Genomic DNA, 56,403 nt, shown 5'->3' on the forward strand with positions numbered 1-56,403 from the left:
AAAACAGCGTCGCCTGAACGGGTTCCGGCTCCACGGGCCCCCGTGCGCGAAGCCGGAAACAGCGCACACCGCCGCCCCCGCCGCCGATCGTGGTGCCCGGCCACATCTGACGAGCGGGGTCCTTGACATCCAATCGAACTATTGTTCGAATAGTTCATGCGCTGGGCGGACCAGGCTGTCGCCGTCAACGGGGAGCCCGTCGAGGACGGAGCGTTGCCGGGGTTGCAGCGGATCGGCCTGGTCCGCAGCGTGCGCGCGCCACAGTTCGACGGCATCACCTTTCACGAGGTGCTGTGCAAGTCCGCGCTCAACAGGGTGCCGGATGCTTCGGCGCTGCCCTTCCGCTACACCGTCAACGGCTACCGCGGCTGCTCGCACGCGTGCCGCTATTGCTTCGCCCGGCCCACCCACGAATACCTGGATTTCAACTGCGGCAACGACTTTGACAGCCAGGTAATCGTCAAGACCAACGTCGTCGAGGTATTGCGCCGCGAGCTGCGCCGGCCGTCGTGGCGGCGCGAAACCGTCGCGCTGGGCACCAACACCGACCCATACCAGCGCGCCGAGGGCCGCTACGCGCTGATGCCGGGCATCATCGGCGCCCTGGCCGAATCCGGCACCCCGCTGTCGATCCTCACCAAGGGCACGCTGCTGCGCCGCGACCTGCCGTTGATTGCCGATGCGGCGCAACACGTTCCGCTATCGGTCGCCGTGTCGCTGGCGGTCGGTGACGCGGACCTGCATCGCGACGTCGAACCCGGCACGCCCACGCCCCAGGCGCGGTTGGGCCTGATCGCCGCGATCCGCGAGGCCGGGCTGGACTGCCACGTGATGGTTGCGCCGGTGCTGCCGTACCTGACCGACTCGAAAGAGCACCTCGATCGGCTGCTCGGCCAGATCGCGGCGGCCGGTGCCACCGGTGTCACGGTCTTCGGCCTGCACCTGCGCGGTTCGACCCGCGGCTGGTTCATGTCCTGGCTGGGCCGTTCGCATCCCGAGCTGGTGTCGAGCTACCGCGAGCTGTACCGGCGCGGGGCGTACCTGCCGGCCGGCTACCGCGAATTGCTGCGGGGGCGGGCCGCGCCGCTGATCGCGAAATACGGGCTGGGCGGCGGTGAGCGCTCGTTCCGGCAACCCGCACCGGCGCCCGTGGAGCCGGAACCCGTTCAGGCGACGCTGTTTTGAGCTATCCGCAGGGCTTGGTCAGCGTGAACTGGTCCACCACGGTCACCGCGCCGAACGGTCCGCTCACCGCGTAGTGCGTCGCCTTGATCGAGGTGTTGCCGCCCGGATGGCCGGGGTCCACGTCGAACGCCACGAAGCCGTAGGGGTTGTCCCGATCCCGGACGGCGGACCACGGCGCGTCCTCCACGACGTAGGTCGGCGCCTTGTGCCCGAGCCCGGGATCGAAAGCGCCGACGGCGGTCAACACGCGGCAGCGCGGCTCGGGAAACAGCAAGCCGTTCGTGGGCATGGACGTGCCACCGCCGCCGATCACGACGTGCACCGTCCCCTTGGTGGAGTCGATGACGTCGTCGCGGGTGTCCACCGGCATCGGCGTGCGGGTGTCGGTCTGCAGCGTGCCGCGCACCGGGTGCGAACGCTCGTAGTGGTGTTCGTGCCCGCACAGCACCAGGTCGACCCGGTACTGATCGAACAGCGGGAGCCATTCCTCGCGGATGCCTAGGTCGGCGCCGTTGGCGGGCGCGTCGGCGGTGGAGATCGCCGTCTGGTGCATGCACACGACCACCCAGTCGATGTTCCGATCGCGTCGCGCGGCGGCGAGTTCGGCTGCCAGCCAACGCCTTTGCTCTCCTCCTGAGTAGCCGTGCACGTAGAAATTGCCGGCGTCCTGAAACGCCACGTCGTCGTTGTTCAGGCTGATCACCCGCACCGAACCGGCGGTGAACGAGTACCACAGCCCGCGGGTCTCGGGGCTCGATCCCGAGTCCGGCACCGCGAAGTAGGTCTGATAGGCGCCGTAGCCGATTGGCCCGTTGCCCCATTCGTTCTCGTGATTGCCCGCCGCCGGCATCCACGGCCGGTAGCGCGCCGATCGGGTGTTGTTGTCGAACCAGGCCGACCAGGTGCGGATCCGGTCTTGCGCGAGGTTGGCGTAGCACAGGTCGCCGTTGACCAGATTGAACAACGGTGCCATGCGCTCGATCGCCAGGGTGGTGTCGGCGGCGGCCGGTGACCCGATGTTGTCGGTGCCGTACCGGCCGTCGGGCAATCTCGCCAGCGTCGGCGTGGACTGATCGCCGAAGCTGGTGAAGCGGAACGGCTTTCGGCCCAGCGGGGCGGTTCGGACGGTCCCCATCTGCGGCTCGGCGCCGTCGTGGACCGCGGCGTACACGTAGTCGGTGTCCGGGGTCAGGTTCGTCAGGCGCGCGTGGTTCACCCGGACTTCGGTGTTCGACCTGGCGTCGCGGTAGGTGCGGGTTTCGGCCGCCACGGTGCGCCCGAGGCCCGACGTCGGCGTGCCGAGCAGCACGCGCGGGTTGCCGACGGCGCCGACGGTGTGCCAGGACACCACCGCCTCGGTGCCGGCATTGCGGCCGAATTGCAGGTGTAGCCCGCTCACCGGCGGCGCGCCGGCGCGGCCGGGCTGATACCAGAGGCCGGGCGCGGCTGGGTGGGACCACAGCAGGGCGGCCCCGCCGCCCAGGCCCGCGCCGAGGGCGGCCGAGACAGCGCCGGTCGCCAACAACCGCCGGCGGCTGATGCCGGGGGCGGGCTGTTCGGACTCGTCGGCCACCCCTGCTTCATACCGGAGCGGCGTGAACGGCGCCGCTAGTGGCGGTGCGACTCGAGCAGCGCGGCCTGGCCGGTGGAGGGGCGGCGGCCCGCCAGCCACTCTCGGGTGGCCGCGTGCGAACGCTCGATAAGCGTTGCGCCGTGCGAGAAGTCGGCCCCGGAGATGGCGACGGGGCACAGCGGCCGGATGACCCGCAGGTCCACCGTCGGCTCGAACCGCTCGATATCGCCGGCCAGGCGATGGTTCAGGGCGAGGGTCATGGCGTGCAACGCCATGTTGACCGCCGTCTTCGGCGATTCGGGCAGGGCGCACGAGTAGCCGGTCGGCAGCACCCAGACCCGGTCGGCGCCCAGCGCGACGGCGTGCGACACCGGCGTGTTGTTCACGACACCGCCGTCCATCATGTCGCGCCCGCCGACCCGCACCGGCGGGAAGACGCCGGGAATGGCGGCGCTGGCCGCGATCGCGTCGACCGCGTTACCCGACGACAGCAGGACATCGTCGCCCGAGATCACGTCGGTGGCCACCACGTGCAGCGGGATCGGCGCGTCCTCGAGCCGGGCGAACTCCAACTTCTCGGCCAGCAGCCGGCGCAACCCGACGTTGGGCACCAGGTGCGAGCGCCGGCCCAGCATGCCCATCGCGCCCGCGATCGGGTGGGTCGGGAAGATGTCTTTTCGCGTCAGCGACCTCCACAGGTCGGCCAGCCCGAGAATCCCCTGCCGGTCGGGCCGTGAGGCGATCCACCCGCCGTTCACCGCGCCCACCGACGTCCCGACGATCAGGTCGGGCCGTTCCCCCTCGTCGGCCAGGGCGAGCAGCATCCCGACGTGGATCGCGCCGAGGCTGGCCCCGCCGGACAACACGAAGGCCGTGGGCACAGATGCATAGTAGAGACCTTTTCGCACGCATAGCCTTCTCACGCGTAGCCCCGTAACGAATTGGGTAGCGTTTTCGATATGACGAACGTGCGAATAGTGACTACCGGGGTCGCGGTGGCGACGTTTGCGGCGGCCGCGGCGGTGGCCGTCACGCCCGCGACCTCCTCTGCGGATCCCGCCGGCCACCAGGTCACCTACACCATCACCGCCACCGGCAACCTCACCGGAAACGTCCGCTACATGAACACCGATCCGCCCAGCCAGGCGGCCTTCGACGCGAACTCGTCGCAGTTTCTGAACAGCGTGCAGACGGCGTTCGCCGCGGGCCAGCCGCTGGTGTACAACACAACGCTGGCCGACCCGAATCATTGGGCGTTCGTGAACGCGAGCGGCGGGTGTCACTGGCCGGACTGCGACTCGTCGAACACGCCGCAGATCCAGTGCCAGATCGCGGTCGACGGCCAGGTCGTGGTGACGCAGAGCGCCACCACCGGGGTCACCTGCTCGACGCGGCCCTGGTAGAGGCCGCACGGTTCATCGATGCACCCGTAGCGCGAGGAAGTACTCGTGCCGCCGGGCGCGGTCGACGGTGTAACCCACCGCCTTCGTCACGCCGTCGTGGTCGGACTCCAGCCAGCGCTCGGTGTGCTGGCGTTCGAATTCGGTCCACGACGGCACGGTGAACCTCTCGAGGACCGTGTCGGGCTGCTCCAGGCTGTGGTAGAGCCCCCAGCTGTGGCCCCCGGTCCGCAGCCGCGAGCGCCGCACCGCGCTCATCGCCCCGACGAACTCCTCGAGGGTGTCCGTCGCGACGCGATAGCGCACGGTCACCAGCACGGGCCCGTCGTTGGGGCACGGCTCGAACACGACCATGGGCATCGGCCAGGCCCGCGAGATGTCGCGGCTCAGCTTCCCGGTCTCCGGCCGCAACCCGAACGGGACGACGCTGAGCGCGGCGACGCCCAGCAACACCGCCGCCAGGGTCAGCGCCACGCCGAGCCCCTCGCGCGTGGCGATCACGCCCCAGAGATACGAGCCGATCGCCTGGGATCCCGTGAAGACCAGCAGGTACATTGCCAGCCCGCGGGCCCGCACCCAGCGCGGCAGGTGTAGCTGCGCCGCGGCGTTCAACGTCGTCAGCGTGATCAGCCAGGTCATCCCCGACAACACCAGGAACGGCGCGGCCGCGGCGAACGGCAGGAAAACGACCGCGAGCGTCGCGCCGCCGTACCCGGCCGCGCACGCCGCCAGGAGCGTGTTGGGCGGCAGCTTCTGGCGCAACGACGCGGGAACCGCGACGGCGAGCACCGCGCCAACACCGATGGCGCCCAGCGCCACGCCGTAACCGCCGGCCCCCAGGTGCCAGGTGTCGGCGGCCGTCACCGGCAGCAGCGCCAGCAGGGCGGAGGCGGGGAAGACGAAAACGGCTGCGCGCAGCAGGATTCGGCGGAAGATCGGACCGTTGATCACGTAGCCCAATCCGGTCAGGATCGCCTGGCCCAGGTGCTCCCGTTCGATGGGCGCGATCTGCTGGGGCCGCCGCCATCCCATCAAGGCGATGATGATGCCGACGAACGAGATCGCGTTGATCGCGAAGACCGCCGCCGGTCCCGTCACCGCCAGGACGATGCCGCCGATCGCGGGTCCGACCACGCGGGCGACGTTGACCGAGACGCTGGCCAACGTCGCGGCGGCGGTGATCTGCTCGCGCGGGACGACCTCGGGCTGGATCGCCTGCCAGGCCGGGGCCGTGATCGCGGAGGCGACGCCGATGGCCAGGGTGAACAGCAGCAGCGCCGTCGGGGTGAGCCGGCCGAAGTAGGTCAGCCCCGCGAGCGCCAGCGCCACCAGCACGGCGTAGGTCTGCAAAACGATCAGCAACCGCCGCTGATCGAACACGTCGGCCAGCGCGCCCGCGAACAACGCCAACACGAGCGTCGGCCCGAGGCTGGCGGTCTGGACCAGTGCCACGACGGTGGCGCTGCTGTGGCCTTCGACCAAGACCCATTGCGCCGCCACGCTTTGCATCCAGGTGCCGACGTTGGACACGAACTGCGCGACGAACAGGGCGCGGAAAACCGGATTCCGCAGCGGCGTCCAGACCGATACGTCCCCGCTGTCGGTGCGCTCCTGCGTCATGTCCGACATACGAGCCTTTCGCGTCGTGCGGCGGGGTAGAAGTCTAGGGCACCCGCCCGGCGCACGCATGACGGAGCGCCGTCAGGCGGCGAAGTGATGGAAAAGCCCTGCGGCTAGCCCAAACTGGGTGCGGCGAAGGTGTCGCACTGCTTGGGGTCGCCGGTCTGGTAGCCGACGGTGAACCAATGCTGCCGCTGCTCCGACGAGCCGTGCGTCCAGGACTCGGGATTGACCCGGCCGGTCGACTCCTTCTGGATGCGGTCGTCGCCCACCGATGACGCGGCCGACAGGGCGTCGGAGATGTCCTGGTCGCTCAGGGGCTGTAGGTAGGGCACGCCAGTGCTCTCCTGCTTGACGGTGGAGGCGTAGTGCGCCCAGATCCCGGCGTAGCAGTCCGCCTGCAACTCCGTGCGCACGCCGTTGCCGCCGGCGCCCTTCGCCCCCTGCTGGGCACGGCCCAGGACGCCCTGCAATTGCTGCACGTGGTGCCCGTATTCGTGGGCGACCACGTACTCCTGCGCGAAAGGCCCACCGCTGGAACCGAATTTGTCGACCAGCTCCTGGAAGAAGTCGGTGTCGAAGTACGCGGTCTGGTCCACCGGGCAGTAGAACGGCCCGACCGCGGTGGTGGCCGGTCCGCAGCCGGTGTCGACGGAACCGGTGAACAGCCGCACATGCGGCCGGGTGTAGCCCTGCATCAGCTGTTTCCACACCGCGTCCACGGAGTTGCCGGTGGCCACGACCCGGCACTGCACGTACTTGTTGGCGTCGGCCCCGGTCTTGCACTGGCTCAGGTCGAAGCCGGGCGCCGAGTAGCCGCCGGTGTTCTGCTGGGTGTTGAGCACGCGGCCCGGATCGACGCCCAACAACAGCGCCCCGACCAGGATGAGCAGGCCGAGGCCGCCGCCCCCGAGGGCCATCCCCATGCCGCCGCCGGACGAGGAAGCGGTGCTGGTGTCGATCTGCATTCCCTCGTTGAAGGACATGGAGCGCTCCTAACCTTGCTGGGTCGCGGGGTAGCGGGCGTCGGTGTAGCTGCGCAGGTTGCGCAGGAATCGGCGGAGCCCCAGGTTCAGCAGCGGCCCCACCACGAACATCGCCAGGCGCGCCGGGCCTGCGGGCTTCTGCGCCATGATCCACGTCAACCGGCAGCCCCCCGGGACGGCCTCGACCCGATAGTCCTCCGCGAACGCGGCCACCGACCGGGTCGAGCATTCGTTGAACCGAAAAGCCATGCGCGTGAACGGCTCCCAGGCGATGTACTCCTCATCACCGACAATGCCGCCGCGCATCTCGACGACGCGGGTGGTGCCCACCCCGCGCGGCTCGGGGCTGGTCCAGGTCACCTTGGTGATCACGCTCGCCCAGCGCGGCCAGGACTCCGCGTCGGCGAGCACCTCGAACAGCTGCTCGGGCGTGATGGCGAGGTCGACGCTGTTGCGGTACACGAAGGGCGCGCTGTCGACGAAGCCCAGGTCGACGCGCTCGCAGGGATGCATGGAATCAATCTAACCGGGGCCGTCGCTCGCCGCGGCCAGCAGCGGCACCACGACGTCGCTGATCGGCGTCGCCAGGTTGTGCGCCCGGCCCTTGCGGATGATCACCCCGTTGCGGATGTCCCATTCCATCGCGCGGCGGTTCTCCCGGTCGGTCAGGATCGAGGTGCTCATGTCCTCGGGAACGTGCCGGAACATCTCGGTCAGCTCGTCGACGATGCCGTCGGGCAGCCGGGCGCCCTCGGCCCGCGCGACGGCCAGGCATTCGGCGACGTAGCGCCGCGACAGTTCGGCGACGTCGTCGCGGCGGAACATCCCGGACCGCCGGCCGGACAGCGCCATGAACCCGGCCAGCGCGTTGGTCAGCAGCTTGCGCCAGGCCGCGGTGATGAAGTCGGAGTCGCAGTCCACCCGGCACCCGGCGCCGCGCAGCAGCTCGGCGACCTTTTGGGCGGACGGCCCACTCGGCAGCACCAGGGCGGCCTCGGTGCGCAGCCGCACCCATCCCTCGGGCTGGGTTTCGGCGGAGTACCAGACGATGCCCGGGACCACGGGCGACGACGGGCAGCGCGGTTGCACCTGCTCGACCTGCTCGACCCCGTTCTGCAGCACGGTGACGATCGTGTGCTCGTCACAGAGCCGGGCCAGCCACCCGGCCGCCGCGTCGTTCTGGGTGGCCTTGACCGCGAGCACCACGACGTCGACCGGGCCGGTAACCGAGCCGGGGTCGGTGTGCACGGGGCCGGGCACCACGATCGGATCCGCCCCGTCGGGCCGCAATTCGATGCCCTCCCGCGGGGTGTGCCCGCAGACCACCACCCGGTGTCCGGCCTTGTGCAGCAGCGCGGCGACCGTCGTGCCGACGGCGCCGGGGCCGACTAGTGCGATTCTCGTTGGGGGGTTGGTGGCAATAGGACCGAAACTACCTGCTCTAGACTGGTCACTCGTCCAAAGCCTGCTGAAAGGGAGTGTTTGTGCTGCGCAGCCACGCCGCCGGTTCGCTGAGAAGCAGCGACGCCGGGCAGCAGGTGACGTTAGCGGGCTGGGTGGCTCGCCGCCGCGACCACGGCGGCGTCATCTTCATCGACCTGCGGGACGCCTCGGGCATCGCCCAAGTGGTGTTCCGCGCCGAAGACGTGCTGGCCCAGGCGCACCGGCTGCGCGCCGAGTTCTGCGTCGCGGTGACCGGCGTCGTCGAGATCCGCCCGGAGGGCAACGCCAACCCGGAGATCGCCACCGGCGAGATCGAGGTCAACGCCGCGTCGCTGACCGTGCTCGGCGAGAGCGCGCCGCTGCCGTTCCAGCTCGACGAGCCCGCCGGCGAGGAGCTGCGGCTGAAGTACCGCTACCTGGACCTGCGCCGCGACGGCCCCGCCGCGGCAATTCGCTTGCGCTCCAACGTGAATGCCGCCGCCCGTGCGGTGTTGGCGGCCCACGACTTCGTCGAGATCGAGACACCGACGATCACCCGCTCGACGCCGGAGGGCGCGCGCGACTTTTTGGTGCCGGCCCGGCTGCACCCCGGCTCGTTCTACGCCCTGCCGCAAAGCCCGCAGCTGTTCAAGCAGCTGCTGATGGTGGCCGGCATGGAGCGCTATTACCAGATCGCCCGCTGCTACCGCGACGAGGATTTCCGCGCCGACCGCCAGCCCGAGTTCACCCAGCTCGACATGGAGATGAGCTTCGTCGACGCCGAGGACATCATCGCGATCTCCGAGGAGATTCTGTCCGCGCTGTGGGCTCTGATCGGCTACCGGATCCCGACGCCCATCCCGCGGATCAGCTACGCGGACGCGATGCGCCGCTTCGGCTCCGACAAGCCGGACATGCGGTTCGGACTGGAGCTCGTCGAGTGCACGGAGTTCTTCAAAGACACCACGTTTCGGGTGTTCCAGGCGCCCTACGTCGGTGCGGTGGTCATGCCGGGGGGTGCCTCGCAACCGCGGCGCACGCTGGACGGCTGGCAGGAGTGGGCCAAACAGCGCGGGCACCGCGGGCTGGCCTACGTGCTGATCGGGGACGAGTCTTCCGGAGGCACGCTGGGCGGCCCGGTGGCCAAGAACCTGAGCGACGCCGAACGGGACGGCCTGGCCGCGCACGTCGGGGCCAAGCCGGGGGACTGCGTCTTCTTCTCGGCCGGACCGCCGAAGTCCTCGCGCGCGCTGCTGGGGGCCGCCCGGAACGAGATCGCCGACCGGCTCGGCCTCATCGATCCCGAGGCGTGGGCGTTCGTCTGGGTCGTCGACCCGCCGCTGTTCGAGCCCGCCGACGAGGCGACCGCCGCCGGTGACGTGGCCGTCGGCTCCGGGGCGTGGACCGCGGTGCATCACGCGTTCACCTCGCCGAAGCCCGAGTACGAAGGCGTGGTCGACACCGATCCCGGCAACGTGCTGGCCGACGCCTACGACATCGTCTGCAACGGCAACGAGATCGGCGGCGGCTCGATCCGTATCCACCGCCGCGACATCCAGGAGCGGGTGTTCGCCGTGATGGGCCTGGACCACGCCGAGGCCGAGGAGAAGTTCGGATTCCTGTTGGAGGCGTTCACCTTTGGCGCGCCGCCACACGGCGGAATCGCCTTCGGCTGGGACCGGATCAACGCGCTGCTGTCCCGAGTGGACTCGATCCGCGAGGTGATCGCGTTCCCGAAGACCGGCGGCGGCGTCGACCCGCTCACCGACGCGCCCGCGCCGATCACCGCGCAGCAGCGCAAGGAGTCTGGAATAGACGCCAAACCGGAGAAGGTTGACCAGGCATGACTGATGCGCCGGCGACGATGCAGAGCGCAGCGATGAGGAGGAGCGGCGCCAATGACTGAAATCCCGGACACCCAGACCATCAACGCGTTCAACCAGGCCATCATCGACGAATTCCACGCGAACGGCGGCAAGGTCGGTGGCCAGTTCGAGGGCGCCAACCTGCTGTTGCTCACCACCACCGGCGCCAAGTCGGGCGCACAGCGGGTGTCACCGCTGGCGTACTTCGACATCGACGGCAAGCTGATCATCATCGGCTCCTTCGCCGGCGCCCCCGTCAGCCCGGCGTGGGTGCACAACCTGCGGGCCAACCCGGCGGCGCGCGTCGAGATCGGGACCGACGAATTCGCCGTCACCGCACGCGAATTGCCGTCCGACGAGCGCGACGCGCTCTTCGACAAGATCACCGCGGCCGCGCCCGGCTTCGCCGAATACCAGTCCAAGACCAGCCGGGTCATTCCGTTGTTCGAGTTGCAGCGCACCTAGGTTCGTGACCACCTCGCGGCCATCGGTTGTTCTCGCCGCCGCGCGTGCGGGCAACAAGCGGCTGCGGCAGGTGTGGTTCAACCTGGTGCAGACCGCGGTGGCCGCCGGGCTGTCCTGGTACATCGCGCACGACGTCCTGGCGCACCCGCAGCCGTTCTTCGCGCCGATCGCCGCAGCCGTGTCGTTGTCGACCAGTAACGTGCTGCGCGCGCAACGCGCCATCCAGATGATGGTCGGCGTAACCCTGGGGATCGGCCTGGGCAGCCTGGTACAGGCCGCGCTCGGCCCCGGCGCCGTGTCGATCGGCGTCGCCGCGTTCGTCGCACTCTGGGCCGCGGTGTTCATCGGCCACGGCCTCATCGGGCAGGGGATGATGTTCGCCAACCAGACCGCCGTCTCGGCGATCCTGGTGCTGGCGCTCTTCCACCTCGGCCTGGGCTGGGAACGCATCTTCGACGCGTTGCTCGGAGGCGGCGTGGCCATCGTCTTCGCGGTTCTGCTCTTCCCGGCCGATCCGTTGCAGGTGCTGCGCAACGCGCGCGTCGGGGTGCTCGGAGTCTTGCACGGGGTACTGACCCGCACCGCGGACGTCGCCGCGGGTCGCCGCGTGCCGGCACACGACTGGCCGCTTGCGATGGCCGACCGCGTGCACCAGCAGCTGGGCGCGCTCATCGAGGCCCGAACCACCGCCCGCCAGGTGGTGCGCGTCGCGCCGCGGCGCTGGCGGGCGCGCGGCGCCGTGCGCGCCGCCGATGAGCAGGCGATCCACGTAGTCGAACTCGCTGGCTCGGTGCTGCAGCTGGCCCGCGTCGTCGTCCCGGTTGTAGAGGGCCACTGCGACGGATCACCCCGCCCGGTGACCGCCGTCCTGGTCCAGCTCTCGGCGGCGACGGCACTGGCCGACTCGGACCCCGCTGGGGCGGCGGCCTACACCGCCGCGGCGCGCCGCGAAGCGTCGGCGATGCAGGCCGGCGCGCACGATCGGGCGGAGGTGGTGGTGGCCGACGTCGTCAGCGCCTGCGTCGACGACCTGCAGCGGGTGATCGACCTCCGGGAGGTGTGAGGAGCTTCAGCGGGAGTCGGCCAGAAACTCCTGGACCAACTTCCGCGGGGCCTGGGTCAGCCAGGCCTCGGTGATCAGCTCCTCGAGGTCGCGGACCGAGATCGCCGACAGATTGACCAGCACCGCCGGATAGCCGTCGAAATGCGGGGTGGTGAAATACACGGCCGGCTCGTCGGCGATCAACCCGAACTTGACGCCCTCGTCGGACACCCGCACGCCCAGGATGTCGCCGTCGGGCGGTTCCGACCCGCCGTGCGCCAGCGCCTCGCGCTCGGACGGGCGCAGCGGCCGCTCCCAGGCCAGCAACTTCTTGCCGACCCGCCAGTCATGCGGTGACGGCTCCGAGGTGAGTGCCAGCTCATTCACGATGCGGGCGACGTCGTACCACGTGGCCACAATTCGATTGTGCTCCCGGTTTGGCACGAGTGCCGCTGTATTGGCAAACGGTTTCGCGGCGCGAACGGCGCGCAACCGCCCGGGGTGTGATGTGATCAGGCTTGTGCCTGAAGCTGACGCCGGGGTCGCGCGCCGCCATCGCGTCACCCACCGCACCGAGTACCGGTACTCCGACGTCGTGACCAGCTCCTACGGGCGTGGCTTCCTCACCCCGCGCGACTCGGCACGGCAGCGCTGCATCGCCCACCAGCTGACCATTGACCCCGCGCCCGCCGACGTCTCCACCAGCGTCGACGTGTACGGCAACATCAGCTCGTATTTCCACGTCACCGAGCCGCACCACACCCTGATCGTCACCAGCGACTCCATCGTCGACGCGTATCCGCCCGCGCCGGGGCGCTACACCAGCGGCCCGGCGGTTCAGCCGTGGGAGGCCTCCCGGCCGACGGGGGGCAAGGGGGCGCTGGCCGTCGAGTTCACCTTGGACCTGATTCCGCCCGAGATCACCGACGAGATCCGCGAATACGCGGCGCCCAGTTTCGCGCCGGGGCGCCCGCTGGTCGACGTGCTGCGCGACCTCACGTCGCGAATTTTCACCGACTTCACCTACCGCTCGGGGTCCACCACGATTTCCACCGGGGTAAAAGAGGTTCTGGCGGCCCGGGAGGGGGTATGTCAGGACTTTGCACGGCTGGCAATCGCCTGCCTGCGCGCCAACGGTCTTGCAGCCAGCTACGTGTCCGGCTACCTGGCCACCGACCCGCCACCGGGGAAGGATCGAATGATCGGTATTGACGCCACCCACGCCTGGGCGGCGGTGTGGACACCGCAGGAGCCCGGCCAGTACGAATGGCTCGGGCTCGACCCCACCAATGACCAGCTGGTCGACGAGCGCTACATCATCGTCGGACGCGGCCGGGACTACGCCGACGTGCCGCCGCTGCGGGGCATCATCTACACCGATTCCGAACACAGCGTGATCGACGTCGCGGTCGACGTGGTGCCCTTCGAGGGAGATGTGCTCCATGCGTGACTTCAACTGCCCGAACTGCGGCCAGCGACTGACGTTCGAGAACTCCACCTGCTTGAATTGCGGCAGCGCGCTGGGGTTTTCGCTCGAGCAGATGGCCCTGCTGGTGATCGCCGAGGAGAACGCCAGCGAGCACGCCGGTTTCGTGGATGCCGCCGAGTACCAGCTGTGCGCCAATCTGCAACTGGCCGAATGCAATTGGCTGGTGCCCGTCAACAACCCGCGGCTGCTGTGCACGTCCTGCGCGCTGACCACCGTGCGGCCCAACGACGCCGACACCGCCGGCCTGGCCGAGTTCGCCCGCGCCGAGGCGGCCAAGCGGCGGCTGATCGCCGAGCTGCACGAGCTCAAGCTGCCGATCATCGGGCGCGACGAGGATCCCGAACAGGGATTGGCCTTCCACCTGCTGTCCAGCGCGAAGGAGAAGGTGTTCACCGGCCATGACAACGGCGTGATCACCCTGGACCTCGCCGAGGGCGACGACGTGCACCGCGAGCAGCTGCGGGTCGAGATGGAGGAGCCGTACCGCACCCTGCTCGGACACTTCCGGCACGAGATCGGCCACTACTACTTCTACCGGCTGATCGCCCCGTCCAGCGACTACCTGGCGCGCTTCAACGAGCTGTTCGGCGATCCCGACGCGGACTATCAGGAGGCGCTCGACCGCCATTACAGCGAGGGCGCACCCGAGGGCTGGCAGGAGAACTTCGTGTCCTCCTACGCCACCATGCACGCCGCCGAGGACTGGGCCGAGACGTTCGCCCACTACCTGCACATCCGCGACACCCTGGACACCTCGGCGTGGTGCGGCTTCGCGTCCGCGTCGGCGACGTTCGACCGGCCGGCGTTGGGGCCCAGTGCCTTTCAGACGATCATCGACATGTGGCTGCCGCTGTCGTGGTCGTTGAACATGGTGAACCGGTCGATGGGCCACGATGACCTGTACCCGTTCGTGTTGCCGGTCGCGGTGCTGGAGAAGATGAAGTTCATCTACACCGTGATCGACGAGATGACCTCCGACGCGCGCGGGCCCGCAGCCATCGCGGGTTAGGCTGGGCGATGTGCTTTTCCATCATCGCCGATCTGGTGGTGGGGACCGCCCTCGTGCCGGTCGCGGTGGCGAGCCTGCGCGAGGTGAAGCACTGGCGTGAGGTGCCTTTCGCCTCGCTGCCGGCGGTGTTCTCGGTCCACCAGTTTCTCGAGGCGGCGGTGTGGCCGAATCGCTTTGTCTCCGCCGGAATGGCCGACTTCGCAATGCACGCCTACGTGTTCATCGCGCTGCCCGTGCTTCCTTTACTGCTCCCGCTGGCGATCCTGATGCTCGAGCCGCGCGGCGCGCGGCTACGGGTGGCTCCCTTCGCGGTGCTCGGTGCGGTGGTGTCGGCCTACCTCGCATTCGTCGTCCTCGCCAAACCGGTCGGGGTGACGAGGTGCCCGCACGTGCTGGAATACCAGACCGCCTCCCGCGACAGTTATCTGTGGGCGGTGCTCTACATCATCGCCGTCATCGGGCCGGCCCTGATGTCGGGCTATCGCTCCATTGTGGTGTTCGGTTTGGCAAACCTGGTGGGGCTGGTCCTGGTCGCGGTGCTCTACCTGCAGGCGTTCGCGTCGCTATGGTGCATCTACGCCGCCGTGATGTCGGTCCTGGTGCTGGTGCACATGGTGCGCCGGCGCCGAATGCCCGATCCGCACCGATACCGGGGTGTCGGCCCGGACCGGGCGGTGCCCGTTCGCTCTTGAAATCCCTTGTGTCACTTTAGCTTCAAGCGTCACAAGTCGGCCGTTTTTGTCGGTGGGGGTTTTTAGAGTTTGAGGCATGGACGCCAGTCGTGAGGAGATCGTCGAGGTTTTCGACGCGCTCGACGGCGACGTGGACCGCCTGTGCGCGTTGTCTTTTGACGTGCTCACCACCCCCGAACGGTTGCGCGCCTTGGAGTGCCTGGAGCGCGCGTACCGCAGGCTGCGTACCCCCCACCACGCGTTGATCAACCAGCTCGATGCGCAGGCCAGTCCCGAAGAGTTGGGTGGCTCGTTGCGCTCGGGTCTGGCCGACCGGTTGCGTATCACCAAGGCCGACGCCGCCCGGCGCATTGAGGAAGCCCGCGATCTCGGGCAGCGCCGGGCGCTGACCGGCGAACCGTTGCCGCCGAAATTGAGCGCGACCGCGGCCGGCCAACGCGCGGGACTGATCGGCGACGCGCACGTCAACGTGATCCGCGGCTTCCTGGCCCACCTGCCGGCCGAGGTCGACGCGTTGACCCGCCAGGCCGCCGAAGCCGATCTGGCCGCCAAGGCCGGCGGGTATCGGCCCGACGAGTTGGCCAAATACGCCCGGCGGGTGATGGACTGGCTGCACCCCGATGGGGATTTCAGCGACGCCGAGCGGGCCCGCAAGCGCGGAATCACATTGGGCAAGCAGGACTTCGACGGTATGTCGCGCCTCAGCGGCCTGGTGGCGCCCGAGCTGCGGGCCGCGATCGAGGCCATGTTGGCCAAGCTGGCCGCCCCCGGGGCGTGCAATCCCGACGACGAGACCCCGGTGGTCGATGCCACCCCCGATGAGGATGCGGTGCGCCGCGACACTCGCAGTCAGGCGCAACGCAACCACGACGCATTCCTGGCCGCCCTACGCGGCCTGTTGGCGTCGGGGAATCTGGGTCAGCACAACGGGCTGCCCGTGTCGATCGTGGTGACCACCACCTTGCAGGACCTCGAGGCCGCCGCCGGCAAGGCCCTGACCGCCGGCGGCACGCTGGTGCCGATGTCGGATGTGATCCGCTGGGCCGGTCACGCGCACCATTATCTGGCGATCTTCGACAAGGGCCGGTCACTGGCGCTGCATCACACCAAACGGCTGGCGTCCCCCGCACAGCGAATCATGTTGTACGCCAAGGATCGTGGCTGCACGCGGCCGGGCTGTGATGCGCCGGCCTACCACAGCCAAGTCCACCACGTCCGCGGCTGGACCACCACCCACCGCACCGACATCGACGACCTCACCCTGGCCTGCGGCCCGGACAACCGGCTCGCCGAAAAGGGCTGGACCACAAGGACCAACGCCCGAGGCGAAACCGAATGGCTACCCCCGGCACACCTGGACCGCGGCCAACCCCGAACCAACAGCTTTCACCATCCCGAGAGATTCCTCCGCGACACCGACGACGACGAACCCGTTTGACGTAAAGGGATCTTCATCGCGGCGACCCGCTTCGCCCGGCTGCGCCGCGCCAGAGATCGCCGCTGCGCCTGATGGCGGCGACCCGCTTCGCTCGGCTGCGCCGCGCTCGCGATCGCCGCTGGCCTGATGGCGGCGACCCGCTTCGCCCGGCTGCGCCACGCTCGCGATCGCCGCTGCGCCCGATGGCGGCGACCCGCTTCGCCCGGCTGCGCCGCGCTCGCGATCGCCGCTAAGCCGGCATCACCCGCCGAACGTCCGGTCCCCAGAGCGGCTGCACCGCGGGCAGGGCCAGCTGCGTGGTGGTGATGACGTCGGCCAGTTCGCGCAACTGCGCGTGCACCGAACCGAGCAGATCAGACAGCTCGGCGCGCAGCCCGTCGGCACTGACGGCCTCCAGTTCGCCGGGATGCGAGCGGCGCAGCAGCGTGCCGATCTCGTCCACCAGCCGCTCCGGGCGCGACGACCCCGACGCGCCTGGCAGGTCCTTGAGGTTGGCCCGCAATCGCTCCACCTGATACAGCAACGACCGCGGGTTCTGCGCGTCGAACAGCATCAGCTCGGTCACCGCGGCGACGCTGACCTTGCCCACAGTGCGGCGCCGGTAGATGACCGAGGACTCGCACGCCACCAGCGTCGCCTCGATGATCATCTGTTCGGCGGCCGCGCGCCGGACCGCGATCAGCGTTTCCCGCAGCAGCGCCGTCAACCAGAGCCCACGTTCGATGCGCTTGCCGATGTCCATCATCGTCCAGCCCACGTCGCGCACCATCGACTCGCCGGCCACCCCGGCCAGGGTCAGCATCCCGGAGAGCGTCTGCACCTGGGCCGATGCCAGCAGCGCGTCGGCCTCGGCCAGCGAGTCCGGCGGCTCGCGCCGCTGGGCCAGCGCGCGCTCCACCCCGGCCAGCACCATCCAGGTGTCGTTGGACATCTGGTCGCGCACCGCCCTGGCCGCGAGCGCCAGGCCCTCCACCGACTGCACCAGGGACCCGGACCGGTCCGGGTCCACCGTCAAAGACCACAACGTCGAAGGGGCGACGGCGATCATCTCCGCCCCATCAACCGGACCGCCGTCGACCGCGGCGTCGGTCCCGGTGATCCGGCCCAGCGCGGCCAACAGCACCGGCACGCACTCGCTTTCCTCGGTGTGCTGCTGATGCCGGTAGACGTGGAACCTGTCCCGGGTGACCAACAGCAGCCGCGCCATGTTCTCCGCGCGCTCGCCGTACCGGCCGATCCAGAACAGGTCGGACAGCACGCGCGGCGAGCTGACGCCCCAGGTGCCCGCGGCCGTCTTCGCCGGGGGCGGCGGCGCTGGCAGGCTCACGGCCTCGGCCCGCGCGCGCTCCGTCGGACGCACCCAAACATCCTTCGCCGCAACGGTTTCCAGCGTGTATGCGGCCGGCCCAGGCGCCAGCACGTAGCCGACGCCGCCGATCATTGGGGCGTACCCGCTGCGCTGGGCCACGTTGAACAACCGGATGCCGACGCCGGCCGATGACAGCACCCCGGCGTGGTCGGTGGGCGCCGACGAGAACTGCGGCAGCTCCTGACCGATCCACTGCCACGGCATCTTCTCGATGCGCCCGGCCAACTGCGCCAACTCATAGGACGAAAGGGTGGGCCCGACAAGGGTTTTCCCGCCGACGGTTGACTTCACCAGCAGCGATGACAGGTTCGCCAGCAGGTGCGAGCGTTCGGCGTCGATGCCGCCCCAGTAGACCGGCGCCGTCTGCAGCAGCGGGGCCTCGGCGAGCAGATGCTCGGACAGCTGCGGCAGGAACCGCAGCAGCCCAGGGTTTTCCAGGATTCCACTGCCCAGCGTGTTGACCACGGTCACGGTCCCGCGGCGCGACGCCTCCACCAGACCGGCCACCCCGAGCCGGGAGTCGGCGCGCAGATCCAGCGGGTCGGTGTAATCGGCGTCCACCCGGCGCAACACCACGTCCACTCGTTTCAGCGTGCCCAGCGAGCGCATCCACATCTTGCCGTCGCGCACCACCAGGTCCGCGCTCTCCACCAACGGGAAGCCCAGCAGCGTCGCCAGATACGCCTGATCGAAGGCGGTTTCGGAGAAGATGCCCGGGCTGAGCACCACCACCACCGGATCCTGCGCGTCGTCGGGCGCGGCGTCGATCAGCGCCAGGCGCAACGCCTGGGCGAACGGCGTCGTCGGGCGCGGGGCGATCCTCTCGTACAGGTCCGGAATCGAGTGCGCGACCACGCGCCGGTCGGCCAGCGCGTAACCGGCGCCCGACGGCGCCTGCGTCCAGTCGGCGTTCACCCGGAAGGTGCCGTCGGGCAGCCGGCTGACGTCGCAGGCGTGCAGGAAAAGCTGGTGATGCCCGGGCACTTCGATGCCGTTGGCGGCGCGCACGTAACCGGGATGGGCGAACAGCAACTCCGGCGGCAGCACGCCTTCGATGAGCAGGCTGCGCGGCCCGTACAGGTCGGCGAGCACGGCGTCGAGCAGCCGCGACCGCTGCACCAGCCCGGCCTCCAGCGCCTCCCATTCCGCGGCGGACAGCACGATCGGCAGGGTGTCCAGGATCCACGGCCGCGGCTCGAGCCCGTGCCCGCCGGGTTCGACGTCGGTGTAGGTGATGCCGTCGCTGTCGATCAGGCTGCGCACCACCGAGCGGAGCCGGTCCAGCCCCGGCCGGCCCCGTTCGGCGATGGTGTCGGCCAGCTCGGACCAGGCCGGCCGCACGTTGCCGTCCTGGTCGACGAATTCGTCGTAGCCGGCCGCCGGCCCGTGCCGAAGATCGAAGAGCGCCTCTTGGGCGCGCGCGGCCCGGTAGCCGGCCAGCAGGCGGTCGGCGTCGTAGCGGTCTTCGTGACGGCCACCAGCGGCCGCCGCGGGTGCGCCGGTGCCGAATGTCATGTCCGCAAACGCCATTACCGCGAAACGGTACGCACGCGACGCAGGTCGAGGATGCCCGGCGCGCCGATGTCGGTGAAGATGCGCGCCTGTTTTTCCCGGATGTCGGACAGGTCGAGCTTGCCGGGGGTGAAGCCGGTGGCCTCGAAGCGGCGGGCGCGGCGCGCCTCGGCCTCGACCGCGTTGACGGGCGGCTCGTCGTAGGCCCGCCCGCCGGGATGCGCGACGTGATAGGTGCAGCCGCCGCGCGAGGTGCCCGTCGTCAGGTCGACAAGCTCGAACTGCAGCGGCACGTCGGTGCTGATCGTCGGGTGCAGCGCGCTCGGCGGCTGCCAGGCCTTGAACCGCACCCCGCCCACGTGGATGTCGGGGTTGTCGGTCGCCAGCAGCGGCACCGGGTAGCCGTTGACCAACACCACGTAGCGGTGCCGGTCGGCGCCGATGATGCGGATCTGGATGCGCTCGACCGACGAGTCGACGTAGCGGGCGGTGCCGGTGGCGGTGGCCTCCTCGCCGAGGGTGTTCCACGGCTCGATCGCCCCGCGCAGCTCGATCTCCACGCCGTCGAACACCGCGGTGCCGATGCGCGGGAAGCGGAATTCGGTGAAGGGATCCAGCCAGCTGGTCTCGAACGCGATGCCGTGCGCGCGCAGGTCGGCGGCGACGTCAGCGATGTCGTGAATGAGGAAGTGCGGCAGCAGGTATCGTCCATGCAGATTGGCGCCGTGCCGGATCAGCGGGGCGCGCAGCGGCTCGTCCCAGAACCACGCCACCAGCGAGCGCACCAGCAGCGACTGCACCATCGCCATGCGCAGGTGCGGCGGCATCTCGAACCCGCGCAGCTCCAGCAGGCCGAGCCGGCCGCGGGGGCTGTCGGGGCTGTACAGCTTGTCGATGCAGAACTCGGCGCGGTGGGTGTTGCCGGTGATGTCGGTCAGCAGGTGGCGCAGCGCCCGGTCGATCATCCAGGGCCGGGGGGCGTTGCCGCCGAAAGGACCGGCCAGCCGGGCGATCTCGGCGAACGCGATCTCGAGTTCGTAGAGCGCCTCGGCGCGGCCCTCGTCGACCCGGGGGGCCTGCGAGGTGGTGCCGACGAACCGGCCGGCGAACAGATACGACAGCGACGGGTGCCGCTGCCAGTACGTCAGCAGCGAGACCAACAGGTCCGGCCGCCGCAGCAGCGGCGAGTCCGCGGGCGTAACGCCGCCGAGGGTGATGTGGTTGCCGCCACCCGTGCCGCCGTGGGTGCCGTCGACGTCGAAGGACTCGGTGGAAAGCCGCGCCAATCGCGCCTGCTCGTAAAGGGTTTCGAGCTGCTGGCGCTGCTCGGCGAAGCTGGCGCTGGGCGCGACGTTGACCTCGATGACGCCGGGGTCGGGGGTGATGGTGGTCGAGCGCAGCCGCGGGTCCGGCGGCGGGTCGTAGCCCTCGATCACCACCGGGCAGTCGGCCTTGGCCGCGGCCGCCTCGACACGGGCGATGAGATCGACGAAGTGATCCAGCGCCTCGCTGGGCGGCATGAAAATGTAGAGCAGCCCGTCGCGAACCTCGGCGACCATCGCGGTGGGCGGCGCCGAGTCGGGGTCCTCCACCACCGCCGCGCCCGACTCCGTCGACAACGCGTCCCCGGCGGTCTGGGGATCGGCGTCGAACGTCGGCCGCGGCGGCCGCCAGCTGATGGAATCCAGCGGCAGCCGCAGCCCCGCCGGAGAATCGCCGTGCAGCAACACGATTCGGCCGCGGCGCAGCCGCCAGTCGGCGCTGGCCCAGCCCAGGCCGTCGTCGCGGCGGTGCAGGGGCAACACGAAAGCCGCTGGGGCCGTGACGGATTCGTCGAGTCGTGCCAACAGGGCGGCGCGGTCGGCGGGGGAGTCGCGGTCGAGATCGTCGGCCGGATGCACCGGCTCACCCTCGGGCTGGCGCACCTTGTCCGCCAGCCGGTGCAGCGGGTCCTCGTAGGCGGCCCGCACCTGGGTGAGCGGCAGTCCCAGACCGTCGGCGACCCCGGCGAGCACGTGATACGCCGCCTCCTCGTCGACGGGGGCCGGCCGGTCGCCCCAGGGGTCGGCCAGCAGCGCGTCGTCGGTCCACAGCGGGCGCCCGTCGGTGCGCCAGTACAACGCAATCTGCCAGCGCGGCAACGGTTCTCCCGGATACCAGCGGCCCTGTCCGCGCTGAATCAACCCGTCCGGCGCCCACGCCTGTTTCAGGCGCGCCGCCAGGTCGGAGGCGCGCTGGCGCTTGTGCGGGCCGTCGGCCGCCGTGGTCCACTCCTCGGCCACCTGATTGTCGACGGAGACGAAGGTCGGCTCACCGCCGATGGTCAGCCGCACGTCGGCGGCGGCCAGTCGCTCGTCGACGCGCTGCCCGACCTCACAGATCGTTTCCCAGGCGGCGTCGGTGTAGGGCAGGGTGACGCGGGGGTCCTCGTGGATGCGGGTGACGGTGTTGGAGAACTCCAGCACCGATTCGCACGGTTCGGTGCCGCCGCTGATCGGCGCCGCGGACGCCGGGTGTGGGGTGGCCGCCAACGGGATGTGGCCCTCGCCGGCGAACAAACCCGAGGTCGGGTCCAACCCGATCCACCCCGCGCCGGGGATGTACACCTCGGTCCAGGCGTGCAGGTCGGTGAAGTCGGCGGCGGGCCCCGACGGCCCGTCGAGCGCCTCCACGTCGGAGGCCAGCTGCACCAGATACCCGGAGACGAAGCGCGCGGCCAGCCCCAGCTGGCGCAGGATCGACACCAACAACCACGCCGAATCGCGGCACGAGCCGACCCCGGTGCGCAGCGTGTGGTCCGGCGTCTGGACGCCGGGCTCCATCCGCACGCTGTAGGCGACGTCGGCGTTGACGGCGTGGTTGAGGGCGACCAGCAGGTCGATGGTGCGCGTGCCCTCGCCCACCGAGAAGTTCTCCACCCACGCCCGCGTGAGCTTGCCCGGGCCCGACCCGTCGCCCTCTTCGTCGATCGGCCGCAGGTAGGGCTCGAGGTCGGCGGCCAGCTCCTTGGGGTAGATCAGCTCGGCCCGTCCATTGGAGGGGGCCCAGATCTCGGCCCAGTCCTCGATGAAGAAGTCGAACGGGTTGATCACCTTGAGGTCGGCGATCAAGCCGACCGTAATGGTCAGACGCCGGGTCGGATTCGGAAACACAAGGCGCGCAAGGAAATTGCCGACGGCGTCCTGTTGCCAGTTGATGAAGTGCTCCTCGGGCTCGATGCGCAGCGAGTACGCCTCGAGCGGCGTGCGGCAGTGGGGCGCCGGGCGCAGCCGCACGACGTGCGGATACACCCGGACCGCCCGGTCAAAGGTGTAGCTGGTGCGGTGCTCCAGCGCGACTTTGATGCTCATAACAAGGTGATCTCATCACAAGCGGCACAAGGCCGCAGCGCACCGCAGCCAGCGCTTACCGCGCTGTAACTTCGGACGCTGACCGGCGCTTATGCCGGCTGCGGCCCCGGCGGCGGGCCCGGTTGGTACCCGGGCTGCTGCGGCGAGACGACCTGGCCGCCCGTCAACTTGCGGTAGGCGTAGGTCAGGATGAGCCCGTCGAGCGGGGCGGTGACCAGCAGGCCGAGGCCGCACGTCACGACGCCGGCCAGGATCAACGCAAACACCACGAGCCACACCAGCAGCGCGTTGGCGAAGTTCGACCCCACCAGCGAGAAGCTGGAGGTGAAGCCGCCGATGGCCGACTCGGAGCGATCGACCACGAACAGGATGGTGAACTGCACGAAAAGGCTCAGCACCAGACCCGGAACGAAGCACAGGGAATAGCCGATCGATGTGAGCACGCCGATGATCAGCGCAGCCAGAAACGCCATTCCCAGATTGCGCGGCTTGAAGAACGAGCCGATGGTCACGGGGCGCCCATCGGCGAGATCCAGGCAGCCGGACAGGAAGCCGGCCTGGGCGAAGGCCGTCACGAGGTAGGTCAGCAGCGTGCCGAGGATGAACACGCCCAGCCCGGGCCCGGTGAGGTTCGTCGTGAAGTAGAAGCCGTAGTTGTCGGTGGTCGTCGTGCCCGGCGACATGTTCTGGCCCGCGAAGCTCACCCCGGAGGCCACCGCGAACAGCAGGCCATAGACGAGCGCCGGCACGATCAGCGTCAGGGCGTTCTTGGTGAAGGTGTTCCAGGCCCAGCTGACGGCCTCGCCGATGCTGAACGCGGGCGTGGTCGGCGCCCCGTAGCCCGGCTGGGGGTAGCCACCGTAGCCGGGCGGGGGCGGCGGCGTGCCGTAGCTCGGCGGTGCGCCGTAGCCGGGGGGTGTGCCGTAGCCAGGCGGCGGTGTGCCGTAGCCGGGCGGCGGTGTGCCGTAGCCGGGCGCCTGCGGTGGCGGTGCGCCATATCCGGACGGCGGTGCGCCATATCCGGACGGCGGTGCGCCGTAACCGGGGGGCGGTGGATAGCCCGGGGGATTCTGCTCGCTCCCGTGGGGATCGGCCGGGGTGCCTGGATATTCGGGAGGCTGGCTCATGTCCGTCCTAGCTGTTGACTCAACCTGTGGGCACGCGCACACGGGAACTTAGCAAAGATGAGTCCTCAGTGCCCGGCTTCGCCTGTCGTGGTATGCCTGAAGCCGTGTCCGACGGTCTTTTTGACCTGCCCGGCGCGGCGCCGGCGAGTGACCACGGCCTGGGCGTGTCGGCCGGCGCGCCCCTGGCGGTGCGCATGCGGCCGGCCTCGCTGGACGAGGTGGTCGGGCAGGACCACCTGCTGGCGTCCGGATCGCCGCTGCGCCGCCTGGTCGAGGGCTCGGGCGTGGCGTCGGCCATCCTCTACGGCCCGCCCGGCAGCGGCAAGACCACGCTGGCCGCGCTGATCTCCCAGGCGACCGGCCGCCGGTTCGAGGCGCTGTCGGCGCTGTCGGCCGGGGTCAAGGACGTGCGCGCGGTCATCGAAAACGCGCGGAAGGCGCTCCTGCGCGGCGAGCAGACGGTGCTGTTCATCGACGAGGTGCACCGGTTCTCCAAGACCCAGCAGGACGCCCTGCTGTCGGCCGTGGAGAACCGGGTGGTGCTGCTGGTGGCGGCGACCACCGAGAACCCGTCGTTTTCGGTGGTGGCGCCGCTGTTGTCCCGGTCGCTGATCCTGCAGCTGCGGCCGCTGGGCGCCGACGACATCCGCACCGTGGTGCAGCGCGCGATCGACGATCCCCGCGGCTTGGGCGGCGGGGTCGCGGTGACGCCGGACGCCGTCGAGCTGCTGGTGCGACTGGCCGCCGGCGACGCGCGGCGGGCGCTGACCGCATTGGAGGTGGCCTCCGAGGCGACCGATTCCGTGGGCGTCGAGACCATCGAGCAGTCGCTGGACAAGGCCGCGGTGCGCTACGACCGCGACGGCGACCAGCACTACGACGTCATCAGCGCGTTCATCAAGTCGGTGCGCGGCTCCGACGTCGACGCGGCGCTGCACTACCTGGCCCGCATGCTCGTCGCTGGGGAGGACCCCCGCTTCGTCGCGCGCCGGCTGATGATCCTGGCCAGCGAGGACATCGGCATGGCCGACCCGAGCGCGCTGCAGGTCGCGGTGGCGGCCGCGCAGACGGTGGCGCTCATCGGCATGCCCGAGGCGCAGCTGACGCTGGCGCACGCGACCATCCACCTGGCCACCGCGCCCAAGTCGAACTCCGTCACCACCGCGCTGGCCGCGGCCATGGACGACATCAAGGCGGGCAAGGCGGGCCTGGTGCCGCCCCACCTGCGCGACGGGCACTACTCCGGCGCGGCCGCGCTGGGCCACGCCCAGGGCTACCGGTATTCCCACGACCAGCCAGATGGCGTTGCGGCGCAACAATATCCACCCGACGAGCTGGTGGGCACCGACTACTACCGGCCGACCGGTCGCGGCGCCGAGCGGGAGCTGGCCGGGCGGCTGGAACGGCTGCGCGCGATCATCCGCGGGAAGCGAGGACGGGCATGAAGACCTTCACCGACGAGGAGATGGGCCGGCTGCTGGCCACCACCAAGGATTACAGCGTCGTCATCCTCAAGCGCGGCCCCAGGTTCGGCGACGAGTCGTCGCCGGGGCTCATCTGGGAACACGGGCGGCGCAACTTCGGCCTGCGCGACGACGGCGTGCTGGCGGTGGTGCTGCCCGTCGCCGACGAGTCCGATGTGTGCGGCATCGGGGTGTTCGCCGCCACGGTCGACGACACCGCCGCGATCATGGCCGACGACCCCGGCGTCGCCGCGGGCGTGTTCACCTATCAGGTGCACCCGTGCCGGGGATTCCCGGGCGACGCGCTGCCCTGAACGCGCCGCCCTGAGCGCGCCGAGCGTCACGCCAGCGTGGCGTTGAGCCGCCGCCGCCACGCTGGCGTGACGCTCGCGAGCGCGCGAGCGACGTGAGCGCGCCGCTATACCAGCTCGGGCACCCGCAGGTGGGCGATCGCCAGCTCGAACTCGGCGACGTCGATCACCTCGGCGCCAAGCTCCCGGACGCGCCTGCTGCGCAACTCGCTCGCCCGGTCGCTGTTGCGGGCCATCGCGTCCATCGAGTCGAACGTGGAGCAGGCCACCGCCCGCCGGCACGCGGGGTGGTCGACCAGCAGGCTGGCGCTGCAGAACCCGTCGAGTTCCTCGAGCTCGGGCAGCACGGAGGAGCGATAGAAGTCCAGCGACCGGTTGAGCTGATCCGGCACCACCTTGAGCCAGGTAGCCCGCACGCACGCCCCCTGACGGGACGGGTGGTCGCGGTGCAGCAAAGCGATGTCCCACTCCTCGACGCGGGCGCTGCCGTCGAACATCAGCGCGGCCCGGTCACGGATTGGGGCGACCCGTTCGGCGCTGGCCCGCATGGCCTCGATGCCGTCCCACGAGCTGGTGGCGATGCAGGTTCCGGACTGCCGGTCGACCAACAGTGACAGCCCGACGCACCCGTCGATCTCGGTGAGGGCCGGCATCACGACATCGCGCATATGCGCGATTCCGATGTCCACCGACAAGGGTTGCGCCTGAATGGTGGTAGAGCGTGCGTACACGGCCGACCCTCCTCTGTCGAGGGCAGCGCCCCGGTGGCGCCACCGGTCTCACCAGTTACCTTCCTCCTGCGCGCCGCACGCCGCAATGCCCGGATGTGGCGGCGCTCACAAACGATTGGCCGGCCTTGAGCGGCCCCCGCGGGTGCGCCGTAGGCTGGTCGGGATGCATACCGACGTGCTGGACGTGGACACCTCGCGCCGCCGCATCGTCGATCTGACCGAGGCGGTGCGGGGCTTCTGCTGGTCGCGGGGCGATGGGCTGTGCAACGTTTTCGTCCCGCACGCGACGGCGGGCGTCGCCATCATCGAGACCGGCGCCGGTTCCGACGACGACCTGATCGAAACGCTGGAACGGCTGCTGCCGCGCGACGACCGATACCGGCACTCGCACGGCTCCCCGGGCCACGGCGCCGACCACGTGATGCCGGCGCTGGTCGCGCCCTCGGTGACGGTGCCGGTCTCCGGCGGCGAGCCGATGCTGGGCACCTGGCAAAGCATCGTGCTGGTCGACCTGAACCGCGACAACGCGCAGCGCTCGGTGCGGCTGAGCTTTGTGGAGGGCTAGCGGCCCGATAGCCCGGCCACGCCAGCGAATAGGCTGGAACAATCCTCGACGCAACCAGGCCACAGGAAGAAGCGGACTCAACAGTGCAGACACACGAGATCAGGAAGAGGTTTCTTGATCACTTCGTGAAGGCGGGCCACACCGAGGTGCCGAGCGCCTCGGTGATCCTCGACGACCCCAATCTGCTGTTCGTCAACGCCGGCATGGTCCAGTTCGTGCCCTACTTCCTGGGGGCGCGCACCCCGCCGTACCCGACGGCCACCAGCATCCAAAAGTGCATCCGCACGCCGGACATCGACGAGGTGGGCATCACCACCCGGCACAACACCTTCTTCCAGATGGCCGGCAACTTCTCGTTCGGCGATTACTTCAAGCGGCGCGCCATCGAGCTGGCGTGGACGCTGCTGACCAACGCCGTGTCCGAGGGCGGCTACGGGCTGGATCCCGAAAGAATCTGGACGACGGTCTATTTCGACGACGACGAGGCCGTGCAGCTGTGGCACGAGATCGCCGGGCTGCCGGTCGAGCGGATCCAGCGCCGCGGCATGGAGGACAACTACTGGTCCATGGGGATCCCCGGGCCGTGTGGCCCGTCGTCGGAGATCTACTACGACCGCGGGGAGGAGTTCGGGGTCGGCGGCGGCCCGGTGGCCAACGAGGACCGCTTCATCGAGATCTGGAACCTCGTGTTCATGCAGAACGAACGCGGCGAGGGCACCGGCAAAACCGACTTCGAGATCCTGGGGCCGTTGCCCCGCAAGAACATTGACACCGGCATGGGCGTCGAGCGGGTCGCGTTCATCCTGCAGGGCGTGCACAACGTCTACGAGACCGACCTGCTGCGGCCCGTTATCGACACGGTGGCCACCCGGGCGCCCCGCGGCTACGACGTCGGCAACCACGAAGACGATGTGCGCTACCGCGTGATCGCCGACCACAGCCGCACCGCGGCGATCCTGATCGGCGACGGCGTCACCCCCGGCAACGACGGCCGCGGATACGTGCTGCGCCGGTTGCTGCGCCGGGTGATCCGGTCGGCCAAGCTGCTCGACATCGAGGGCCCCATCGTCGGCGACCTGATGAGCACCGTGCGCGACGCGATGGGGCCGTCGTACCCCGAACTGGTCGACGATTTCGACCGGATCAGGCGCATCGCCGTCGCCGAGGAGACCGCCTTCAACCGCACGCTGGTGGCCGGATCCAAGCTGTTCGACGAGGTGGCCGGCACCACCAAAGCGGCTGGGGCGAAATCGATCTCGGGCTCTGACGCCTTCACGCTGCACGACACGTACGGCTTCCCGATCGAACTGACCCTGGAGATGGCCGCCGAGGCCGGCCTGCAGGTCGACGAGATCGGCTTCCGGGAGCTGATGGCCGAACAACGCCGCCGCGCCAAGGCGGACGCCGCGGCCCGCAAGCACGCGCACGCCGACCTGAGCGCCTACCGGGAACTGGTCGACGCCGGGCCCACCGAATTCACCGGTTTCGACGAATTGTCCTCCGAGGCACGGATTCTCGGCATCTTTGTCGACGGCAAGCGGGTGCCGGTGGTTGCCCACGGCACCGACGGGGCCCAACAGGTCGAGCTAGTGCTGGACCGCACCCCGCTCTACGCCGAGTCCGGCGGCCAGATCGCCGACGAGGGCACGATCAGCGGGACGGGCACCGGCGAGAGCGCCCGCGCGGCGGTCACCGACGTGCAGAAGATCGCCAAAACCCTGTGGGTGCACCGGGTCAACGTCGAATCCGGCGAATTCGTCGAGGGAGACACCGTGGTGGCCGCGGTCGACCCGGAGTGGCGCCGCGGCGCCACCCAGGGGCACTCGGGCACCCACATGGTGCACGCCGCGCTGCGACAGGTGCTGGGGCCCAACGCCGTTCAGGCGGGATCGTTGAACCGCCCCGGCTACCTGCGTTTCGACTTCAACTGGCAGGGCGCGCTGTCCGACGAGCAGCGCACCCAGGTCGAGGAGGTCACCAACCAGGCCGTGCAGGCCGACTTCGAGGTGCACACGTTTACCGAGCAGCTGGAGAAGGCCAAGGCGATGGGCGCCATGGCGATGTTCGGCGAGGCCTACCCCGACCGGGTGCGGGTGGTGGAGATCGGCGGGCCGTTCTCGCTGGAGCTGTGCGGGGGAACGCACGTGCACAACTCGGCCCAGATCGGGCCGGTGACCATCCTGGGCGAATCGTCGGTCGGTTCGGGGGTCCGCCGGGTCGAGGCCTACGTCGGGCTTGATTCGTTCCGCCACCTGGCCAAGGAGCGCGCGCTGATGGCCGGGCTGGCGTCGTCGCTGAAGGTGCCGTCCGAAGAGGTGCCGGCGCGGGTGGCCGGCCTGGTGGAGCGGCTCAAGGCCGCCGAGAAGGAACTCGAACGCGTGCGGCTGGCCGGCGCGCGGGCCGCCGCGACCAACGCCGCGGCCGGCGCGGAGCGGATCGGTAACGTCCGTGTGGTGGCGCAACGCATGTCGGCGGGGATGACGGCCGGTGACCTGCGTTCCCTGGTAGGCGACATTCGCGGCAAGTTGGGCAGCGAGCCCGCCGTGGTGGCGCTGATCGCGGAGGGGGAGGGCGGCAGCGTGCCGTACGCGGTCGCCGCGAATCCGGCCGCCCAGGACCTGGGGATCCGCGCCAACGACCTGATCAAGCAGCTGGCCGCGACGGTCGACGGCCGCGGCGGCGGCAAGCCCGACCTGGCGCAGGGGTCCGGCAAGGATCCGAGCCGCATCGACGCGGCGCTCGAGGCGATCCGCTCCGAGATAGCGCGGGTCGGTTGAGTGGTCCCCACCCAGCATCGCGCGCCCGACCGGCCCGGCGACCCCGATCAGGATCCGGGGCGGGGGCGACGGCTCGGCATCGACGTCGGCAGCGTGCGCATCGGCGTGGCCTGCAGCGACCCCGACGGCATCCTGGCGACCCCGGTCGAGACCGTGCGCCGCGACCGCTCCGGCAAACACGTGCGGCGGCTGGCCGAGCTGGTCGCGGAGCTCGGGGCCGTCGAGGTGGTCGTCGGGTTGCCGCGGACGCTGGCCGACCGGACCGGGCCGTCGGCGATCGACGCGATCGGGTTGGCCGACGAGCTGTCCCAGCGGATCGCCCCCACGCCGGTGCGGCTGGCCGACGAGCGCCTGACCACGGTCAGCGCGCAGCGATCGCTGCGCGCCGCGGGCGTCAGCGCCCGGGAACAGCGGGCGGTGATCGACCAGGCGGCCGCGGTCGCCATCCTGCAGAGCTGGCTCGACCAACGCCGCGCCACCCTGACCGCGGGGGAGCCGGCCGATGGTTGACAGCGCGCGGCGGGAACGCGCCGAGCCCGAGGCCGTCGGCCCATCGCGAAAGCGCAGCCGCGTGGCGCGCAATCAGGCCGAGCGGGGCCGTCGCCGCCGGCGGTTCGCCGGCAAGATCGTGCTCGCTATCGTCGCCGTCGTCGTGCTGGTCGGGGTCTTCGTCGGGGCCAAGCTGTGGCATACGGTCTTCGGGGCAGGCGACGACTACACCGGAAACGGCAAGCGCGACATCGTGATTCAGATCAAGGACGGCGACTCGACCACCATGGTGGGGGAGACGCTGCAGCACGAACAGGTGATCAAGACGGTCCGCGCATTCGTCAACGCCGCGCACGGCAACAGCAAGATCTCCTCGATCCAGCCCGGCTTCTACCGGATGCGCACCGAGATCCCGGCGACCGACGCCGTCGCGCGGCTGGCCGACCCGAACAGCCGCGTTGGCCGGCTGGTCATCCCGGAGGGCCGCCAGCTCGACGACACCACCGACATGAAGACCAACGTGGTGACCCCGGGGATCCTCACGCTGATCTCCCGCGCCACCTGCGTGACCCTCGACGGCAACCAGCACTGCGTCGCGGTGGAGGAGCTGCGGGCGGCGGCCACCAACGCCACGCCCGCGGCGCTGGCCGTCCCGCCCTGGGCCGTCGAACCGTTCACCGAGCTGGGCAAGGACCACCGCCGGATCGAGGGGCTGATCGCGCCCGGAACCTTCAACGTCGACCCCTCCGCGCCGGCCGAGACCATCCTGTCGGGCCTGATCAGCGCCGGCGCGGTCGAATACGTGAAGTCCGGGTTGGTGGACACCGCCCAGGCCATGGGCCTGTCGCCCTACGACATCCTGGTGGTGGCCTCGCTGGTGGAGCAGGAATCCAAGTCGCAGGACTTCGCGAAGGTCGCCCAGGTCATCTACAACCGCCTGCACGCGCACCACACGCTGGAATTCGACTCGACGGTCAACTACCCGCTGGATCGCCGGGAGGTGGCCACCACCGACGCCGACCGGGCCCAGAAGACGCCGTGGAACACCTACGTGTCGCAGGGGCTGCCCGCGACGGCGATCTGTTCGCCCGGCGTCGACGCGCTGCGCGCCGCCGAGCACCCCGAGCCCGGTGACTGGCTGTACTTCGTCACCATCGACGCCCAGGGGACGACGCTGTTCACCAAGGATTATCAGCAGCATCTGGCCAACATCGAGCTGGCTAAGCGCAACGGTGTCCTCGACAGCACGCGCTAGAAGGGCGGCCGTCCTCGGCAAGCCGATCGCTCACTCGAAATCCCCGCAGCTGCATCTGGCGGCCTACCGGGCGCTGGGCCTGGACGGCTGGACCTACGAGCGCATCGAATGCGACGCCGAGCAGCTGCCCGGCCTGGTCGGTGGGTTCGGGCCCGAGTGGGTCGGGGTATCGGTGACCATGCCGGGCAAGTTCGCCGCGCTGCGGTTCGCCGACGAGCGCACCGAGCGCGCCGATCGGGTGGGGTCGGCCAACACCCTGGTCCGCACGCCCTCGGGGTGGCGGGCCGACAACACCGACATCGACGGGGTGAGCGGGGCGCTCGGGTCGGCCTCGGGACGCGCGCTGGTATGTGGATCGGGCGGCACCGCGCCGGCGGCCATCCTGGGGCTGGCCCAACTGGGCGTCAGCGACATCGCCGTCGTCGCGCGCGACCCCGACAAGGCGGCCCGGCTGGTGGAGCTCGGCGCGGGCGCCGGGGTGCCGACGCGGTTCGTGGCCCTGGACAGCGACGAGCTGGCCGGCGCGGTGCGCGGGGCGCAGGTGCTGGTCAGCACCATCCCCGCGGGCGTCGCGGCGCGCTACGCGGACACCTTCGCGCCCATCCCGGTGCTGCTCGACGCCGTCTACGACCCCTGGCCCACGCCGCTGGCCGCCGCGGTCGCCGCGGCCGGCGGCCGGGTGATCGGCGGCCTGCAGATGCTGCTGCACCAGGCCTTCACCCAAGTCGAGCTATTCACAGGGCTGCCCGCGCCGCGAGAGGCCATGGCCGCCGCCCTGCGTTAGCGTCTCGCGGCATGCGGATAGCCGCGGCGGCGCTGGTGCTGGCCTGGCTGGCGGCGTTGAGCGGCTACGACGTCCGCGAACGTCGGCTGCCCAACCTGCTGACGCTGCCCGGGGCGTGCGCGATCCTGCTGGCGGCCGCGGCGAGCGGGCGCGGCGGGCCCGCGCTCGCCGGGGCGGCGGCGCTGACCGCGATCTACCTGCTGGTGCACTGCACCGCCCCGGCGGGGATGGGCGGCGGCGACGTCAAGCTGGCGATCGGGCTGGGCGCGCTGGCGGGTTGTTTCGGGGTGGGGGCGTGGTTCCTGGCCGCGCTGGCCGCGCCGCTCCTGACGGCGCTGCTCGCGGCGCTGTGCGGTGCGCGGGCGGTGCCGCACGGCCCGTCGATGTGCCTGGCCACCGCCGGCGCGATCGGCCTGGTTCTCGGGATTTAAGCCCGCGCCGGACCCCGTGGGAGAATGTCCGGGTGTTGCGTTGGATCACCGCCGGGGAGTCGCATGGCCGCGCGTTGGTGGCCATGCTCGAGGGCATGGTCGCCGGCGTGGAGGTCAACTCCACCGACATCGCCGACCAATTGGCCCGCCGCCGGCTCGGTTACGGCCGCGGCGCGCGGATGAAGTTCGAGCGCGACGCGGTGACCGTGCTGTCCGGCGTGCGCCACGGCGTCACGCTGGGCGGCCCCATCGCCATCGAGATCGGCAACACCGAGTGGCCCAAGTGGGAAACCGTGATGGCCACCGACCCGGTCGACCCGGCGGAGCTGGCCAACGTCGCGCGCAACGAACCGCTCACCCGGCCGCGGCCCGGCCACGCCGACTACGCAGGCATGCTCAAGTACGGCTTCGACGACGCCCGCCCGGTGCTGGAGCGGGCCAGCGCGCGCGAGACCGCCGCCCGCGTCGCGGTGGGCACGGTGGCGCGGTCCTTCCTGCGCCAGGCCCTGGGCGTCGACGTGCTCTCCCATGTCATCGCGATCGGCCCGTCGGCGCCGTACGACGGCCCGCCGCCGCGGCCGGAGGACCTGGCCGCGATCGACGACAGCCCGGTGCGCGCGTTCGACAAGGCCGCCGAGGAGGCGATGATCGCCGAGATCGAGGCCGCCAAGAAGGACGGCGACACCCTCGGCGGCGTCGTCGAGGTGGTAGCGCTGGGCCTGCCGGTCGGGCTGGGCTCCTTCACCAGCGGCGACAACCGGCTCGACAGCCAGCTCGCCGCCGCGGTGATGGGCATCCAGGCCATCAAGGGCGTGGAGATCGGCGACGGCTTCGAGACGGCGCGCCGCCGCGGCAGCCGCGCCCACGACGAGATGTATCCCGGACCCGACGGCGTCGTGCGCTCGACCAACCGCGCCGGCGGGCTCGAGGGCGGCATGACCAACGGCCAGCCGCTGCGGGTGCGCGCCGCGATGAAACCCATCTCCACGGTGCCGCGGGCGCTGGCCACCGTCGACCTGGCGACCGGTGACGAGGCCGTCGCCATCCACCAGCGCTCGGACGTCTGCGCGGTGCCGGCCGCCGGCGTCGTGGTCGAGGCCATGGTGGCGCTGGTGCTGGCCCGGGCGGCCCTGGAGAAGTTCGGCGGCGATTCGCTCACCGAGACCCGCCGCAACATCGAGGCGTACCAGCGCGCGGTCGCCGACCGCGAATCGCCGGCCGCCCGGGGTACCGCCTGATGGCACCCAGGGCGGTACTCGTCGGGTTGCCGGGGTCGGGCAAGTCCACCATCGGACGGCGCCTGGCCAAGGCGCTCGGCGTCGGATTCCTCGACACGGACACCGCCATCGAACAGCAGACTCAGCGCAGCATCGCCGACATCTTCGCCACCGACGGGGAGCAGGAGTTCCGCCGCATCGAGGAAAACACGGTGCGTGCCGCGCTGGCCGACCACGACGGCGTCTTGTCGCTGGGCGGCGGCGCCGTCACCAGCCCGGGGGTGTGCGAGGCGCTGGCCGGCCACACGGTCATCTACCTGGAGATCAGCGCCAACGAAGGCGTGCGCCGCACCGGCGGCAGCACGGTGCGCCCGCTGCTCGCCGCGGCGGACGACGCCGAGAAGTACTCGAAATACAAGGCGCTGATGGCGAAGCGGGCCCCGCTGTACCGGCGGGTGTCGACGATCCGGGTCGACACCAACCGCCGCAATCCCGGGGCGGTGGTGCGCTACATCGTGTCCCGGCTGCAGACGCCGGAGAACGCGCACGCGGAGGCCGCCACATGACCGCGCCGGTCACCGTGCAGGTGGCCGTCGACCCGCCGTACCCCGTGGTCATCGGCACCGACCTGGGCGACCAGCTCGTCGAACTGCTTTGCGACCGGCACCGGGTGGCCGTCGTGCACCAACCGGCCCTGGCGCACACCGCCGAGGCGATTCGAAGCCGCCTGGCGGACAAGGGTGTTGACGCCCACCGCATCGAAATCCCGGACGCCGAAGCCGGCAAGGACCTGCCGGTCGTCGGGTTCCTCTGGGAAGTGTTCGGCCGCATCGGGATTGACCGCAAAGACGCGGTGGTCAGCCTCGGCGGCGGCGCGGCCACCGACGTGGCCGGCTTCGCGGCGGCCACCTGGCTGCGCGGCGTCGACATCGTCCACGTCCCCACCACGTTGCTCGGCATGGTCGACGCCGCCGTCGGCGGCAAGACGGGTATCAACACCGACGCGGGCAAGAACCTGGTCGGCGCGTTCCACCAACCGCTGGCGGTGCTGGTCGACCTGGCGACCCTGGAAACGTTGCCGCACAACGAACTCGTCGCCGGCATGGCCGAAGTGGTCAAGGCCGGATTCATCGCCGACCCGGTGATCCTCGATCTCATCGAGGCCGACCCCGACGCCGCCGTCGACCCCGCGGGTGACGTGCTGCCGGAACTGGTCCGGCGCTCGATCGCCGTCAAGGCACACGTCGTCGCCGCCGACGAGAAGGAGTCGGAGCTGCGCGAAATCCTCAACTACGGCCACACTTTGGCGCACGCGATCGAGCGCAGGGAGCGCTACGAGTGGCGCCACGGGGCCGCGGTATCGGTAGGCCTGGTGTTCGCCGCGGAGCTGGGCCGGCTCGCCGGCCGGCTCGACGACGCGACCGCGCGGCGCCATCGCACCGTGCTGTCGGCGCTCGGCCTGCCGGTCAGCTACGACGCGGACGCGCTGCCGCAGCTGCTGGAATACATGGCTCAGGACAAGAAGTCGCGGGCCGGCGTGCTGCGGTTCGTGGTCCTCGACGGGTTGGCCAAGCCGGGACGGCTGGCCGGCCCCGACCCGGCGCTGCTGGCGGCGGCGTACGCGGGAGTGTCCGGCGAAGAGGGGGCCCGATGACCGTGACCGTGCAAGTCATCAACGGCCCCAACCTGGGCCGGCTGGGCCGCCGGGAGCCGGACGTCTACGGGGACACCACGCACGACCAGCTGGCCGAGCTCATCGAGCGGGAGGCCACCGCCCTGGGCCTGAAAGCCGTTGTGCGCCAAAGCGATGACGAAGCCCAGCTGCTGGATTGGATCCATTCGGCCGCCGACGCGGGCGAGCCGGTGATCCTCAACGCCGGCGGCCTGACCCACACCTCGGTGGCGCTGCGCGACGCGTGCGCCGAGTTGCGCGCGCCCCTGATCGAGGTGCACATCTCCAATGTGCATGCCCGCGAAGAGTTTCGCCGCCACTCATACCTCAGCCCGGTGGCGACCGGGGTGATCGTCGGGCTGGGCGTCCAGGGCTATTTGCTTGCCCTGCGCTACCTGGCGGAAGCCGCGCCGAACTAACCCTGCGCTAGTCCTTGCCGGCCTCGGTGCCCGGCTTGCGGATCACCTCGGTCTTGGGGTCGTCCTCGCTCTTGGGGATCGTCTCGGTGGGCGCATCGCGCTCGGCCGTGGCGACCGCGGCGGTCCGCTCCTCGTGCTGCGCACCCGCCGCGGGGATCTCCCCGGTCGGCGCGTCGTCACCGCGGACCGCGGAGAAGACGTCGGTGTCGGCGCGCTCCTCGTCGGTTCCCTGCCGCCGGGGCGGGGGATTGCGGTCGACCCGCCAACGGCCGATGGTCACGCCGATGATCCCGGGCAGGAACACGCACAGCGCGGTGAACGCGGCGAACGTGGTCACCTCGTTGATCAGCCCACCGGTGTAGAGCCCGTTGTACACCAGCGCGATGAGCCAGCAGACGGCGCCGGACAGGACGCCCGCCACCAGCCCGGCCAGCAACCAGGTCATCGCCAGGTCCCCGCGGCGGTCGGGGTCCGGGTTGGCGATCGCGTCGGCCCGGCCGTCGAACACCCCCCACACGGCCACGGCGATGACGAACAACAGCAGCAGCACCACGCTGAAAAGTCCTGCCTGCGTCTGCCACGCGTTGATGAGCGCCCCCTGCAACAAACGGACGACGATCATCACGGCGGCGTAGACCAATCCGCGCACCATCCAGCTCCTCATGGGCAATCAGCGTAGCGAGTACCGTCAAGGGTCGTGACACATTCTCAGCGTCGGGACAACCTGAAAGCGCAAATCAGTGCCAGCGGACTGGACGCGATGCTGGTCAGCGACCTGAACAACGTGCGCTACCTCTGCGGTTTCACCGGCTCGAACGGCGCGTTGCTGGTGTTCGCCGACGATCGCGGCCCCGTGCTGGCCACCGACGGCCGCTACCGCACCCAGGCGGCGGAGCAGGCGCCCGGCCTCGAGATCGCCATCGAACGCGCCCTCGGGCGCCATCTGGTCGGCCGGGCCGCCGAGGCCGGCGTGGGCAGGCTGGGCTTCGAAAGCAACGTGGTGACCGTCGACGCCTTCGACGTCCTGACCGGCGAACTGGGCGAGCGCAAGGCCGCCACCGAGCTGGTGCGGGCCGCCGGAACCGTCGAGGCGCTGCGTGAGGTCAAGGACGACGGCGAGGTGGCGCTGCTGCGGCTGGCCTGCGAGGCCGCCGACGCCGCGCTCGCCGACCTGGTGGAGCGTGGGGGGCTGCGGCCCGGGCGAACCGAACGCGAGGTGAGCCGGGAGCTGGAGGCGCTGATGCTCGACCACGGCGCCGACGCGATCTCGTTCGAGACCATCGTGGCCGCCGGGCCCAATTCGGCGATCCCGCACCACCGGCCCACCGACGCGGCGCTGGCCACCGGCGATTTCGTCAAGATCGACTTCGGCGCGCTGGTGGCCGGCTACCACTCCGACATGACCCGCACCTTCGTGCTCGGCAAGGCCGCCGACTGGCAGCTGGAGATCTACCAGCTGGTCGCCGACGCGCAGCGGGCCGGCCGTGAGGCGCTGACCCCGGGTGCGAGCCTGCGCGACGTCGACGGCGCGGCGCGGCAGTTGATCGTCGATGCGGGCTACGGCGAGCAGTTCGGCCACGGCCTGGGGCACGGCGTGGGGTTGCAGATCCACGAGGCGCCGGGAATCGGCGCCACCTCCACCGGCACCTTGCTGGCGGGTTCGGTGGTGACCGTCGAACCCGGCGTCTACCTGCCGGGCCGCGGCGGCGTCCGCATCGAGGACACCCTGGTCGTGCCCGACGAGAAGCGCGGACGGACACCCGAACTGCTGACCAGGTTCCCCAAGGAGCTGGCGGTTCTGAGCTAGGCCGCGCCGATCGGCGGCGCGCCGCCGAGGGTACAGTCGGGTGCGTGAATGGGGTGGAACCAATCGAACGCGGCCTGGCGCGCCTGCGGGATTTTCGGTGGGAACTGCACGCCCAGCCCCTGCGGGAGCTGCGGCTGGAGCTTCAGATCGTCTACTTCGCGGTCCCGGTGCCGTTCTCCGGCGGGGTCAAGCTGAACGTCCCCTTCCTGACGATGATCAACCGGCTGCCCCCGGCCGGCGAGGCCGCCGACGGCCGCCCGGAACAGGGCACGGACCGGCCGGCGTCCCGCCGGTCCTAGGTCCCCCGACGCGCTGGGCCGGGTCGCGCCGCGCTCTAGACTGACGGACAAATTGCGGGCGGTCGGCGAACGACCGTCCATTCCTCTAGGAGATACACCGAACCGTGGCAAGCACCGCCGATTTCAAGAACGGACTGGTGTTGGTGATCGACGGCCAGCTCTGGCAGATCGTCGAGTTCCAGCACGTCAAACCCGGCAAGGGCCCGGCCTTCGTGCGCACCAAGCTGAAGAACGTGCTCTCCGGCAAGGTCGTCGACAAGACGTACAACGCCGGCGTGAAGGTGGAGACGGCCACCGTCGACCGGCGCGACACCACCTACCTCTACCGCGACGGGTCGGACTTCGTGTTCATGGACAGCCAGGACTACGAGCAGCACCCGCTGCCCGAGTCGCTGGTCGGCGACGCCGCCCGATTCCTGCTCGAGGGCCTGCCGGTGCAGGTGGCGTTCCACAACGGGGCGCCCCTGTACATCGAACTGCCGGTGTCGGTCGAGATGGAGGTCACCCACACCGAGCCGGGCCTGCAGGGCGACCGGTCCAGCGCCGGCACCAAGCCCGCCACCGTGGAAACCGGGGCCGAGATCCAGGTGCCGCTGTTCATCAACACCGGCGACAAGCTGAAGGTGGACACGCGCGACGGCAGCTACTTGGGGCGCGTCAACGCGTGAGCAGGCCCGTCAGGGGGCGCCATCAGGCCCGCAAGCGTGCCGTTGACCTGTTGTTCGAGGCCGAGGCCCGCGGGTTGAGCCCGGCCGAGGTCGTCGACGGGCGCGCGACGCTGGCCGCGGCCAACCCGGATGTGGCGCCGCTGCAGCCGTACACGGTCGCGGCGGCGCGGGGGGTCGGCGAGCACGCCGCCCACATCGACGAACTGATCAGCTCGCACCTGCAGGGCTGGACGCTGGACCGGCTGCCCGCCGTCGACCGCGCCATCCTGCGCGTCGCGGTGTGGGAGCTGCTCTACGCCGACGACGTCCCCGAGCCGGTCGCCGTGGACGAGGCCGTCCAGCTGGCCAAGGAGCTGTCCACCGACGACTCACCGGCCTTCGTCAACGGCGTCTTGGGCCAGGTCATGCTGGTGACGCCGCAGATCCGGGCGGCCGCCGCGGCGGTCCGCGTCCGCGCCGCCGCCCCGCCGGAGAACGAGGAACACCAGGCGTGACCCGGCTGGAGCTGCGCGCCGTCGTCGCGGGGTTGCTGGCCGCGACGGTGGTGTTGGGTGCCGTCGTGTGCGCCGCATTCGGGTGGGCGATCGTCGCGTCGGCGCTGTCGATTTACGCGCTGGCCGTGGGCGCCTGGCTGTACCACTGCGTCGAACGGCTGATCGTGGCCCGCCGCATCAGCACGGTCCGCACCGCCGCCAGGCCGCTGCAGCCGCTGCTGCCGGTGATGGCCGCGCTGATGGGCCTGACGCAATCCGTGGTGCGGTCGCTGTCCGACGTGACCGAGCTGCCGGCCCGCCGCTGGGAGCTTCCGGTGCTGCGCTGGGTGGAAACCACGCGCGGCAACCGGCGCGTCGTGGACGCCGACGAGGATGACGACGAGTTGAACAGCTGAGGGGACCTCACGCGAAACGATGACGCGTGCGGTGCGGCGGGGTGAGAATACAAGTCGCCCAGAAGAACAGGTGAGATATGACTCGATACACCACCCAGCCGCGACGCCTCCGGGTCTCCGCGCTGGCGGCGGTGGCCAACCCGTCCTACGCCCGCGTCGACACCTGGAACCTGCTCGACGACGCGTGCCGTCACCTCGCCGAGGTCGACCTGGCCGGGCTCGACAAGACGCACGACGTGGCCCGGGTCAAGCGGCTGATGGACCGCATCGCGGCCTACGAGCGGTACTGGCTGTATCCCGGCGCGGCGAACCTGGCGAGCTTCCGGGCGCACCTCGAGAGCCTCTCCACGGTGCGGCTCACCGAAGAGGTATCCATGGCGGTGCGGCTGCTGAGCGAATACGGCGACCGCGCAGGGCTTTTCGACACCTCGGCACCGCTGGGCGACCAGGAGCTGGTGGCCCAGGCCAAACAGCAGCAGTTCTACACCGTGTTGCTCGCCGACGACGCGCCTGCGACGGCGCCCGACTGCCTGGCCGAGTGCCTGCGGGCCCTGCGTAACGCGTCCGACGACGTGCAGTTCGAAATCCTGGTGGTGCCCAGCGTCGAAGACGCCATCACCGCGGTCGCGCTGAACGGCGAGATCCAGGCCGCGATCATCCGCGACGACCTGCCGCTGCGGTCCCGCGACCGGCTGCCGCTGATGAACACGTTGCTCGGGCCCAACGAGGCCGCGGAGGGCGGCGCCATTCCCGACCACGCCAACGACTGGGTGGAGTGCGGCGAGTGGATCCGCGAGCTGCGGCCCCACATCGACCTGTACCTGCTCACCGACGAGTCGATCGCGGCGGGCGACGACACCGAGCCCGACGTCTACGACCGGACGTTCTACCGGCTCAACGACGTCACCGACCTGCACAGCACGGTGCTTGCCGGGCTGCGGAACCGTTACGCCACACCGTTTTTCGATGCGCTGCGCGCGTACGCGGCGGCGCCGGTGGGCCAGTTCCACGCGCTGCCCGTCGCGCGTGGTGCCAGCATCTTCAACTCGAAGTCGTTGCAGGACATGGGCGAGTTCTACGGCCGCAACATCTTCATGGCCGAGACCTCGACCACGTCCGGTGGCCTGGACTCGTTGCTCGACCCGCACGGCAACATCAAGAAGGCGATGGACAAGGCCGCGCACACGTGGAATTCCGACCACACGTATTTCGTCACCAACGGCACCTCGACCGCCAACAAGATCGTCGTCCAGTCCCTGACCAGGCCGGGCGACATCGTGCTGATCGACCGCAACTGCCACAAGTCGCACCACTACGGGCTGGTGCTGGCAGGCGCCTACCCGCTGTACCTCGACGCGTATCCGTTGCCGCAGTTCGCCATCTACGGGGCGGTGTCGTTGCGGACGATCAAGCAGACGCTGCTGGATCTCGAGGCCGCCGGTCAGTTGTCCCGGGTGCGGATGCTGCTGCTGACCAACTGCACCTTCGACGGCGTGGTCTACAACCCGTTGCAGGTCATGAAGGAGGTGCTGGCGATCAAGCCGGACATCGTCTTCTTGTGGGACGAGGCCTGGTACGCGTTCGCCACGGCCGTGCCGTGGGCCCGGCAGCGGACCGCGATGGTGGCGGCCGAGCGCCTCGAGCAGATGCTGGCTTCGCCGGAATACGCTGCGGAGCATCGGGTTTGGGCGGCGGAGATGGAAGGCGTCGACCGGTCGGAGTGGGTGGAACGCCCGCTGTTGCCCGACCCCGCCAAGGCGCGGGTCCGCGTTTACGCGACGCACTCGACGCACAAGTCGCTGTCGGCGCTTCGGCAGGCGTCGATGATCCACATCCGCGACCAGGATTTCAACGCGCTGACGCGCGACGCGTTCGGTGAGGCGTTTTTGACCCACACCTCGACCTCGCCCAACCAGCAACTGCTGGCCTCGCTGGACCTGGCGCGCCGGCAGGTCGACATCGAGGGCTTCCAGCTGGTCCGGCAGACCTACGACATGGCGCTGGTCTTCCGGCACCGGGTGCGCCGAGACCGGTTGATCAGCAAGTGGTTTCGCATCCTCGACGAGTCCGACCTGGTGCCAGAAGAGTTCCGGGCGTCGTCGGTGAGTTCGTACCGGGAGGTTCGGCAGGGTGCGCTGGCCGAGTGGAACGAGGCGTGGCGGTCGGATCAGTTCGTGCTGGACGCGACGCGGGTGACCCTGTTCGTCGGCAAGACCGGGATGAACGGCTACGACTTCCGCGAGAAGATCCTGATGGAGCGATTCGGCATCCAGATCAACAAGACGTCGATCAACAGCGTGCTGTTGATCTTCACCATCGGGGTCACGTGGTCGAGCGTGCACTATCTGCTCGACGTGTTACGCAGGGTGGCAATCGATTTCGATCGCGTCGAGAAGGCGGCCAGCGTCGCCGACCGGGCGCTGCAGGAGCGGCACGTCGAGGAGATCACCCAGGACCTGCCGCACCTGCCCGACTTCAGCGAGTTCGACATGGCCTTCCGGCCCGTCGACGCGTGCATGTTCGGCGACATGCGGTCGGCCTTCTACGCCGGATACGAGGAGTCCGACCGCGAGCACGTCCTGATCGGCATGGCGGGGCGACGGCTGGCGGAGGGTAAGACGCTGGTGTCCACCACGTTCGTGGTGCCCTACCCGCCGGGGTTCCCGGTGCTGGTTCCCGGGCAGGTGGTCTCCAAGGAGATCATCTACTTCCTGGCCCAGCTCGACGTCAAAGAGATCCACGGTTACAACCCCGACCTCGGGTTGTCGGTGTTCACCGAGGCCGCGCTGGCGCGGATGGAGGCCCAGCGCAACGCGGCGTTGGCCGCGGTGGGTTCGGCGTTTCATTCCTTCGAGCTGCCCTCGGACGCCTCCGGGCTGAACGGGGCGCTCAACGGCGACGGCGCCGCGCAGGTCGTCAGCGAGGACGCCTGAGTTAGCCGGCCTGCCGGCCCGGATCCGACGTGGGCTGCGCCGGCCAGCCGAGCTCCCCTCGCAGGAGCCCGCGCGCGATCGCGTCGTGCCGGGCCGGGCTGCCGGCTGGAGCGCTCGTGGGGCAGGTGCAATTGAGGGTGTTGAACGGGCTGGGATCGGCGTTGGCCGGCGCGGCCGCCAGTAGGGCGGAACCGAGGACCGTGGCGGCGAAAATCAGCAGTGGGGTGAGCGCGCCGTTCTGACGACGCGCGGGGCGTGCGGTATCAGACATGACAACTTCAGCGTAGGGCGCGTCGCTGGGAACCCGCTGAGAGCACTCAGGCCTCTTCCGGGGCCGCCCCGGGGTGGCTTCCGGGCCGCTGCGGCAGCACGACGAGCAGGGCCACGATGACCGCGGCGAGCACCGCCGAGGCCAGCGGGCGGCTCAGGGCCAGGCCGCCGTCGGCCACCGGCTTGTCGATGAAGTCGCCGACCGTCGCCCCGAGCGGCCGGGTCAGGATGAACGCGACCCAGAACAACGCGACGCGCGAGATGCCGGTCCAGTAGTAGAGGGCGATCACCACGGCCAGGCCGGCCGCGAACACCAATGCGCCACGCTCGTAACCGAATCCGCGGGTGTCGGCCAGCCAATCGCCGAGCGCGGTGCCCAGGGTCTGCGAGAAGGTGATGGTCGCCCAATAGAAGGCCTCGACTTTCGGCGTCGAGACGGTGGTGACCGAGACGGTGCCCTGCGACCAGCGCCAAAGGCCCAGGGTGGCCAGCAGGCAGGCCAGCAGCACCAGCGACCCGCCGGTGTAGCCGATGCCGAGCGATCGGTCGGCGAAGTCGGCCAGCGTCGTGCCGAACGTCGTCGAGGCCACGATCGTCGCCCAGTAGAGGCTGGCGTGGAAACGCTTGGCCAGGATTTGGGCGGCCACCAACGCCACCAGCGCGACGCCGAACAGCGCGACCCCCGCCGCGTAGCCCCAGTTCAAGGTCATGGTGACCGTGTCGCCGCCGGTCTCGCCCAGGGTGGTGGCCAAGATCTTGATGATCCAGAAACCAAGGGTGACCGCGGGCACCTTGGTCAGCGCCTGCCGTGACACGTTGCTCATGCTTGTCCAGGGTAGCGGCGGTGAGAAAGACCTGAGTTTGCGGATAAGTATTCGCTGTGCGCCGGCTATGAATCGCCCTCCCGCGCAGCGCTTTTGCCTGGTTCCAAACCCGCACGCGCACAGCGTATCTCGCGAGGTAGAAGGGCGGCGGACCGGCCCGCATCACTGAGCTAGACATTTGAATTACCTTATAAATCAATAAGTTACACGGGTTCCGGGTGCGTCTTGGCGCCCGGGGGCGCTGCGAATGGCGTGCACTATGGATTCATGCTCTCCGAGGTCAGCGGCGCCGACCGAATCGGCGCGGGCGCGCGCTGGTCGGTCATGGCCGTCTCCTTGGGGGTGACGGCGTCGTCGTTCCTCTTCATCAATGGCGTTGCGTTCCTGATTCCTTCGCTGCAGGCGCGCAGCGGCATCACGTTGATCGAAGCCGGCCTGCTGGCATCGATGCCGAGCTGGGGCATGGTCGTAACGCTCGTGCTTTGGGGCTGGGTGTTGGACCGCGTCGGTGAGCGGGTGGTGCTGACCGCCGGTTCGGCCCTCACGGCGGCGGCGGCCTATGCCGCGGCGTCCGCTCAGTCGATAACCGAAATCGGCGTCTTTCTCTTTCTCGGTGGAATGGCGGCGGCCAGCTGCAACACCGCCGGTGGGCGGCTGGTGTCCGCATGGTTCCCGTCGCATCAGCGGGGCCTGGCGATGGGCATCCGCCAGACCGCACAACCGTTGGGCATCGCCCTTGGCGCGCTGGTGATTCCGGAGCTGGCCGAGCGCGGCCCCCGTCGCGGGCTGATGTTCCTGGCGCTCATGTGCACCGTGGCCGCGGTGGCCAGCGTGCTGGGGATCGCCGATCCGCCGCGCAAACCGCGCGGGCTGGCCACCGGCGCGGAACTGGCCAGCCCCTATCGCGGATCGTCGGTGCTGTGGCGGATCCACGCGGTGAGCGCCCTGCTGATGGTGCCGCAGTCGCTGACCGTGACGTTCATGCTCGTCTGGCTGATGAATCGCCATGGCTGGTCGGTCGCGGCCGCCGGTGGGCTCGTCACCCTGTGCCAACTGCTGGGCGCGGCGGGGCGGATCGCGGTCGGGCGCTGGTCGGATCGTGTCGGCTCGCGGATGCGACCGGTCCGCACCATCGCCATCGGCGCCGCGCTGGCCCTGTTCCTGCTTGCCCTCACCGACAACACGGGTTCGGGCTACGACGTGTTGCTCATGGTCGCGATCTCGGTGATCGCGGTGCTCGACAACGGACTGGAGGCCACCGCCATCACCGAGTACGCCGGGCCGTTCTGGAGCGGCCGTGCGTTGGGGCTGCAGAACACCACCCAGCGTTTGACGGCCGCCGCCGCGCCCCCGGTCTTCGGTGCACTGATCACGGCCGCCGAATACCCGGCCGCATGGGCGCTTTGCGCGCTGTTCCCGTTGGCGGCCGTGTCGCTGGTGCCGCTTGAGTTCGGGCATCGAATGGGGGCGCCCCATGAGCCCGAGCGCCGTTCCGCTCACGGGGATTGGAAAGACGGCGTCGTGTCCGAGGTGGCGCAATAGCGCAGACGGTCGTTGTTTGCGCTGGTCGTCATCGAATACGCCCCGGCGCAATGCGCGCGGCCGCCGCGGCGGTTCGTTCTCGGGCACCCAAAAACCGCCCGTGAGCTGCGTTAGCGTGGCCGCGTGGCGCAACCGATCAGCAGCGGACCACGGGCCGACCGCGCCCGGCGGGTGGCTGACGTGTTGCGCCAGCAGATTCACGCCGACGCCTATCCCGGCGGCCTGCCGGCCGAACACGAGTTGGCGGCCGAATTCCTGGTGTCGCGCAACACGATTCGTGAGGCGCTCGCGGTGCTGAAGCACGAGGGCCTGATCGACCGCGGACCCAAGGTTGGCACGCACGTCGCCCAGCGCAAGTACGACCACGGCCTGGACACGCTGCTGGGGTTGAAGGAGACGTTCAAGAACCTCGGCGAGGTGCGCAACGAGGTGCGCGCCGCGATGGCCGTCACCGCGCCGCCGTCGGTGGCCCGCCGGCTGCGGCTGCAAGCCGGCGAGCAGGCGGTGTTCATCGAACGCTTGCGATACCTCGGCGATCTGCCGCTCAGCCTCGACCTGACCTACCTGACCCCGGACATCGGGGCCCGGGTGCTGGACCACCCGCTGGAAACCAACGATCTGTTCGCGCTCATCGAACAGGTCAGCGGTCAGCGGCTGGGGTCGGCGGCGCTGGCCCTGGAGGCCATCCCCGCCGACGCGCATTCGGCGGCCACCCTGCAGGTGCCCGACGGCGCGGCGCTACTCATGCTGGAGCGGCTCACCAGCCTCGCCGACGGCACGCCGGTCGATTTGGAGTACATCCGCATGCGCGGTGATCGAATCACCATGCGCGGCAGCCTGATAAGGAGCGATACATGACGCTGGTCAACAACACTCGCGCCGACGTGCCGGTGACGATCGACGAGTCGTTGTGTATCGACGGCTGCACCCTGTGCGTGGAGGTCTGTCCGCTCGACGCGCTGGCCATCAACCCCGAAACCGGCAAGGCGTACATGCACGTCGACGAGTGCTGGTACTGCGGCCCGTGCGCGGCCCGCTGTCCGACCGGCGCCGTGACCGTCAACATGCCCTATCTACTCCGCTGAAACCCGAAGCCATCATGGAAAAGCATGCCCTCCGGCTGCTTTCGGTGGCGTTCACCGTCGTCGTGTTCGCCACCGGGTGCTCGCTGGAATCATTCTCGCAATCCTCCGGCGTGGTCAACGTCGTGGTCGGATACCAGTCCAAGACCATCAACACCGTCACCGCCGGCACGCTGCTGCGCGCGCAGGGCTACCTGGAGCACCGGCTCGCCGACATCACCGCGCGCACCGGCACCAAATACGCGGTGCGATGGCAGGATTACGACACCGGTGCCCCGATCACCGCGCAGATGCTCGCGGAGAAGATCGACATCGGCTCCATGGGCGACTACCCGATGCTGATCAACGGCTCCAAGACGCAGGCCAACCCGCTGGCCCGCACCGAGCTGGTGTCGATCACCGGCTACAACCCCAAGGGCGCGCTGAACATGGTGGTGGTGGCGCCCGATTCGTCGGCGACCGGGCTGGCCGACCTGGCCGGCAGCAAGGTGTCGGCCAGCGTGGGCTCGGCGGGCCACGGCACGCTGGTGCGGGCGCTGGCCAAGGCGGGCGTCAACGGAGTCGAGGTGCTCAACCAACAACCACAGGTGGGCGCCTCCGCGCTGGAATCCGGTCAGGTGAACGGGCTTTCGCAGTTCGTCGCGTGGCCGGGGCTGCTGGTGTACCAGGGCAAGGCCAAGCTGCTCTACGACGGGGCCGAGCTGAACTTTCCGACGCTGCACGGTGTGGTGGTGCGGCGCTCGTACGCGTCCGCGCACCCGGAGGTGCTGGCGGCGTTCCTGCAGGCGCAACTGGACGCCACCGATTTCCTGAACGACAAGCCGCTTGAGGCCGCGTGCATCGTCGCGCAGGCCAGCGGGCTGCCGCAGGAGGTGGTGTACCTCTACAACGGGCCGGGCGGGACGTCGTTCGACACCACGCTCAAGCCGTCGCTCGTCGACGCGCTGAAAAGCGATGTGCCGTACCTGAAGTCGATCGGTGACTTCGCCGACCTCGACGTCACGAAGTTCGCCGTGGACGACCCGCTGCGCGCGGTGTTCGCCGCCCGCGGGCTGGACTACGCCGCGACCCGCGCGCGCACCACCAACCCGTCGGCCCTCGCCGGCGACCCCGCGTTGGCCGGCGAGCTGTGGTTGGACGGGGCCGACACGACCCAGACGGTCGCCAACCCCACCGCGCTGCTGCGGGCGATCGCCGACGCCACCGGCCGCGGCGGCAAGGTCCGCGCGGCCTACGTCCCCGACGCCGAGCTCGGCACCCGATGGTTCGCCGACAAGGCGATCTGGGTCAAAGACGGCCAGAACTATCTGCCATTCGGCACCCAGGCCGGGGCGCGGCGCTATCTGGCCGCACACCCGGGCGGCGTCGTCATGAATTATCAACAGGCATTGGGAGGTTCGGTATGACCGCCGAAGTGGTGGCCGACCAGGTCCTGGGCGTCGTCTCGACGCCCACGCTCACCCGGCCGCGGCAATTGCCCTCGCCGTGGCGGTCGCGGCTACTGCGGCTGGCGTCGGTCGCGGCCGCAATCGGGTTGTGGCAGTTGCTCACCGCCGGCAAGGTGCGGCTGCTGCTCCGATTCGACACGCTGCCCACCGTCACCCAGATCGTGCACGCGCTGCAGCGCCGGCTCGGCGCGTACGAGTACTGGCTCGACCTGGCGCAGTCGCTGATCCGCATCCTCACCGGCTTCGGCCTGGCCGCGGTGGTCGGGGTGGCGACCGGGGTACTGCTGGGCCGCTCCCGGCTGTTCGCCGACCTGTTCGGGCCGCTGGCCGAGCTGGCCCGACCGATTCCCGCGATCGCGATCGTGCCGGTGGCGATCCTGTTGTTCCCCACCGACGAGGCGGGCATCGTGTTCATCACCTTCCTCGCGGCCTACTTCCCGATCATGGTCAGCACCCGGCACGCGGTGCGCGCGCTGCCCACTCTGTGGGAGGACTCGGTGCGCACTCTGGGCGGGGGCCGCTGGGAGGTGCTGACCCAGGTGGTATTGCCGGGCATCCTTCCCGGCGTCTTCGGTGGGCTATCGGTCGGCATGGGGGTGGCCTGGATCTGTGTCATCTCCGCCGAGATGATCTCGGGCCGTCTCGGCGTCGGCTACCGCACCTGGCAGGACTACACGATGCTGGCCTATCCGCAGGTGTTCGTCGGCATCATCACGATCGGCGTCCTCGGTTTCGCCACGTCGGCGGCCGTGGAAGTGGTCGGCCGGCGGGTGACCCGGTGGTTGCCCCGCGCACAGGAGGGCTCGCGATGAAAGCAGTCGGTCTCGAACTGGACCGAGTTCGGTTGTCCTACACGGGGACCCCGGTGATCGACGGGCTCAGCCTGACGGTGCGCCCGGGGGAGATCCTGGTGCTCACCGGTCCGTCGGGCTGCGGCAAGTCGACGCTGCTGCGCGCCCTCGCCGGGCTGCTGCGGCCCGACGAGGGCCGGGTGCTCGCCGACGGGGCCGAGGTCACCGCCACCTCCCGGGATCGCGGCATGGTCTTCCAGGACAACGCCCTGCTGCCGTGGCGCACGGTGCGGTCCAACATCGAGCTGGCGCTGCGGTTGCGCGGCGAACCGCGCGCCACCCGGCGCGCGCAGGCGGAGCGCTGGATCGACGAGCTCGGGCTGGCCGGCTTCGGCCACTACCTGCCCAAGAGCCTGTCCGGCGGGATGCGTCAACGGGTCCAGCTGGCCCGCGGCCTGGCCGGGGCGCCGCGCGCGGTGATGATGGACGAGCCGTTCGGCGCGCTGGACACCCAGACCCGGGCCGCCATGCAGCGGCTGTTGATCGACACCTGGCGCACGCATCCGACGACGATCGTCTTCGTCACTCACGACGTCGACGAGGCCTTGGCGCTCGGCGACCGGATCGTCGTGCTGGGCCGCGCCGGCGAGCCGCTGCGCGCGTCGATCGACGTGCCCGATCCGCGCAGCGAACTCCCCAGGGACCGGCTGCGCGCCGAAATCATTGCGGCCCTGGACCATTCGGTGGCGGCATGATTGAGATTCCGGACCCGGCGGCACCCGTCCGCCTCGACTGCGACGTGCTGGTCATCGGCGGCGGCACGGCCGGCACCATGGCCGCGCTGTCGGCCGCCGAGCACGGCGCGCAGGTGCTGCTGCTCGAAAAGGCACACGTGCGGCACTCCGGCGCGTTGGCGATGGGAATGGACGGCGTGAACAACGCCGTCATCCCCGGCAAGGCCGAACCCGAGGACTACGTCGCCGAGATCACCCGCGCCAACGACGGAATCGTCAACCAGCGCACCATCTATCAGACCGCCAGCCGCGGTTTCGCGATGGTGCAGCGGCTGGAGCGCTACGGCGTGAAGTTCGAGAAGGACGAGCACGGCGAATACGCGGTGCGCCGGGTGCACCGCTCCGGCTCCTATGTGCTGCCCATGCCGGAGGGCAAGGATGTCAAGAAGGCGCTGTACCGGGTGCTGCGGCAGCGCTCGATGCGGGAGCGGATCCGCATCGAGAACCGGCTGATGCCGGTGCGGGTGCTGGTTCAGGATGGACGCGCGGTGGGCGCGGCCGCGCTGCACACGCGCACCGGCGAATTCGTCGCGGTCGGCGCCAAGGCGGTGATCCTGGCCACCGGCGCCTGCGGGCGGCTGGGGCTGCCGGCGTCGGGTTACCTGTATGGCACGTACGAGAACCCGACGAACGCCGGCGACGGATACGCGATGGCGTTTCACGCCGGCGCGGAGCTCTCGGGAATCGAGTGCTTCCAAGTGAATCCGTTGATCAAGGACTACAACGGCCCGGCGTGCGCCTATGTCGCCAACCCGTTCGGGGGTTACCAGGTCAACGCGCACGGCGAGCGGTTCGTGGACTCCGACTACTGGTCGGGTCAGATGATGTCCGAGGTGAAAAGCGAGATCGACTCCGCCCGCGGGCCGATCTACCTCAAGGTCTCCCACCTGCCTGACGAGACGCTGACCGCGCTGGAGAACATCCTGCACACCACCGAACGGCCGACCCGTGGCACCTTCCACGCCAACCGCGGTCACGACTACCGCACTCACGACATCGAAATGCACATCTCCGAAATCGGTTTGTGCAGCGGCCATTCGGCGTCGGGGGTGTGGGTCGACGAGCACGCTCGCACGACGGTGCCCGGCCTGTATGCCGCCGGCGACCTGGCCTGCGTCCCGCACAATTACATGATCGGGGCGTTCGTCTTCGGCGACCTCGCCGGCACCGACGCGGCGACCGCCTGCGCGGGTGTGGATGCGCCACAACAACTCCCGGACGACCAGCTGCGCGATGCGCACGAGCTGATCTACCGGCCCCTGCGGCATCCCGACGGGCCACCCCAACCTCAGGTCGAGTACAAGCTGCGCCGGTTCGTCAACGACTACGTGGCCCCGCCCAAGACGGCGGCGAAGCTGTCCATCGCCGTGCGCACCTTCGACCGGATGCGAGACGAGATCGCCGACATGGGTGCGCGCAATCCGCACGAGCTGATGCGCGCCGTCGAGGTGTCCTTCATCCGGGACTGCGCCGAGATGGCCGCCCGGTCCTCGCTCACCCGGACCGAATCCCGTTGGGGCCTCTACCACGATCGGGCCGACCTGCCGGGCCGCGACGACGGTCAGTGGGGCTATCACCTCAACCTGCGCAAGGACGCCGACGGCGGGATGGTGTTCCTGAAGCGGCCGGTCGCGCCGTACTTCGTGCCGGTCCCGGAACTGGACGGCCTGCCGCCCGTCGACCAGACCGTTCAGCGGGTGGAGCAGCCGCCGCTGGTCGGCGGCCAGGCCCCCACCACCACCCGGTCCCGGATCGGCTCGGGCGCAACGACGTTCGAGCCGCCGTCGCCGCGCATCGCCGAGGTGCTCGCCCTCGAGGAGCCGACGATCGCCGGGCTGCGGCCGTATCTGGTCGACCCCGATCCGGGGGTGCGCCGCACCGCGGTGGCCACGCTCACCGAGCACATCCCCGACGGTTACGCGCCCGCCCTGATCGCCGCGCTGGACGACACCGACGCCGCCGTGCGCCGCACCGGCGCCGACGGGATCCGCGAGCTCGTCGAGGTGTTGCCCGAGCCCGCCGACGTCCAGCCGCGGCTGGAGTCCGGCGACGTGGTGGTGCGCGCGGCCGCTCTCTACGTGCTGGCCGCGCGGCGGGTCGGCGACGCCGAGGATTACCGCCGCGCGCTGAGCGATCCCGACCACCGGGTGCGGATCGAGGCCGTGCGGGCGTTGGTGTCGGTCGACGACGTGGCCGGGGTGGTCGCCGCGACCGGGGACGAGAGCCGGGAGGTCCGGATCGCGGCCGCGGCCGGCCTGGCGACGCTGCGCGGCGGTGCCGAGGCGGTCGGCGCGCTGACCGCCGACCCGGACCCGCTGGTGCGCGCGGCGGCGCTGGCCGCCTTGGGTGAAATAGGCTGTGGCCCAGAGAATGTCGCCGCCGTGGAATCGGCCTTGCGGGCGCCGGCCTGGCAGGTGCGCCAGGGCGCGGCGCGGGCCCTGGCGGGCGCCACACCCGGCGTCGCGGTGCCGGCGCTGGCCGAGGCGCTCGCCGACGCGCATCTCGACGTGCGCAAGGCGGCCGTGCTGAGCCTGACGCGCTGGGCGGGCGAGCCCGCCGCGCGCGACGCGCTGGGTCTCGCGCTGAAGGACACCGATGCCGACGTCCGCGCCTACGCGCGCCGGGCGCTGGACCAGGGCGGGTCGCCGGCGGTCTAGGGTTTCCCGAGGATCACCGCAGGATCCTGGCGTAGAGCAGGCTGTCTTGCGGCTCGGGGCCCAGGTTGGGGTAGACGGCGTGGCGGGCCAGCCGGCCCTCCAGCACGAACCCGGCGCGCTCCAGCAGCCGCGCCGAGCGCTCGTTGTCGACGTTGCAGGTGGCCCACACCCGGTACACGGCCCGGTCGCCGTCCAGCGCGTCGAGCAGCATCTCGAGCACCTCGCGCATCAAGCCCTTGCCCCACCACCGCCGGCCCAGGCAGTACCCGATCTCGACCGAATGCGGCACCGGGCGGCGACAACTGGTGAGGCCGACCACCTCGCCGCTGTGGCGCAATTCGATCGCCCAGGTTCGCTCGTCGGGCGTGGCGTTGAGCTTCTCGGTGATCACCCGCCGCGTCGCCGCCACGTCGGGATGCGGCGCCCACATCAGATACTTGGTGACCTCGGGATCGCGGGCGACCCGCTGGTACAGCGCGCCGGCGTCGTCGAGCACGGGCCGGCGCAGCACCAGCCGGGGGCCGGTGATGCGATCGGGCGGGTAGTCGGCCACGGTGCTAGAGGCCGAGTGCGGAATAGGTGCGGCGGACGAATTTGGGTTGCGCCGATTGGAGTTTCGCCAACGAGGTGTTGCCGGCGATCGCCGCGGCCACGTCCGCGGACATGTCGGGCAGGTTCTGGACCAGATACAGCAGGACCAGGTCGGCCGTCGGGTCGGCCTGCCACCACGTCCCGTAGGCGCCCGGCCAGCTGAACGTCCCGAGCCCGCCGGGCCCGAACAGCGGCGCCGACCTCGCCGGGTCGGTCACCACCGACAGGTTCAGCCCGAAGCCGCGGCCCACCCAGTAGGGCGCCCCCAGGAAGTCGTGGCGCTTCTGCTCGTCGGTGAGCCGGTCGGTGCGCATCAGGCGGGCGGACTCGGGCGAGAGCACCCGCACGCCGTCGATCGTTCCGTCGCCGAGCAGCATGCGCACGAACCGCAGGTAGTCGTCGGCCGTCGACCACAACCCGCCGCCCGCGTTGGGGAAGGAGGGCGGCTTGATGTGGGGCGGGCCCATCACGTCGTGGTGCAGTTGCCCCCGTTCGTCGAGCCGGTACATGGTCGCGGCGCGGCGGCGGGTCTCGGGGGAGGCGAAGAACCCGGTGTCGGGCATGCCCACCGGGCCCAACACCCGTTCGTCGAGAACCTCGTGGAACGGCTTGTCCTCGATCCGCGACGCGATGACGCCCAGCAGGTCGATGGAGTGGCTGTAGGTGAGGCGGTCGCCGGGCTGGTGCACGAGCGGCAGCTTGGCCAGCTCGGCCAGCCACGCGTCGGGGCCCTGGTTGAAGGGCAGCCGCACGTAGGCCTTGGCGATCGGCCCGGACACCGAGAACCCGTAGGCCATGCCGCTGGTGTGGGTGAGCAGGTCCTCGATCAGGATGGCGCGCCGCGCCGGATGGGTCCGGTCCAGCGGGCCGCGCGGGTCGTCGAGCACCCGCAGTTCGGCCAGCTCCGGCGCCCAGCGCACGACGGGGTCTTTCAGCGTGAGCTTGCCCTCATCCACCAGGCTCATCACGGCCGCGACGGTGACCGGCTTGGTCATCGACGCGATCCGGAACAGTGTGTCCCGCCGCATCGGCAGGCCCGCGTCCACATCGCGATAGCCGATCTCGTTGACCTGCAACACTTCTCCGCGCTGCCACACCACCGTCAGCGCACCGGCGAGCAGGCCCGCGTCGCAGACTTCGCGGATGGAGGCCGCGTTGGCGTCGAGATTCACCCGAATCAGGTTAGCGTCGGGCCCGGGGGAGCTCCGGCCAAGGCTTCGTCCACGGTCGGGTAGAGGTCGATGAACTCGTCGAGGCCCACGATCCGCAGCGGCCGGCTGGTGGCCGAGCCGTCGGCCGCCACCCGCAATGACGTCGGGCTGTTCTCGGTCAGGCGATGCACCTCGACCAGCACGGTGATGCCCGCGGACGATAGGAAATCGACTTCGGTGAGGTCGATGACCAGCACCGCGGGCGTGCCGGCCAGCGCGACGTCGATGTGGGTGGCGAGCGAGGGCGCGGTGATGATGTCGACCACGCCGCTGACCTGCAACACCACCGCCTCGCCGGCGTCGCGGCGGTTAACCCAGAACTCCTCGCTCACCACCTGAACCTACTGGCTTCTCCGCGGTGGCCGACACCCGGTCCGAAACATCACGCCCGGGGTCCGACCCGCTAACCGCGCTCGACCCACGAGCCGTGTGGTTCCAGGCCGTCGTCGCCCCAATCGTCCCAGCCGGGGGACTGCCGGTCGTGAGGCCTGACGATGCGCCGTCGCAACTCCAGCAGCAGCTCCTCGGTCGAGGCGCGGGCGAGAGCGTCCGACGGCGACGTCTGGTACCGGGGTCCGGGCTCCCGGGGCAGCTTGACCACCAGTTCCCTTGGCTCTCCGCCGGCGAGGATGGTGTCGACGCTGCCCGGCGCCCAGCCCAGCTTGTTTTCCAGCATGGCGTAGGTGCCCGGGCTGGCTCTGCGCACGCCGTTTTCGATGTCGGACAGGGTGCGCACCGTGAACTGCAGGCTGTCGGCGAAGTCGGTGCGGTTGCGGTAGCCGAGCGCGACGCGGCGGCTCACGATGTGGTGGCCGAGCCGGTTCAGAGCGTGCCGGTCCATGGGGCGATCATGGCGCATCGCCATCGGCAATGTCGACTAACGGCGCGAAAATTTTTCTACTCGTTGCACGGATAGCGGAAACTATTTCCTCGGTACCCCGGCCAAATCGGACCTGACCTGGGTAATCGTGTCCCAGAACAGCTCCTCGACCTTCTCGCGTGACACGCCGACCACCTCGACTCTCGGCACGCCGGCCAGCTCGCGGCGCACCAGCTTCGCATCGGGCAAGGCGTCGCCGGTCCACCACTCCTGGCGGATGTCAAAGTCGTCGAAGCGTTCGCCCTCCCGGGTATGGCGGAGCTGACCGCGGCGCTTGCTGATCGGGACACGCGCCCACCACTCGGCCCGCCAGTACGGGCCGTCGTAGGCGCCGGGCGGGGCGCCCGTTTCCCATTCCTCGACTTGGAGCTGCTGATTCGGGGCCATGCCGTTGTAGTCGCGGGCGAACCCATACGCCTCGTCGCGGTCGAGGTAAACCCGCTCGATGTGATAGGTGTCGCCGCTCCCCGCAGAGACCACGTACACCGTCGTCATGGCCGCCTCCCGCACCGCCGAATGGATGGGCCCAGTCTCCCATCAACCATGGGGACACGTTCCGCAAACTCCTCGATTACCGCGCAAACCGCACGCCGCGCGCCGAGCGGGGCCCGAGGAGGCTGTGAGCCAGATCATAACGGAAATTAATTCCGTATTATTGACATATTATCTGTTTAATTCCTAGAGTTGCCCTCACGTCGACCGCGTCCTGGATGGGTTCCCCGGGGGGAACCAGGCGCGGCTCGGCGTCATCTTCAGCGATCACCACGCAATCCCAGGGAAACCGCCATGACGCAGATCCGCGGCCGCGCCGCCGTCCGAGGGAGGCGGGATCAGGAGCTCCCCATCATGAAAGACCGCAAGACCCCGGAGTCGGCCGATTTGGACGCCCTGTCGCACCTGCGCGCACACCGTGTCCTGGTGGCGCGGCGGATCAACGAGATCGCGCTCCAGATCGCCGAGTTGCGGACCGAGGTGGAAGCGCTCGACAAGGAAATTAGGTCGAAGGTTCAGCAGCTCGAGGAAGTCGATCGGGGCATCTCCGTGCTCATGAGCGTCCACAACCTGCGTGCGCGGCACGCCGCCAGGTTCGCCGATGCGATCCGCCACCAGGCGGCGGCGGCCACGGCGACCGATCAGGACGGCCCGCCGGCAGCCGAGAGGGCCGATAGCTGAGCGCGGGTCACCGGCCGGCGAGTCGTCGGGCATCGGGGCCAAAATTTCGCGACGGTTTCGGTTGGGCAAAGGTCCTGCAGCGTGCCCCCGGCGCGAGGGCCCGGGCCGCCGGTACGCCCCTAATGTGGCTGCCATGGCCGCACTGATGAATCGCGTGCAGCGCTGGCGCGCGGCGCTACCCGTCACCGTGTCGGCGTTGCTGGTCGCCACGGGGCTCGCCGTCGCCCCCGCGGCCCAGGCGGCCGCGGCCTCGGCGACGTTGTCGGTCGAGCACGCGTGGCAGACCGGTTTCATCGCCAACTTCGCGGTCACCAACGCGAGCATGGTGCCGCTCACCGATTGGCGCATCGACTTCGACATGCCGGCGGGGCAATCCGTCCTGCACACGTGGAACAGCACCATCACCCAATCGGGCACGCACTACGTGCTCACCCCCGCCAACTGGAATCGCAGCATTCCCCCCGGTGGTTCGGCCACCGGTGGCCTACGGGGCGTGGTGATCGGTTCCTTCACGCCGCCGTCGAATTGCGTGCTCAACGGCCAGATCCCCTGCACCTAGCCCTGGGCGCCCTCGCGGCGGGACGCACGGCGCCACCGGCGCGCGCGTGCCTCGCATCCGAGCCCGCGTGAGATAAGTGCTACGCTGCCGGGCAGTCGACATCCTTTAACGATCCGTCCGGCGAGGCGGAGAAGGAGGTCAAGTCTCGCATGGGTGCTGTGGGTGAGAGCGGCGTGGACCGCGGAGCCCGGGAACTGATGTCGGCGGCCGACGTCGGTCGCACCATTTCCCGCATCGCACATCAGATCATCGAAAAGACCGCGCTGGACTCACCGGACGCGCCGCGGGTGGTCCTGTTGGGCATCCCGACGCGCGGCGTCACCCTGG

56 protein-coding genes (1 of these 56 only partly in view) are annotated in these 56,403 nt (G+C 70.1%); 37 read left to right on the forward strand and 19 right to left on the reverse strand.

Annotated elements, in window-relative coordinates; all coding sequences use genetic code 11:
- Positions 1-156: 156 nt before the first annotated feature.
- Positions 157-1,185 carry an Rv2578c family radical SAM protein gene (locus tag A5680_RS14005; RefSeq protein WP_067820247.1) on the forward strand — a complete coding sequence of 343 codons (1,029 nt, stop codon included), beginning with the start codon at positions 157-159 and terminating at the stop codon, positions 1,183-1,185.
- Position 1,186: 1 nt separating this feature from the next.
- Here A5680_RS14005 and A5680_RS14010 read toward each other — a convergent pair whose 3' ends face one another.
- Together A5680_RS14010 and A5680_RS14015 are read right to left on the reverse strand one after the other, a co-directional pair.
- Positions 1,187-2,758: a metallophosphoesterase family protein gene (locus tag A5680_RS14010; protein ID WP_067820250.1), complete on the reverse strand. Its 1,572-nt coding sequence runs from the start codon at positions 2,756-2,758 to the stop codon at positions 1,187-1,189.
- A gap of 35 nt (positions 2,759-2,793) precedes the next feature.
- Positions 2,794-3,639 carry a patatin-like phospholipase family protein gene (locus A5680_RS14015; protein WP_055400928.1) on the reverse strand — a complete coding sequence of 282 codons (846 nt, stop codon included), beginning with the start codon at positions 3,637-3,639 and terminating at the stop codon, positions 2,794-2,796.
- Positions 3,640-3,717: 78 nt separating this feature from the next.
- Between A5680_RS14015 and A5680_RS14020 the strand changes: the two genes are divergently transcribed.
- Positions 3,718-4,161 carry a hypothetical protein gene (locus tag A5680_RS14020; protein WP_055400930.1) on the forward strand — a complete coding sequence of 148 codons (444 nt, stop codon included), beginning with the start codon at positions 3,718-3,720 and terminating at the stop codon, positions 4,159-4,161.
- 12 nt (positions 4,162-4,173) lie between these two features.
- Here A5680_RS14020 and A5680_RS14025 read toward each other — a convergent pair whose 3' ends face one another.
- The 4 genes from A5680_RS14025 to A5680_RS14040 all read right to left on the reverse strand — a co-directional run bounded on the left by A5680_RS14025 (position 4,174) and on the right by A5680_RS14040 (position 8,186).
- Entirely contained in the window at positions 4,174-5,778 is a 1,605-nt protein-coding gene (locus A5680_RS14025) for an MFS transporter (protein WP_082955995.1), read from the reverse strand.
- A gap of 113 nt (positions 5,779-5,891) precedes the next feature.
- On the reverse strand, positions 5,892-6,764 hold the full coding sequence (locus tag A5680_RS14030; RefSeq protein WP_055400932.1) for a neutral zinc metallopeptidase: 873 nt from the start codon (positions 6,762-6,764) through the stop codon (positions 5,892-5,894).
- Positions 6,765-6,773: 9 nt separating this feature from the next.
- Positions 6,774-7,277 carry an SRPBCC family protein gene (locus A5680_RS14035; RefSeq protein ID WP_055400934.1) on the reverse strand — a complete coding sequence of 168 codons (504 nt, stop codon included), beginning with the start codon at positions 7,275-7,277 and terminating at the stop codon, positions 6,774-6,776.
- A gap of 9 nt (positions 7,278-7,286) precedes the next feature.
- Positions 7,287-8,186: an oxidoreductase gene (locus tag A5680_RS14040; RefSeq protein ID WP_197499792.1), complete on the reverse strand. Its 900-nt coding sequence runs from the start codon at positions 8,184-8,186 to the stop codon at positions 7,287-7,289.
- 56 nt (positions 8,187-8,242) lie between these two features.
- On the opposite strand from A5680_RS14040, the gene aspS reads away from it, so the two are divergent.
- From aspS to A5680_RS14055, 3 genes are read left to right on the forward strand one after another with little or no spacing between them, the layout of a single operon-like run.
- The gene (aspS, locus tag A5680_RS14045; RefSeq protein ID WP_156675114.1) at positions 8,243-10,033 is read left to right on the forward strand and encodes an aspartate--tRNA ligase; all 1,791 of its coding nucleotides are present in this window, start codon (positions 8,243-8,245) and stop codon (positions 10,031-10,033) included.
- Between the two features lie 51 nt (positions 10,034-10,084).
- Complete coding sequence (locus tag A5680_RS14050; RefSeq protein ID WP_055400936.1) at positions 10,085-10,516, forward strand: nitroreductase family deazaflavin-dependent oxidoreductase; 432 nt, start codon at positions 10,085-10,087, stop codon at positions 10,514-10,516.
- Between the two features lie 4 nt (positions 10,517-10,520).
- Positions 10,521-11,579 (forward strand): aromatic acid exporter family protein, encoded by a 1,059-nt coding sequence (locus tag A5680_RS14055; RefSeq protein ID WP_055400938.1) that lies wholly within the window; start codon positions 10,521-10,523, stop codon positions 11,577-11,579.
- A gap of 6 nt (positions 11,580-11,585) precedes the next feature.
- Here the strand turns inward: A5680_RS14055 and A5680_RS14060 are convergent, their stop codons facing one another.
- Entirely contained in the window at positions 11,586-11,975 is a 390-nt protein-coding gene (locus A5680_RS14060; protein ID WP_055400940.1) for an MmcQ/YjbR family DNA-binding protein, read from the reverse strand.
- Between the two features lie 91 nt (positions 11,976-12,066).
- On the opposite strand from A5680_RS14060, the gene A5680_RS14065 reads away from it, so the two are divergent.
- From A5680_RS14065 to A5680_RS14080, 4 genes are all read left to right on the forward strand, one after another.
- Entirely contained in the window at positions 12,067-13,008 is a 942-nt protein-coding gene (locus A5680_RS14065) for a transglutaminase family protein (protein WP_231633863.1), read from the forward strand.
- The gene (locus A5680_RS14070; protein ID WP_055400956.1) at positions 13,001-14,056 is read left to right on the forward strand and encodes a putative zinc-binding metallopeptidase; all 1,056 of its coding nucleotides are present in this window, start codon (positions 13,001-13,003) and stop codon (positions 14,054-14,056) included. The genes A5680_RS14065 and A5680_RS14070 overlap by 8 nt, the downstream gene beginning before the upstream one ends.
- An 8-nt stretch (positions 14,057-14,064) precedes the next feature.
- Positions 14,065-14,748 carry a DUF6629 family protein gene (locus A5680_RS14075; protein WP_067820256.1) on the forward strand — a complete coding sequence of 228 codons (684 nt, stop codon included), beginning with the start codon at positions 14,065-14,067 and terminating at the stop codon, positions 14,746-14,748.
- A 76-nt stretch (positions 14,749-14,824) separates the two neighbouring features.
- Positions 14,825-16,186: an HNH endonuclease signature motif containing protein gene (locus A5680_RS14080; RefSeq protein WP_067820258.1), complete on the forward strand. Its 1,362-nt coding sequence runs from the start codon at positions 14,825-14,827 to the stop codon at positions 16,184-16,186.
- Between the two features lie 229 nt (positions 16,187-16,415).
- Here the strand turns inward: A5680_RS14080 and A5680_RS14085 are convergent, their stop codons facing one another.
- From A5680_RS14085 to A5680_RS14095, 3 genes are all read right to left on the reverse strand, one after another.
- Complete coding sequence (locus A5680_RS14085; protein ID WP_369827664.1) at positions 16,416-19,070, reverse strand: circularly permuted type 2 ATP-grasp protein; 2,655 nt, start codon at positions 19,068-19,070, stop codon at positions 16,416-16,418.
- Between the two features lie 14 nt (positions 19,071-19,084).
- Positions 19,085-22,417 carry a DUF2126 domain-containing protein gene (locus A5680_RS14090; protein WP_067820262.1) on the reverse strand — a complete coding sequence of 1,111 codons (3,333 nt, stop codon included), beginning with the start codon at positions 22,415-22,417 and terminating at the stop codon, positions 19,085-19,087.
- An 89-nt stretch (positions 22,418-22,506) separates the two neighbouring features.
- The gene (locus A5680_RS14095) at positions 22,507-23,544 is read right to left on the reverse strand and encodes a hypothetical protein (RefSeq protein ID WP_067820265.1); all 1,038 of its coding nucleotides are present in this window, start codon (positions 23,542-23,544) and stop codon (positions 22,507-22,509) included.
- 92 nt (positions 23,545-23,636) lie between these two features.
- Between A5680_RS14095 and A5680_RS14100 the strand changes: the two genes are divergently transcribed.
- Both A5680_RS14100 and A5680_RS14105 read left to right on the forward strand, forming a co-directional pair.
- Positions 23,637-24,989 (forward strand): replication-associated recombination protein A, encoded by a 1,353-nt coding sequence (locus A5680_RS14100; RefSeq protein WP_067820270.1) that lies wholly within the window; start codon positions 23,637-23,639, stop codon positions 24,987-24,989.
- Positions 24,986-25,321, forward strand: a complete 336-nt coding sequence (locus A5680_RS14105) for a hypothetical protein (protein WP_067820273.1) — start codon at positions 24,986-24,988, stop codon at positions 25,319-25,321. Before A5680_RS14100 ends, A5680_RS14105 begins: the two co-directional genes overlap by 4 nt.
- 104 nt (positions 25,322-25,425) lie before the next feature.
- On the opposite strand, the gene A5680_RS14110 is transcribed toward A5680_RS14105, so the two are convergent.
- Positions 25,426-26,049, reverse strand: coding sequence for a hypothetical protein (locus A5680_RS14110; RefSeq protein WP_055404772.1), 624 nt, complete (start codon positions 26,047-26,049; stop codon positions 25,426-25,428).
- Positions 26,050-26,224: 175 nt separating this feature from the next.
- On the opposite strand from A5680_RS14110, the gene A5680_RS14115 reads away from it, so the two are divergent.
- The 10 genes from A5680_RS14115 (at position 26,225) to aroQ (ending at position 35,658) form a co-directional block, all read left to right on the forward strand.
- On the forward strand, positions 26,225-26,614 hold the full coding sequence (locus A5680_RS14115) for a secondary thiamine-phosphate synthase enzyme YjbQ (RefSeq protein ID WP_197281301.1): 390 nt from the start codon (positions 26,225-26,227) through the stop codon (positions 26,612-26,614).
- An 83-nt stretch (positions 26,615-26,697) separates the two neighbouring features.
- Complete coding sequence (gene alaS, locus A5680_RS14120) at positions 26,698-29,391, forward strand: alanine--tRNA ligase (protein WP_067820276.1); 2,694 nt, start codon at positions 26,698-26,700, stop codon at positions 29,389-29,391.
- The gene (gene ruvX, locus A5680_RS14125) at positions 29,392-29,901 is read left to right on the forward strand and encodes a Holliday junction resolvase RuvX (protein ID WP_067820280.1); all 510 of its coding nucleotides are present in this window, start codon (positions 29,392-29,394) and stop codon (positions 29,899-29,901) included.
- Complete coding sequence (mltG, locus tag A5680_RS14130; RefSeq protein WP_055404776.1) at positions 29,894-31,135, forward strand: endolytic transglycosylase MltG; 1,242 nt, start codon at positions 29,894-29,896, stop codon at positions 31,133-31,135. Before ruvX ends, mltG begins: the two co-directional genes overlap by 8 nt.
- On the forward strand, positions 31,113-31,919 hold the full coding sequence (locus A5680_RS14135) for a shikimate dehydrogenase (RefSeq protein WP_156675115.1): 807 nt from the start codon (positions 31,113-31,115) through the stop codon (positions 31,917-31,919). Before mltG ends, A5680_RS14135 begins: the two co-directional genes overlap by 23 nt.
- Positions 31,920-31,930: 11 nt before the next feature.
- Positions 31,931-32,350, forward strand: coding sequence for an A24 family peptidase (locus A5680_RS14140; RefSeq protein WP_055404777.1), 420 nt, complete (start codon positions 31,931-31,933; stop codon positions 32,348-32,350).
- 32 nt (positions 32,351-32,382) lie between these two features.
- The gene (gene aroC / locus A5680_RS14145; protein ID WP_067820283.1) at positions 32,383-33,588 is read left to right on the forward strand and encodes a chorismate synthase; all 1,206 of its coding nucleotides are present in this window, start codon (positions 32,383-32,385) and stop codon (positions 33,586-33,588) included.
- On the forward strand, positions 33,588-34,133 hold the full coding sequence (locus tag A5680_RS14150) for a shikimate kinase (RefSeq protein WP_055404779.1): 546 nt from the start codon (positions 33,588-33,590) through the stop codon (positions 34,131-34,133). The genes aroC and A5680_RS14150 overlap by 1 nt, the downstream gene beginning before the upstream one ends.
- Positions 34,130-35,221: a 3-dehydroquinate synthase gene (gene aroB, locus A5680_RS14155; RefSeq protein WP_067820286.1), complete on the forward strand. Its 1,092-nt coding sequence runs from the start codon at positions 34,130-34,132 to the stop codon at positions 35,219-35,221. The genes A5680_RS14150 and aroB overlap by 4 nt, the downstream gene beginning before the upstream one ends.
- On the forward strand, positions 35,218-35,658 hold the full coding sequence (gene aroQ / locus A5680_RS14160; RefSeq protein WP_055404781.1) for a type II 3-dehydroquinate dehydratase: 441 nt from the start codon (positions 35,218-35,220) through the stop codon (positions 35,656-35,658). Before aroB ends, aroQ begins: the two co-directional genes overlap by 4 nt.
- A gap of 7 nt (positions 35,659-35,665) precedes the next feature.
- Here the strand turns inward: aroQ and A5680_RS14165 are convergent, their stop codons facing one another.
- Positions 35,666-36,322 carry a B-4DMT family transporter gene (locus tag A5680_RS14165; protein WP_197499791.1) on the reverse strand — a complete coding sequence of 219 codons (657 nt, stop codon included), beginning with the start codon at positions 36,320-36,322 and terminating at the stop codon, positions 35,666-35,668.
- Positions 36,323-36,355: 33 nt separating this feature from the next.
- Here A5680_RS14165 and A5680_RS14170 point away from each other — a divergent pair, with 33 nt between their 5' ends.
- The 6 genes from A5680_RS14170 (at position 36,356) to A5680_RS14195 (ending at position 42,254) form a co-directional block, all read left to right on the forward strand.
- Positions 36,356-37,465, forward strand: a complete 1,110-nt coding sequence (locus tag A5680_RS14170) for a Xaa-Pro peptidase family protein (RefSeq protein WP_055403675.1) — start codon at positions 36,356-36,358, stop codon at positions 37,463-37,465.
- Positions 37,466-37,509: 44 nt separating this feature from the next.
- On the forward strand, positions 37,510-37,764 hold the full coding sequence (locus tag A5680_RS14175) for a hypothetical protein (protein WP_067820291.1): 255 nt from the start codon (positions 37,510-37,512) through the stop codon (positions 37,762-37,764).
- Positions 37,765-37,868: 104 nt separating this feature from the next.
- Positions 37,869-38,432: an elongation factor P gene (gene efp, locus A5680_RS14180; protein ID WP_007171952.1), complete on the forward strand. Its 564-nt coding sequence runs from the start codon at positions 37,869-37,871 to the stop codon at positions 38,430-38,432.
- Positions 38,429-38,926 carry a transcription antitermination factor NusB gene (gene nusB, locus A5680_RS14185; RefSeq protein WP_055403677.1) on the forward strand — a complete coding sequence of 166 codons (498 nt, stop codon included), beginning with the start codon at positions 38,429-38,431 and terminating at the stop codon, positions 38,924-38,926. The genes efp and nusB overlap by 4 nt, the downstream gene beginning before the upstream one ends.
- Positions 38,923-39,321, forward strand: a complete 399-nt coding sequence (locus A5680_RS14190; RefSeq protein ID WP_067820294.1) for an antitermination protein NusB — start codon at positions 38,923-38,925, stop codon at positions 39,319-39,321. The genes nusB and A5680_RS14190 overlap by 4 nt, the downstream gene beginning before the upstream one ends.
- A gap of 77 nt (positions 39,322-39,398) precedes the next feature.
- Entirely contained in the window at positions 39,399-42,254 is a 2,856-nt protein-coding gene (locus tag A5680_RS14195; RefSeq protein WP_055403679.1) for an aminotransferase class I/II-fold pyridoxal phosphate-dependent enzyme, read from the forward strand.
- Between the two features lies 1 nt (position 42,255).
- Here the strand turns inward: A5680_RS14195 and A5680_RS14200 are convergent, their stop codons facing one another.
- Entirely contained in the window at positions 42,256-42,525 is a 270-nt protein-coding gene (locus A5680_RS14200) for a hypothetical protein (RefSeq protein WP_067820297.1), read from the reverse strand.
- 46 nt (positions 42,526-42,571) lie between these two features.
- On the reverse strand, positions 42,572-43,348 hold the full coding sequence (locus A5680_RS14205; RefSeq protein ID WP_067820300.1) for a hypothetical protein: 777 nt from the start codon (positions 43,346-43,348) through the stop codon (positions 42,572-42,574).
- A gap of 267 nt (positions 43,349-43,615) precedes the next feature.
- On the opposite strand from A5680_RS14205, the gene A5680_RS14210 reads away from it, so the two are divergent.
- From A5680_RS14210 to A5680_RS14240, 7 genes are all read left to right on the forward strand, one after another.
- A complete protein-coding gene (locus A5680_RS14210) occupies positions 43,616-44,890 on the forward strand; it encodes an MFS transporter (protein ID WP_082955994.1) in 1,275 nt (424 codons plus the stop codon).
- A gap of 123 nt (positions 44,891-45,013) precedes the next feature.
- Positions 45,014-45,748 carry a GntR family transcriptional regulator gene (locus A5680_RS14215; protein ID WP_055403686.1) on the forward strand — a complete coding sequence of 245 codons (735 nt, stop codon included), beginning with the start codon at positions 45,014-45,016 and terminating at the stop codon, positions 45,746-45,748.
- Positions 45,745-45,975, forward strand: a complete 231-nt coding sequence (locus A5680_RS14220) for a ferredoxin family protein (RefSeq protein ID WP_055403687.1) — start codon at positions 45,745-45,747, stop codon at positions 45,973-45,975. The genes A5680_RS14215 and A5680_RS14220 overlap by 4 nt, the downstream gene beginning before the upstream one ends.
- Before the next feature lie 14 nt (positions 45,976-45,989).
- Positions 45,990-47,378 carry an ABC transporter substrate-binding protein gene (locus tag A5680_RS14225; protein WP_067820302.1) on the forward strand — a complete coding sequence of 463 codons (1,389 nt, stop codon included), beginning with the start codon at positions 45,990-45,992 and terminating at the stop codon, positions 47,376-47,378.
- Entirely contained in the window at positions 47,375-48,232 is an 858-nt protein-coding gene (locus A5680_RS14230; protein WP_055403689.1) for an ABC transporter permease, read from the forward strand. Before A5680_RS14225 ends, A5680_RS14230 begins: the two co-directional genes overlap by 4 nt.
- Positions 48,229-48,966, forward strand: a complete 738-nt coding sequence (locus A5680_RS14235) for an ABC transporter ATP-binding protein (protein WP_055403690.1) — start codon at positions 48,229-48,231, stop codon at positions 48,964-48,966. Before A5680_RS14230 ends, A5680_RS14235 begins: the two co-directional genes overlap by 4 nt.
- A complete protein-coding gene (locus tag A5680_RS14240) occupies positions 48,963-51,662 on the forward strand; it encodes a fumarate reductase/succinate dehydrogenase flavoprotein subunit (protein ID WP_055403691.1) in 2,700 nt (899 codons plus the stop codon). The genes A5680_RS14235 and A5680_RS14240 overlap by 4 nt, the downstream gene beginning before the upstream one ends.
- 13 nt (positions 51,663-51,675) lie before the next feature.
- Here the strand turns inward: A5680_RS14240 and A5680_RS14245 are convergent, their stop codons facing one another.
- The 5 genes from A5680_RS14245 to A5680_RS14265 all read right to left on the reverse strand — a co-directional run bounded on the left by A5680_RS14245 (position 51,676) and on the right by A5680_RS14265 (position 54,839).
- Entirely contained in the window at positions 51,676-52,215 is a 540-nt protein-coding gene (locus tag A5680_RS14245) for a GNAT family N-acetyltransferase (RefSeq protein WP_055403692.1), read from the reverse strand.
- Between the two features lie 4 nt (positions 52,216-52,219).
- Positions 52,220-53,425 (reverse strand): serine hydrolase, encoded by a 1,206-nt coding sequence (locus tag A5680_RS14250; RefSeq protein WP_055403693.1) that lies wholly within the window; start codon positions 53,423-53,425, stop codon positions 52,220-52,222.
- Positions 53,426-53,430: 5 nt separating this feature from the next.
- The gene (locus A5680_RS14255) at positions 53,431-53,796 is read right to left on the reverse strand and encodes an STAS domain-containing protein (protein ID WP_067820339.1); all 366 of its coding nucleotides are present in this window, start codon (positions 53,794-53,796) and stop codon (positions 53,431-53,433) included.
- Positions 53,797-53,867: 71 nt separating this feature from the next.
- Positions 53,868-54,305: a helix-turn-helix domain-containing protein gene (locus tag A5680_RS14260; protein ID WP_055403694.1), complete on the reverse strand. Its 438-nt coding sequence runs from the start codon at positions 54,303-54,305 to the stop codon at positions 53,868-53,870.
- An 81-nt stretch (positions 54,306-54,386) separates the two neighbouring features.
- Positions 54,387-54,839, reverse strand: a complete 453-nt coding sequence (locus tag A5680_RS14265) for a hypothetical protein (RefSeq protein WP_068222696.1) — start codon at positions 54,837-54,839, stop codon at positions 54,387-54,389.
- A 291-nt stretch (positions 54,840-55,130) separates the two neighbouring features.
- Here A5680_RS14265 and A5680_RS14270 point away from each other — a divergent pair, with 291 nt between their 5' ends.
- The 3 genes from A5680_RS14270 to pyrR all read left to right on the forward strand — a co-directional run.
- Positions 55,131-55,517, forward strand: coding sequence for a hypothetical protein (locus A5680_RS14270; RefSeq protein WP_055403696.1), 387 nt, complete (start codon positions 55,131-55,133; stop codon positions 55,515-55,517).
- A gap of 133 nt (positions 55,518-55,650) precedes the next feature.
- The gene (locus tag A5680_RS14275) at positions 55,651-56,076 is read left to right on the forward strand and encodes a cellulose-binding domain-containing protein (RefSeq protein ID WP_055403697.1); all 426 of its coding nucleotides are present in this window, start codon (positions 55,651-55,653) and stop codon (positions 56,074-56,076) included.
- A 149-nt stretch (positions 56,077-56,225) separates the two neighbouring features.
- Positions 56,226-56,403, forward strand: partial view of a bifunctional pyr operon transcriptional regulator/uracil phosphoribosyltransferase PyrR gene (gene pyrR / locus A5680_RS14280; RefSeq protein ID WP_055403698.1) — the 5' end (the start) only. The gene runs 395 nt beyond the window's last position; only the first 178 of its 573 coding nucleotides appear in the window; its start codon is at positions 56,226-56,228; its stop codon lies beyond the right edge, outside the window.

Source organism: Mycobacterium sp. E2989 (assembly GCF_001667595.1).
In the GTDB taxonomy this organism is placed as follows: domain Bacteria; phylum Actinomycetota; class Actinomycetes; order Mycobacteriales; family Mycobacteriaceae; genus Mycobacterium.

Bases quoted from the DNA above. Each gene is read 5' to 3' on its own strand.
- A5680_RS14005 (WP_067820247.1), top strand. From the start codon at position 157: ATGCGCTGGGCGGACCAGGCTGTCGCCGTCAACGGGGAGCCCGTCGAG.
- A5680_RS14020 (WP_055400930.1), top strand. From the start codon at position 3,718: ATGACGAACGTGCGAATAGTGACTACCGGGGTCGCGGTGGCGACGTTT.
- A5680_RS14025 (WP_082955995.1), bottom strand. From the start codon at position 5,778: ATGACGCAGGAGCGCACCGACAGCGGGGACGTATCGGTCTGGACGCCG.
- A5680_RS14030 (WP_055400932.1), bottom strand. From the start codon at position 6,764: ATGTCCTTCAACGAGGGAATGCAGATCGACACCAGCACCGCTTCCTCG.
- A5680_RS14035 (WP_055400934.1), bottom strand. From the start codon at position 7,277: ATGCATCCCTGCGAGCGCGTCGACCTGGGCTTCGTCGACAGCGCGCCC.
- A5680_RS14050 (WP_055400936.1), top strand. From the start codon at position 10,085: ATGACTGAAATCCCGGACACCCAGACCATCAACGCGTTCAACCAGGCC.
- A5680_RS14070 (WP_055400956.1), top strand. From the start codon at position 13,001: ATGCGTGACTTCAACTGCCCGAACTGCGGCCAGCGACTGACGTTCGAG.
- A5680_RS14075 (WP_067820256.1), top strand. From the start codon at position 14,065: ATGTGCTTTTCCATCATCGCCGATCTGGTGGTGGGGACCGCCCTCGTG.
- A5680_RS14080 (WP_067820258.1), top strand. From the start codon at position 14,825: ATGGACGCCAGTCGTGAGGAGATCGTCGAGGTTTTCGACGCGCTCGAC.
- A5680_RS14085 (WP_369827664.1), bottom strand. From the start codon at position 19,070: ATGACATTCGGCACCGGCGCACCCGCGGCGGCCGCTGGTGGCCGTCAC.
- A5680_RS14090 (WP_067820262.1), bottom strand. From the start codon at position 22,417: ATGAGCATCAAAGTCGCGCTGGAGCACCGCACCAGCTACACCTTTGAC.
- A5680_RS14095 (WP_067820265.1), bottom strand. From the start codon at position 23,544: ATGAGCCAGCCTCCCGAATATCCAGGCACCCCGGCCGATCCCCACGGG.
- A5680_RS14100 (WP_067820270.1), top strand. From the start codon at position 23,637: ATGCCTGAAGCCGTGTCCGACGGTCTTTTTGACCTGCCCGGCGCGGCG.
- A5680_RS14105 (WP_067820273.1), top strand. From the start codon at position 24,986: ATGAAGACCTTCACCGACGAGGAGATGGGCCGGCTGCTGGCCACCACC.
- mltG (WP_055404776.1), top strand. From the start codon at position 29,894: ATGGTTGACAGCGCGCGGCGGGAACGCGCCGAGCCCGAGGCCGTCGGC.
- A5680_RS14140 (WP_055404777.1), top strand. From the start codon at position 31,931: ATGCGGATAGCCGCGGCGGCGCTGGTGCTGGCCTGGCTGGCGGCGTTG.
- A5680_RS14150 (WP_055404779.1), top strand. From the start codon at position 33,588: ATGGCACCCAGGGCGGTACTCGTCGGGTTGCCGGGGTCGGGCAAGTCC.
- aroB (WP_067820286.1), top strand. From the start codon at position 34,130: ATGACCGCGCCGGTCACCGTGCAGGTGGCCGTCGACCCGCCGTACCCC.
- aroQ (WP_055404781.1), top strand. From the start codon at position 35,218: ATGACCGTGACCGTGCAAGTCATCAACGGCCCCAACCTGGGCCGGCTG.
- A5680_RS14165 (WP_197499791.1), bottom strand. From the start codon at position 36,322: ATGAGGAGCTGGATGGTGCGCGGATTGGTCTACGCCGCCGTGATGATC.
- A5680_RS14195 (WP_055403679.1), top strand. From the start codon at position 39,399: ATGACTCGATACACCACCCAGCCGCGACGCCTCCGGGTCTCCGCGCTG.
- A5680_RS14200 (WP_067820297.1), bottom strand. From the start codon at position 42,525: ATGTCTGATACCGCACGCCCCGCGCGTCGTCAGAACGGCGCGCTCACC.
- A5680_RS14205 (WP_067820300.1), bottom strand. From the start codon at position 43,348: ATGAGCAACGTGTCACGGCAGGCGCTGACCAAGGTGCCCGCGGTCACC.
- A5680_RS14210 (WP_082955994.1), top strand. From the start codon at position 43,616: ATGCTCTCCGAGGTCAGCGGCGCCGACCGAATCGGCGCGGGCGCGCGC.
- A5680_RS14220 (WP_055403687.1), top strand. From the start codon at position 45,745: ATGACGCTGGTCAACAACACTCGCGCCGACGTGCCGGTGACGATCGAC.
- A5680_RS14225 (WP_067820302.1), top strand. From the start codon at position 45,990: ATGGAAAAGCATGCCCTCCGGCTGCTTTCGGTGGCGTTCACCGTCGTC.
- A5680_RS14230 (WP_055403689.1), top strand. From the start codon at position 47,375: ATGACCGCCGAAGTGGTGGCCGACCAGGTCCTGGGCGTCGTCTCGACG.
- A5680_RS14235 (WP_055403690.1), top strand. From the start codon at position 48,229: ATGAAAGCAGTCGGTCTCGAACTGGACCGAGTTCGGTTGTCCTACACG.
- A5680_RS14240 (WP_055403691.1), top strand. From the start codon at position 48,963: ATGATTGAGATTCCGGACCCGGCGGCACCCGTCCGCCTCGACTGCGAC.
- A5680_RS14260 (WP_055403694.1), bottom strand. From the start codon at position 54,305: ATGGACCGGCACGCTCTGAACCGGCTCGGCCACCACATCGTGAGCCGC.
- A5680_RS14265 (WP_068222696.1), bottom strand. From the start codon at position 54,839: ATGACGACGGTGTACGTGGTCTCTGCGGGGAGCGGCGACACCTATCAC.
- A5680_RS14270 (WP_055403696.1), top strand. From the start codon at position 55,131: ATGACGCAGATCCGCGGCCGCGCCGCCGTCCGAGGGAGGCGGGATCAG.
- A5680_RS14275 (WP_055403697.1), top strand. From the start codon at position 55,651: ATGGCCGCACTGATGAATCGCGTGCAGCGCTGGCGCGCGGCGCTACCC.